The sequence below is a fragment of the Paenibacillus sp. JL3B1040 genome (assembly GCF_057063165.1).
On record NZ_CM169317.1, the window covers coordinates 2,593,676 to 2,649,981 of the forward strand.

Consider the following 56,306-nt stretch of genomic DNA (forward strand, 5'->3'; position numbering starts at 1 on the left):
TCTCCGACGAAACGCTGGCAGCGACCGCCGAAGTGTGGTTGGCGCCGTATTTGTCCGGCGTCCGCAAGCGGGCGGACTTGCAGGCGCTATCGCTATACGGCATGCTGGAGAACATGCTGACATGGCCGCAGCAGCGGGAGTTAAACGCGGAAGCGCCAACGCACCTGCTTGTCCCCAGCGGTTCGAAAATCCAGGTGCATTACGACGGGCCTCAAGCCCCCTACGCCGCCGTACGTCTTCAAGAAGTGTTCGGCATGATGGAAACGCCGCGGATCGGGTTCGGGCGGGTTCCGATCACGCTGCATTTGTTATCGCCGGCCAGCCGGCCGGTTCAGGTGACCGCGGACCTGCGCAATTTTTGGCAAAACACGTATTTCGAGGTAAAAAAAGATCTGAAAGGCCGTTACCCCAAGCATTATTGGCCGGATGACCCGCTTCAGGCGACCGCAACCCGGAAAGTGCGGCCGGATGGACAACGTTAGACCTCGACCAAACTTCAACGTTTCCCGACAAAATGAAGTTGAAAAATCGAATACATGGACCTAACCGTGGGCAATCCCATACCGTAAACGCGGCGATCTTGAGAGATCGCTGCGTTTTTTTGCAGTACGCCCAGCATGGGCGTCATCTCTAGGGTGAAAGTCCCGAACGGGGGCTGGCGAGCGCCTACCGTAGCCAAGGGCAAGGGTGTCCGTCGCGAGACGGAATCCGGAGGAAGCCGGAGGCAAAAGCACGGGCCAAGGTACACGAACTGGATTTGAGGCAGGATGAGTCGGATGAGTTGCCTGCACACGACGAAATCCAAAGCCGCCAAGGGCTCATCTTGTAAACTCCAGTGGTCGCGGGCGGAAAGATGACGTTCTTATCTGGGGAGGCCTGCGGGAGGAAAAAAAAAAAAAGAGCGAAGTTCCTTCGTAACCACAGTCGGGAGGCTGTGCTGAACCCGCAGGAGTCAGCAGAGGCCATAGTACGGGAGTACGGGACGCTGGAAACCGGAAGGGCCGAACCGAAAGGAGAGAGGAAACCGATGCGTTCGCGCGAAGAGCAAAGACAGCCGAATATCCCGAAAGGGAGCTGCCAGCAAAGAGAAGCGGTGAAGCCGCCAGGGTATGCTGGAGTGCCGAGTTCTTCGACGGCACAAATCGCCCCTTCCTCTCGCAAAGACCAGAACGACTTGTTGGAGCGAATGCTCGAAGGAGGAAACCTCCGACTCGCCTATAAGCGAGTGGTACAAAACGGGGGAGCTCCCGGCGTGGACGGTGTAACGGTAGCGGAGCTACAGGCCTACCTGAAAACATACTGGGAAACGGTGAAAGCCGAACTTCTAACGGGGACGTACAGACCGCTGCCCGTCAGACGGGTGGAAATTCCCAAACCCGGAGGCGGCCTGCGGCCGCTCGGCATCCCGACCGTGATGGACCGGTTCCTTCAACAAGCACTTCTGCAAGTGATGAACCCGATTTTCGATGCCCACTTCTCATGGTACAGCTACGGCTTTAGACCGGGGAAGAGAGCACACGATGCCGTGAAGCAAGCCCAGCGATATATCCAAAGCGGTCTGCGATGGGTCGTAGATATGGACTTGGAGAAGTTCTTTGACCGGGTGAACCACGACATTCTCATGGCAAGAGTGGCGAGGAGAGTGACAGACAAGCGAGTCTTGAAGCTGATTCGAGCTTACCTGGAAGCCGGAATGATGGAAGGTGGCGTCTGCCAGAAGACGGACGAGGGAACCCCGCAAGGCGGCCCGCTAAGTCCGCTTCTGGCGAACATCTTACTCGATGATCTGGACAAAGAACTGACAAAGAGGGGACTGAGGTTTGTTCGTTACGCGGACGACTGCAACATCTTTGTAGCGAGCAGGCGAGCAGGGGAACGCGTTATGGAATCGGTGATTCGCTTCGTGGAAGGCAAGCTGAAATTGAAAGTGAATCGGGATAAGAGCGCGGTAGACCGTCCGTGGAACCGAAAGTTCCTGGGATTTAGTTTCCTGTCGAACTCACAGGCAACGATTCGTCTAGCTCCTAAAACGATCTCCCGGTTCAAGGAGAAAATCCGGGAGTTAACGAACCGTACCCGGCCCATGGCGATGGAAGAACGGATTCTGAAATTGAACCGATACCTTATGGGCTGGATGGGATACTTTCGGCTAGCCTCAGCGAAGGGGCACTGCGAAAGATTCGACCAGTGGATTCGAAGAAGACTCCGAATGTGCCTTTGGAAACAATGGAAACGGGTACGAACCCGTCTCCGAGAGTTACGTGCTCTTGGCGTTCCGGGATGGGCTGCCTTTAAGATGGCCAACTCACGAAGGGGAGCCTGGGAAATGTCCAGAAACACAAATAATGCCCTTCCGACTTCCTACTGGGAAGCAAAAGGGCTCAAAAGCTTGCTTTCTCGTTATTTGGAACTTTGTTAACCTTTTGGAACGCATGTACGGTGGTGTGAGAGGACGGGGGCTAGCCGCCCCCTCCTACTCGATTTTTGCGAACCGCGAATTCGATTAAATAATAGAAATTTATCCTTTAATCGCCAAATCTATTATGATTTAATAGATTTGTAAGCGTTCCAAAGATTTCCTTTTGGCGCCGGGACAAGCTTTGGGGGCTTACGGGGATGAAGTGTGCTGTTGATTGCTGGGAGGTGATCGGCTGCGGCAGGCAGAGAAGAGACCAAGTCAGGAATCCAACCCAATGGGGATTCAAGAGGAAAGGTGAGTTGCTGACGAAGACGCAAGACCCGTGTCTCGGGCCCGATCGGGATGATTCAGCCAGAGTTCTTGCTGCTAGTTTTATTGCATTCCAATTTCGATGTGAAAGAGAGGGGTTTAGTGATGCATTCGATAAGAACCCGAAGTTTCGCCAAGAAGTGGAAGCTGTTTACCATGACCTGTCTCGCCGTATCTCTGCTGCTCCCGGGAGGACTGCTCCAACCGAAAGCCGCCGAGGCAGCCGACCCCTATAAAATCGTCGCCTATTATCCGTCTTGGGGGGCGTATGCTCGCAATTTTAATGTTTTTGATATCGACGCCTCCCAAATCACCCATATCAATTATGCTTTTGCCGATATTGCCTGGGACGGCCGGCACGGCAATCCGGACCCGACCGGGCCGAATCCGGTAACCTGGCCGACGCAGGACGAGAAAGGGCAGACGATCAACGTACCTAACGGCACGATCGTATTAGGCGATCCCTGGATCGATACCGGCAAGCAATTTCCCGGCGACACCTGGGATCAGCCGATCGCCGGAAACATCCATCAATTGAATAAGCTGAAGCAAGCGAACCCGCACCTGAAGACGATCATCTCGGTGGGCGGGTGGACTTGGTCCAACCGGTTCAGCGATGTGGCCGCCAGCCAAGTTACGAGGGAAACGTTCGCCAACTCGGCCGTCGACTTCCTGCGCAAGTTCAATTTCGACGGCATCGATTTGGACTGGGAGTATCCGGTTGCCGGAGGTTTGCCCGGCAATAGCTATCGTCCGGAGGATAAGCAGAACTATACGAAGCTGCTGCAGGAAATTCGGAACAAGTTGAATGCGGCCGGAGCCGTCGACGGCAAAAGATATTTGCTGACGATCGCGTCGGGGGCTTCGCCTTCCTTCGTCAGCAATACGGAGCTTGGCAATATCGCCTCTATCGTCGACTGGATCAATATCATGACTTATGACTTCAACGGCGGCTGGCAGCAGATTACAGCCCACAATGCGCCGCTGTACTACGATCCGGCGGCAGGCAGTGCCGGCGTGCCCAGCGCCTCGGCATTCAATGCCGACGCCGCGGTGCAAGGCCACTTGAACGCCGGTGTACCCGCGAACAAATTGGTGCTTGGCATTCCGTTCTACGGCCGCGGCTGGGATGGCGTGAACAATGCGGGCAACGGGCAGTACCAGAGTGCCAGCGGGGCTTCGTCCGTCGGAACCTGGGAAGCCGGCTCGTTTGATTACTACGACCTGGAAGCCAACTATATCAATAAAAACGGGTATACCCGTTATTGGAACGATACGGCCAAAGTTCCTTACCTGTACAATCCGTCCAATCGGCGTTTCATCACCTATGACGATTCGCAGTCGATCGGCTTTAAAACCGACTATATCAAGAACCACGGCCTGGCCGGCGCGATGTTCTGGGAGCTTAGCGGCGACCGCAACAAAACGCTGCAAACGAAGCTGAGAAGCGATCTGGGCGGCGGCGTAACGCCTCCGGGAGATACGATCGCTCCATCCGCGCCAACCGGCGTAACGGCCGCCTCCAAAACGGCCAACTCCGTAACGCTAACCTGGCAGCCTTCGTCCGATAATGTGGGCGTCGTCGGTTACGACATTTTCCGGAACGGAGCGCAAGCGGACAGCGTAACGGGGACGACGGCAACGATCGGCGGGCTTGCGCCGACCACGGCGTATACCTTTACGGTTGTCGCTCGGGACGCTGCCGGCAATGTCTCGCCGCCCAGCGCACCGCTCACGGTAACAACCGAGCCGGGAGGCAATACGGGCGACACGATCGCTCCGACCGCACCGGGCAACCTTACGGTGACGGCCAAAACTTCGTCCAGCGTCAGCCTGGCTTGGAGCGCTTCGACCGATAACGTGGGCGTGACCGCCTACGAGGTGTATAACGGCGACCAACTGGCCACGACCGTAACCGGGACGACGGCAACGATCAGCGGCCTTGCGCCATCGACTTCCTATACGTTTACCGTTAAGGCGAAGGATGCGGCCGGAAACAGTTCGGCCGCCAGCAGCGCAGTAACCGTAATGACGGATCCGGCAGGGACCGACCCGGCGGCGTGGGCGCCTTACACCGCATACGCCGTCAATCAACTTGTGACGTATAACGGTGTAACCTATAAAGTGATTCAAGCCCACACCTCGCTGCCCGGTTGGGAACCGGACAAAGTGCCGGCCTTGTTCCAGGCGCAATGAAGCCGAGAAACCCTGGACTTCCCGAAAAATTGACATTGCGTGAACGCTTTCAATTTTTCTATTGACGCTTGACAAAGCTTGAATTATTATAGTCACATAACCGAAAACCAAATGACTTTTGGCGTGTTACCGTTGATCCAAATGGGCATGAGCCAAGGAAAGCAGACCTATCTTTTATAGGCCTCTTTTCTTGGCTCTTATTTTTTTGCGCCCATTTCCACCGGTGCTTCGGATTAGGCATATCGTACTCGCAAATTTGCCAGAATATAGGTAGAAAGTTAGGAGGAGAGCCATTTGTTCACAAAATGGAGAAAGAAAAACACCGAGAGTAAAAGATTAGAGATCCTGTCGCCGTTGACCGGGGAAGCCGTGCCGTTAACTCAAGTGCCGGATGAAGCGTTCGCCGGGGGCCATATGGGGCCGGGATTGGCGGTTGAACCTAGCGAGGGGCGATTGGTGGCCCCGTTTGACGGCAAAATCGTTCATGTGATCAAAAGCAGCCATGCGGTGATGATAGAGCATCCGTCCGGCCTGCAGTTTCTGTTCCATCTTGGGATCAATACGGTGTCGCTCAAAGGCGAGGGCTTTACCGCCCATGTGACCGTAGGAGATACCGTGAAAGCGGGTCAACTGCTGATCGAGTTCGATCTCGCGGGCATTCGCGAAGCCGGTTATCCGGCGATCTCGCCAATCATAGTAACAAACGCCGGAGAAGTGACGAACAGCGTGGAAACGATCACCGGTCCTGTGACGGCAGGCGGCAGCGTCATTTTAAAGGCGGTTTTACAATAAAAATTCATAAGTCAAGGAAAGGATGGTTTGTGCATGCTAGCTTTTCTCCAGAAAATCGGTAAGTCACTGATGCTCCCGGTAGCAACACTACCTGCAGCGGCAATTCTGCTCAGATTCGGCAGCATCGATTACATCAAAGATTTTCACCTGGGCGATGGGGTAGGGGGATTCCTCAACACGTATATCGCTCCATTCCTGGCGGCAGGTGGGGGAACGATCTTCGACAATCTTCCGCTCATTTTTGCTGTCGGCGTGGCGATCGGTTTGGCCGGCGACGCGGTAGCCGCTTTGTCCGCAGTTATCGGTCATCTGATTTTGCTGAACGTGCTTGAAAGAGTGCCCGGCATTTTCCCAGGACTCATGCAATCCGCCGATACCAAACTAAACATGGGCGTTCTTGGCGGGATTATCGTAGGTTGTATTTCGGCCTATCTCTACAAACGGTATCACAATATCAAGCTGCCGGATTGGTTAGGATTCTTCGGCGGTAAACGGTTTGTTCCGATGGTCACCGCGGTGACGATGGTCGTGGTTGGTTTGATCTTCGGTTTGATTTGGGGTCCGATCCAAAACGCGCTGGATATCTTTGGCGATTGGGTTACCAGCTTGGGTGGTATCGGTTCGGCCATTCATATCGTTGCCAACCGTTTGTTGATTCCGTTTGGACTTCACCACATCATTAACTCGATCGTCTGGTTCCAAATTGGCGATTTTACCGATGCGGTCGGCCAAGTGGTTCACGGCGACCTGCATCGATTCTTCGCGGGCGACAAAACGGCAGGCATGTTCATGACCGGCTTCTTCCCGATCATGATGTTTGGTCTTCCGGCCGCAGCCTTTGCGATTATTCATACGGCTAGACCGGAAAGACGCAAAATGGTCAGCTCCATCTTTCTGGGAGCCGCGCTGGCTTCGTTCCTGACGGGGATTACGGAGCCGTTGGAATTTGCTTTTATGTTCGTCGCTCCGTTGCTTTATGCCGTTCACGCGGTTTTGTCGGGGATCGCAGCTTACGTAACTTATGCGCTGGGTATGAAGCTTGGTTTCGGCTTCTCCGCCGGATTCATCGATTACGCGATCAACTATCAAATTTCGACCAAGCCGCTGCTGCTCATACCGGTAGGTCTTGTTACGGCGGTCGTTTACTATGCGCTCTTCCGCTTTATGATCGTCAAGTTCAATATGAAAACCCCGGGTCGCGAAGACGCCGAGGACATTGCCGAAGCGACAGAGGACACCCCTGCCGGAACAGGCAAGGCAGGCGGCGACAACCGTTCGGCCAAAATTCTGGCCAACATCGGCGGGCCGGATAACATCGAGTCCGTGGATGCGTGCATTACCCGCCTTCGCCTCATCGTCAAGGACGATAAACAGGTCAACGATGCCGCTTTGAAACAGCTGGGCGCATCGGGCGTCATGAGACTCGGCAAAGGCGCAGTCCAAGTCGTGTTCGGACCGCAATCCGAAGCGATCAAGGACGACATTAAAAAAATGCTGTAAGGCAACGCACGTATGGCATAGCAGGGCGGAATCGCACTCCGCCTTGCTTTTTATTTTTACGGCTCAACCCAGCGAAAGGATTCAAAATTCGGTCTAAATCTTGCCATTCGGTCCCCGAGTTATGTAAAGTTAAGTCGATGGAAAACGATTTAAGGGGAAAAATGATGTCCTACAAATTCACGAAGTGGCTGATTTTGATCGTCCCGACGCTGGTGGTCGGGGTGTGGGAAGTGGTACGCCACCAATTTCTCATGCCGTATGTTTCAATGGAACTTGGCAATGTATTGACGCCGATTATTTTATTCGCGGTGAGCATGACCTTGCTGAACCGCTGGTTTGCCTATCTCGAACGCATGCAGGAGGAACTGCAGCGGGAAAGGGCGCTGAAAGTCCGGCTGGAACAGAGAGAGCAGCTTGCCCGGGAGTTGCATGACGGCATAGCCCAATCCTTATTCCTGCTCTCGGTGAAGGTGGACCGAGCAGAACGTCAGCAGCAATCCGCTGGCGGAGCTTACGACTGGAACGAGCTTCGCAAATCGATTCATGAAGTGAACCGATATGTGCGGGAGGCGATTTCCGACCTCCGTATTCCGCCGGATTCGAAGGAAGGCGAAACGGAGGAAGCTTCCATGGCTGCGCTCGTTCGCCGGATTGCCGCCGAACAGCAACTTGCCTTGCGTTTGGATTGGCAACTGGAGGAAGCGCGCTGGCCGGCGAAGGCGAAGATGGAACTGTTATCCTGCCTGCGGGAAGCGGTCATCAACGTGGCGAAGCACGCGGGCGTGCATGACGTCGAGATCGCGGCATCCGGGGATGCGCGGAACTTCGTCGTGAAGATTGCCGATCGCGGATGCGGTTTTATGCCGGAAGAGGCTGCGAATCAAGGCCGTTACGGCCTGCGGATTATAAGGGAGCGGGCAAACGAGATGGGCTGGGAACTGAAGATAACCTCCCGGCAAGGAAGTACGACGATCGAAATTAGGGGAGGAGGGATTGACGATGAAAGTTCGGGTCTTGGTCGTTGACGATCATCCGCACGCGCGGGAGGCGATCGGGGAGATTTTGGCCGAGGACGCAACGTTCGAAATCGTTGCTTACGCGGAAAACGGGGACGAGGCGATTGCCCAAACGGAGCGGTGGATGCCCGATTTGATCTTGATGGATATCCGCATGCCCGGCAAGGACGGCCTGGAGACAACCCGCGAGATCAAGCTGCGTTACCCTTACGTGAAAATCGTTCTGATCACCGTGTCGGATGACGCGGCCCATTTGTTTGAAGCGCTGAAGCAAGGGGCGCAGGGGTACCTGCTTAAAAATTTGGAGCCCGGGACGTGGCTGGAGTATTTAAGGGCCATCGCCAGCGATGAAGCGCCCTTGTCCAGTGAGCTGGCCTTGCGTATTTTGCAGGAGTTTCCGGTGAACAAAAAAGAAAGCGGAGAACACCCCCCGCTCACCGCCCGCGAACGGGAAATTCTCGGCTGGGTGGCCCAGGGGATGACCAATCGCGAAATCGCCGGGGTGCTGCACATTTCCGACCAGACGGTGAAAAACCATTTGAAAAACATTTTACAGAAGCTGCATTTGGAAAACCGCGTTCAATTGACGCGATATGCTCTGGAACAAGGGTGGATCGACCGGCGGGGTTGATGAGGCGAAATGATGTGGATTGCAGATACTGTGATAGAAATCACAAGCCGGGGGCTCTCCCCGGTCTAAACTGAGAATAGCTCTTAGTTGAAGAAGGGGGAGAAGCCGATGAATCACCGTCTGGTTGCGGTTGTCTGCTTACTTGGCGGGATGCTTCTGCTATCGGCTTGCGCCGACGCCCCGGGGCGCTATATCGGCGGTTCGGAGCCGGCGGCGGAAGCGAAAGGACCGATTAAATCATTCACCGTTCATGCCAGCCCATCGGGATATGACTTGACGGAAATCAAGGTCAAGCGGGGCGACACGGTGCGGATTACGCTGAAAAATACGCAGGGCATGCATTCGCTGAAAATCAAAGGATACAATAAGGAAGTCCGCGGCGGCAAATCGATCACCTTTACGGCGGATCAAGCCGGGACATTCGAGTTTTCCTGCAACATCTCTTGCGGCAAAAACCATAAGGAAATGAAAGGCACCTTTATTGTGAAATAAAAAGCTGACGGCCTCATCTTGTGATGAGCCGCCAGCTTTTTTTGATATAGGGGTTGGCGCTTTGTCGCTCTCTGAGCAAAAGGGATTATCCTGCAAAGACAGCGGGCAGGATGCCGCAAACCCGGGATCAAAAATACCCCAACTGCTCCTTCGCCGCCTCCGACATATGCTCCGGCGACCAGCGTGGCTCCCATACGATATCGATTTCCGGGTTCTGGATTCCCAACTGATCGTTAAGCACCCATCGGACGCCGCCGACGATCGTATCATGCATCGGGCAACCCGGCGTGGTCAAGGTCATTTGGATGTAGACGCGATCCTCATCTTCCCGAATATCGTAAACCAGCCCGAGATCGACGATATTGACGCCCAGCTCGGGGTCGTAAACTTCACGCAGACTTTCGCGGATTTGTTCAATTTTATTCATGGCAATCAACCTCCGATTTGAATGGTCGTTAATGAGCAAAAACCAAAGCGATCAAGGCAATGTAAGCGACGGATACGATGGACAACACGGCGCCTCCGGCCGCGATGACAACCTGTGAACCGCTAACCAGGCCGACAAGGACGGTCATATTTGCGCCAAGGATCAAAGTTAAGCCGAGATTCGCTTTTCGCTCGTCCAGCAGATCGGCCAGCACCGGCGTTCCCGGGCGGCCGGCCTGTTTGCCGTATTTGTGGGTCCACCATAGGAACGGCACGATTTTGGACACGTATCCAAGCACTGTAAACGAGACCCAGCAGCTTAAGTAAACCCAGCCGGCGGTAAGCACGGTACGGGTGTCCAGCAGATGTTCGGGCGATACGAGCGCCCGTACCGCGAACATGACGGCAAATATGGCAAGGAGTTGGCTCCCGGTTACCGTCCACTCAATGCCCGCCCCCGGACTGCGCTTGTGCCGCTTCCTGCGGATTTGCAGCAGGTGGGCATTGTAAGCGAGAATGGCCAAAACAATCAGCAGCAGCGCCGCGACTTTGCAACCTGCCGGCAAGCCGAACAGGAAAGAAGCCGCGCCCAGCAGAACTCCTGCATTCCACAACGCTAAGACAACGTATTCCAAACGGGTCGGATAATCATGAGACAAATAGAACATCGGCAATAGCTTATAGCTGAATCCGGTGATCAACAGTCCGAACCAGCCCAATGTACCGAGCCAAATGTGGGTGCCAAACAGATTTTCGTGCAGATCGTTATATAGACCGACCGCAAAGTTGATGCCCATCGCCATCCCGGATAAACCGGTGAGCAGCAGATACAGCACCGCGCAGGCCGTGCTGATCGTGATCGGGTTCCATGTGCCGGCCCGCAGCAGCGTAGCTGCCAGGTTCCAGACGAACAGGACGATGCCCGAGAAGGCGAGCGTAGCAAAACCGCCGATCCAATACGTATCGCCTTGGATGAAGCCGAACAGCAGTCCGAACAGACCTACGCTGAACAGCGCGTAATGAACGTACCCGAGCCGCTCGCTGTAGATGTTCGACTGCAAAATCACGTTGATCAGTTGATAGACGGCGCCCATGGCCAGCATGGTCGCCCAGCCCAGCACGAACAGGTGGACCTGGAACCAGCCGGCCGGGCCGCGTATATCCTCGCCGATCCAGCCCGTGAGCGACATCAGCGAGGTGGCGTGAAACAGGACGAATCCGAAGATTCCCGTAACGATGAACAAAAAGGGCAGACGGGACATGGCCGGCATCGGGTTCACCTCCTTAAGGTTTGCGGATTTGGACTTTGGCGCTTCCGTCCGGTTGTTCTTCCACCGTATAGGTGCAGCCTAGACCGTTTAATTCCTCGATCAAAAACACCGGTACCCGGTCGTTGTGAATATGCACCTCGTCGCCCGGTTTGCAGCGGTCCAGGGCGGCCAGCGTACGTACCATCGGCTGCGGTGGTTCAAGGCCGCGATTGTCAAGTTCGATGATGTTAGCGGAGGACTTGCCGGGCAGGCTCGACGCTTCCGGGGCCGCCTTCGCCGCATCGGCCGGCTCGGACCGGCGTAGCTTCATTGGCGCATTCTCGCCTTCGTCCTCCAGCCAGGCTTTATTTTTCTTGTGGACAAACGTGGTTACCCAATGTTCTTTGTCGTGCTGGGTTGATTTGCCGACAAGGCCCTTCATTTTCAGAAACCCAAGCAACGGCGTAGGTTTGAAGGTGGCGTGCAGCACGAAGATGTCGTCTTTTTCCAGTGTTTTTACGGTATCCATGATCAGTTGGAACGGCTCCATTTTGTTTCGGAGCTGCTCTCGGACGTCCAGTTCCACGATTTTGGCGTCTTGTTGATCCATAGGGCTTCACCTCTTTCATGAATTTACAATTAGGACTTCACAGCTTAATGGCTCATAGCCGGCGCTCCATGATCCAATCCGTCCCGGGTAGCGCGCAGGACGGCAGATGCTCCTAGGGAAGCGTCGTTCAACTGATGGGTGAGGATCGGATAATCGCCATCTTCCGTGACGGTAAACTCGACAACTGCGCCTCCCCCGGCCGGAAGCAACACGGTTTGCATGCCGTACAGAACGTTGCTTGGGTTGCCGTCCAGATACACGCGATCAAAGGTGGTCCCAACCACATGGAAGGAGGACACGTGATTCGGCCCGGCGTTGACGACATATAGCCGGATTTTGTCGCCGACCTTGGCGAGGAGGGGATATTCTTTCAGAGTGAAGTCATCGCCGTTAAATACGACATATTCCGGATTGCCTTGCTGAAAAGCGTCCATATCGTTCTCCGCATACCATTCGCTTTGGACGATGGTATACTCTTTGTCGATACTCGCATCCGTGGGGTAACCTTCCTGCGGTTCAACGATAATCATCCCGTACATTCCGTTGGCTACATGAAGCAGCACCGGACTTGCTCCGCAGTGGTACATGAATACGCCGGGCGTGTTCGCGGGGTACGTAAACGTTCCCTGCTCATCAGGCATAACCTCGACGAACTTCCGGCTGGGGGCGGCGTGGACCGCGTGGAAATCCATCGAATGCGGCATTTCCGGGTCCATATTTTGTAATGTAAACTCCAGCTGATCGCCCTGCTTCACGCGTAAGACCGGACCTGGCGCCGTACCGTTGAATGTCCAGGCATTGTAAAAGACGCCTTCGGAGATCTCTATGTCGGTCCGCTGCGCGGTCATTTCGATGCGTACGGTCTTCCCCTCGCGATGGACGACCGGCTCGACGGGCGGATGATGGATATGCGGCGCTTCCTCGTGCGGGGCGGCTTCATCGACCCGGGCATCCTCCTTCGGGAACGCAAACCAGGCGGCCGCCAGCATGACTAGGCCGGACAAACTAAGCAACAACCACTTGGGGATGTTCCGTGATTTCATGAGACATTCCTCTTTCTAGGGTTTATGGGTAAGCCCATGGCATTCTTGTTTGCTTAATTTCATCGTACGACGGGTTAATGGGTCGGATTGTGATATTAATCACTTGAATGTTGTCGAAAATGTTGTCGACTTTTGCGAACTCCGTCCCTTAAATTCTTACATTCCGATATGTTTGGTATTGTATTCGATGGGGACATGAAGTAAGATGATAGGTATATTCCAAACCGAATATAGCGGAAATAGGTGCTTCCGGCCATGTATGGCCGGAACTTAAAAGGGAAGTCCGGTGCGATGCCGGCGCGGTCCCGCCACTGTAACGGAGAAGTCGGATGCTTATTTGCCACTGGTGATCCAATCACCGGGAAGGCCGCATCCGGCGATGATGCCGAAGCCAGGAGACCTGCCTATTTCGACGGCACTGCTGTACCTACGGGAGATAGGGAGGTGTTAAAGATGCAAGCCATCGAACGAATGATCGAAGGTCCTCTTTAGCCATGCTGCTATCGGGGATCTTTTTTTGTTGTGGATTCGGCGTAAATAAGTTAAGCGATGGGGAGGAAATTATCATGGGAAATATAGTTAGCGGAAATCTGGGATATCCCAGAATCGGAGAACAACGGGAATGGAAGAAACATATCGAAGCCTATTGGGCGGGGAACATCACGGAGCATGAGCTGCACGACCGGTTAACCGCGATCCGACTCGATCATCTTCGCCTGCAGCGGGATCGGGGTCTCGGCGTGATCCCGGTCGGCGATTTTACCTATTACGACCACGTATTGGACACGGCGACGATGTTTGGTCTGGTGCCGGAGCGATTCGCTTGGAACGGCGACAAGGTGCCGCTGGATCTGTATTACGCCATCGCCCGGGGCAACGACCGGGCGGCAGCCAGCGAGATGACCAAATGGTTTAATACCAACTACCATTATATCGTGCCCGAGCTGGAGGCCAGAGAGCCGCGACTGACCGTTAACCGGCCGCTCCTGGCTTATTTGGAAGCCAAACAGGAGCTGGGCGTGGAAGGCAGACCGGTGCTGCTTGGGTTGTTCACTTTGTTGAAATTGTCCAAAGGGGAAACGGCGGGCGATGTGGATGCTTGGATTGATCGTTTGCTGCCGTTATACGTACAGGTGCTGCGGGAGCTGGAAGCGGTCGGCGCGGCTTGGGTTCAGATTGACGAACCGGCGCTGGTCGTCTCTCTAACCGAAGAGGACGTTCGCCGGCTTGGCTTCATCTACCGGACGATCGCTAGGGAAGTGCCGAAGCTGCGGGTCATGCTGCAAACCTATTTCGATGCAGTCGAACGTTACGAGGCGCTCGCCGAATTGCCGGTGCATGGCTTAGGGCTGGATTTCGTCCATGGCCGGGACGGCAATCTGGAAGCGCTGCGGCGTTACGGATTTCCCGCCGGCAAGACGTTGGGGGCGGGGCTCATCGATGGCCGGAATATTTGGCGTGCGGATTTGGACGAGGCGCTGAGCCTGCTGAAAGAGATTCGCGTCTTAGCCGGGGAGCCCGAGCTTATCGTGCAGCCTTCCTGCAGTCTGCTGCACGTTCCGGTATCCGCGGCCGGCGAAGAGCGGCTGGCATCGGTGCTGCGCGAGGCGCTGGCGTTTGCCGAGCAGAAACTGGAGGAGCTGACGAGCTTGTGCGAGGCCGCAAGCGGGGAAGGGCCGGCGCAGGCGCGGTTCGCGGAGAACCGCCGCGCGCTGGCGGCGCTCGCCGCGGATCCGGCCCGCAGCCGCGCCGCGGTGCGGGAGGCGGCGGATAAAGCCGCCCTAGCGCCGGCTGCCCGCGCCAGCGAGTTCGCCGAACGGCGCCGCAAGCAGCAGGCCAAGTGGCGGCTGCCGTTTCTGCCGACGACGACGATCGGCAGCTTTCCGCAGACTGCCGAGGTTCGGGCTGCCCGCCAGAAATGGCGCAGAGGCGAATGGAGCCCGGAAAGGTACGAGGAGTTCATCCAGGCGGAGATCCGCAAATGGGTGGCGATTCAGGAAGAGCTCGGGCTCGACGTGCTGGTTCACGGCGAATTCGAGCGCACCGATATGGTGGAATTTTTCGGCGAGAAGCTGCCGGGTTTTGCCTTTACGCAGGGGGGCTGGGTACAGTCGTACGGCACGCGTTGCGTTAAACCGCCGGTGATTTACGGGGATGTCGAGTTCGCCGGTCCGATGACCGTCAAGGAAACCGCCTATGCCCAAAGCCTTACGACCAAACCGGTTAAAGGCATGTTGACGGGACCGATCACCATCCTGAACTGGTCGTTCGTCCGTAGCGACTTGTCTCGGGAGCAAGTCGCCTTTCAAATTGCCTTGGCGTTGCGCAGCGAAGTCGAAGCGCTGGAACAGGCCGGAATTGGAATGATCCAAGTGGATGAACCCGCGCTACGCGAAGGGCTGCCGCTCAAGCGGAAGGATTGGGCGGAATATTTGGATTGGGCGGTGAAGGCGTTCCGGGTGACGACGTCTTCGGTCAGGGACACGACGCAAATTCATACCCATATGTGCTACTGTGAATTTGACGATATCCTTGAAGAAATCCGCGCACTGGACGCCGACGTCATATCGATCGAGACCTCGCGCAGCCATGGAGAGTTGGTCCAAAGCTTTGAGGAACATACGTATCCGCTCGGGATCGGACTTGGGGTTTACGACATCCATAGCCCGCGTGTGCCGTCGGAGGCGGAGATGGTCGCTCTAATCGAGCGGGCGCTGCAGGTGCTGGATCCGGAGCTGTTTTGGGTCAACCCCGATTGCGGATTAAAAACCAGGGGACAAGAAGAAACCGTCGCAGCGCTGCGGCAAATGGTTGCGGCGGCGGAGCAGGTCCGCCGGAAAAAAATCAAGGAACTGTAATTGACAAAGCGATAGTTACCCGTTATTATAACTAGTGTTAGATTAGTTACAGTTGAATAATGAGTAGCTAAGAAAAAGAAAGAAGATAACGATAGAGAAAATTTTCATGTGGAGGGAAACCGTTTATGTCTCAAGTTTTATTCGTGAAAGCCAACAACCGCCCGGCGGACCAATCCGCCACCGTGAAGCTGTATGAAAGCTTCCTGCAAACCTACAAAGAAACGCATCCCGAGGACACCGTCACCGAGTTGAATCTGTTCGAGGCAAATCTGCCTTACTATGACCTGGATATGCTAAACGGCCTGTTCAAAGTCGGCAAAGGCATCCCGGCTACCCCGGAGGAACAAAAAGCCGCCGACGTGGCCAACGCTTACCTGGAGCAATTTTTGCAAGCCGATAAAGTCGTGTTTGCGTTCCCATTGTGGAACTTCACGATTCCGGCGCAACTGCTTACTTACCTGTTCTACCTGAACCAAGCCGGCAAGACGTTCAAATACACGGAGCAAGGTCCGGTTGGCCTGGTTGGCGGCAAGAAGGTCGCTTTGCTGCAAGCGCGCGGCGGCGTATATTCCGAAGGCCCGATGAGCGCGCTGGAAATGTCCTTGAACTACGTGAAGAACACCTTGGCCTTCTGGGGCATCAACGATCCGGAAGCCGTCGTCGTCGAGGGACATAACCAATTCCCGGACCGCGCCGAGGAAATCATCCAGGACGGCGTGAAACGCGCCGCCGAGCTGGCCGCGAGATTCTGATCCCGTAACGTATTGTTGAGAAGAGGCTTAGCCTGAACAGCCTGAACCGTGTTAAAACGGTTCAGGCTATTTTGCTGTGTCCATTTGCGTCGGCCTGCCGAATACATTTATACTCACCTTATATAATTGAAGGAGTTGCGACGCATCATGAACAACGAGTTGGAAATGGTGATTAAGCTATGTCTGGCCCTATTGTTCGGTTTGTTTATCGGAATCGATCGGCAATTGAAGCAAAAACCGCTAGGCATCAAAACGAGTATGGTTATCTGTATCGCCAGCTGTCTGGTGACGATCGTATCCATCGAGGCATTCGCCAAATTCGCCGGTCCGGACCACCCGAACATGGATCCGATGCGGTTGGCCGCGCAAATCGTCAGCGGCATCGGTTTTCTGGGAGCCGGGGCCATTTTGCGCCGGAGCAACGAGGGGATTTCCGGCCTCACCTCCGCAGCGATGATTTGGGCCGCATCCGGGATTGGGATCGCCATCGGCACCGGATTTTATCTGGAAGCCGCCCTGACGGTCATCCTGCTGATTCTCGCGGTGAATTTCATTCCTTATATCGTGAAATGGATAGGACCTTATAAACTGAACCAGCGCGATGTTTCGATCAAAATCGTCATGGAGGACCACGGGAACGTGACCGAGCTGATTCGCATCATCGAGCGCAAGGACGAAAGGGGGCGGGGGGCCAAAGCGAACCAGCACCGCATCAGGCGACTGAAAATCAAGGACTTGGAGGAAGGTCGACAGCGGGTGGATATGGTGATTACCGCTTCGGAGAAGGAGTATACGACGGAGCTCTACCATTTTCTCCGCACCATCGATCACGTCATCAGCGTGGAAGTGGAAAATCTCTAGGGTTGGCGCGCTTGAGAGAAGCTCCTGCTTCCGGATCACGCCCCTTACAGTTGGGAACCATAACCGGTGCATTTTGTAACCTTTTATTTGTATCTGGCGGCACAAGACATGGTATGATGGTACTGTGCTTGTGTCTAACCAGCTCAAATAAAGGATGATTCGGTTAATGGGTAAACGAATTTTAATTGTCGATGATGATGAAAAAATCGCAAAACTGATCGAAATATATTTAACGAATGAAGGTTATGACGTATTGAGGGCGGAGGACGGCCTGCGGGCTCTGGAGATCACCGAGCAGGACGAGGTGGATCTGGTCATTCTTGACGTGATGCTCCCCGGGCTCGACGGCATCTCCGTCTGCATGAAAATCCGTGAATCGCATACGACACCGATCCTGATGCTCAGCGCCAAGGACGGCGATATGGACAAGATCACCGGGCTGATGACCGGAGCGGATGATTATATGGTCAAGCCGTTCAATCCGTTGGAGCTGGTCGCCCGCGTGAAATCGCTGCTGCGCCGCTCCTCCTATGCGGCACAGCCGCCAGGGTCACCGCATTCTCCGCAGGAACATATCATCAGGATCGCTTCGCTGGCGATCGACAAAGAGACGCATACGGCGACGGTGGACGGCAACCCGCTCAAGCTGACGCCGATCGAATTCGGCATTTTGTATTTGCTGGCCAGCCATCCCGGGCGGGTGTTCGGTTCCGAGGAGATCTTCGAGCTGATCTGGAAGGATAAATACCTGGACAGCAGCAATTCCGTGACGGTGCACATCAGCCGTCTCCGGGACAAGCTGGAGAAGGAAATGGACGGGGAGAAGCTGATCCGTACCGTATGGGGGGTTGGCTACAAAATTGAGAGCTAGCTTGCGTTTTTTGGCCTGGCTGCTTTGGACCATCGTCGCCTCGTTAATTTCGCTATTCCTATTGATCTTGCTGGCGCGGATGTTTTACGTCGTCTTCCCGAGCGTGACTTTCTATACGCTCATTTTGTGGATCAACCGGAACATCGGCTTTCCGGAAGCGTATTATTTGACCGGCGTGCCGATTCTCATGCTGTTTTCCTTGTATTTTTACCGCCGCAGCCTGCGCCGCCAAGAGAAAAAGTATTTGGAGCTGCTGATCGAGGAAGTACATAAAATCGAAGCCGGCTCCGTGCGGAAAATCCCCGTGGAGAATGTCGGACAATTAGGTCAGCTTGCCACCGACATCAATCGGATGGTCGATCGGCTGCGGACTTCAATTGAAGACGAGCGGCGGGCGGAGCAAACGAAAAACGAGCTGATTACCAACGTATCCCATGATTTGCGGACCCCGCTCACTTCGATTACCGGCTATTTGGGGCTGATCGAAGAGGATCGCTACCGCGACGAGGTCGAGCTGCGATATTACATCAGCATGGCTTACGAGGAGTCGCTTCGGTTGAAGCAGCTCTTGCAGGACTTGTTCGAATATACCCGGATGCAAAACAAGGAAATGAGGCTGCAAATGACGCGGATCAATCTCGCGGAGATGCTCCATCAGATGACCGCCCATTTCGGCTGGCAGTTGCAAGAGAACGGAATGGAGTGCCGGCTGTATCTGCAGGGGCCGCTGTACGTTCAGGCAGACGGGGACAAGCTTCGCAGAGTGTACGAGAATCTGATTACCAATGCGATCCGCTATGGTCACGACGGCAAATATTTGGACATCCGCGGCTGGCAGGAAGGCGAGGATATCGTCACGGAGGTCGTCAATTACGGCGACCCGATCCCGACGGCGGACTTGCCGCATCTATTCGACCGTTTCTACCGCGTTGAGAAGTCGCGGGCTTCCCAGACGGGCGGCTCCGGCATCGGCCTGGCGATCGCCAAGCATATCGTCAATCTGCATCAAGGCGTTATTTCCGCAGACAGCAACGAATATCGCACTGCGTTTACGGTCCGTTTGCGGCGGGACGGCGCTTAAATATCATCCGGACTTGCCCACGACGCCTTCAAGGCGTCTTTTGATTTAAGGAAAATGCAGTAAATTCTTAAGGAAAACTTAACAATTTCTTAGTCGGGACGCAAACTCTGTTCGGCATAATGGACGGAGCGAGGCAAGATAAAGACAGCCTTGCCCTGAAAGCCGGGAGAAAGTGAGGAAACAACCGATGAAGTCGCGTTCTATGGATTTGCTTTACCGCGAATATAAAAATGACGTATATCGATATTTGTATAGCATGTGCCGCAACTCGCATATCGCCGAGGATTTGATGCAGGAGACGTTTTGCCGGGCATTGATGCACCTGCATGAGGCGGAGGGGAGGAGGGCCAAGGCCTGGCTGCTTCGCGTCGCCCACAACGCGTATATCGACTTGCTGCGGAAGGAAAGCCGCTCGTCATCTTACGAAAACGAATTTTTTCACCGCTATCCGAGCGACGATACGCCGGAGAAATCCGTGCTTGGCGAGGAAAACCGCCGGGAGCTGTACGCGCGATTGTCCCTGCTGCAGCCGAATCAGCAGCATGCGGTGCTGCTGTACGACGTCCATGGATTTTCCTATCAGGAATCGGCGGCTCTGATGGGCATCTCGTTGTCCCATTTCAAAATCCTGCTGTACCGGGCCAGACAAAAGCTCCGCCGGTCACGGGAAACGGCCTGATCTTACAACTATCCTTCATCTCAAGCATCGCAAGGCTGCCTTCGGGCAGCCTTTTGCGTTTGTTCTCTGTTCAGATCGGCGCTTTTGATGTAGGATATTACCAGAAATCGCCTGAATGAAGGAGGACTCGTCTCATGTCTACTTTGCCTAATCATTTGCAGGAAACCGTCACGTTAAACAATGGGGTTCAAATGCCTTGGCTGGGTCTCGGCGTCTTTAAGGCTAAAGAAGGCGATGAAGTCGTGCAGGCCGTCAAATCGGCCATCCGCACCGGATACCGCAGTGTGGATACCGCTTCCGCTTATCGCAATGAGGAAGGCGTGGGTCAAGGCGTTCGGGAAGCGCTGCAGGAGAACGGTCTCCGTAGAGAAGAGCTGTTCATTACGTCGAAGGTCTGGAACTCGGAGCAGGGGTACGAGACTACGCTGAAGTCTTTTGACGACAGTCTGATGCGGCTGGGTCTCGACTATTTGGACTTGTTCCTGGTGCATTGGCCGGTAAAGGGGAAATACAAGGAGACGTGGCGTGCGCTCGAAAAAGTGTATGCCGAGGGCAAGGTGCGCGCGATCGGCGTCAGCAATTTTCAAGTTCATCATTTGAAGGACCTGTTGTCCGAAGCAAAGGTCGTGCCGGCCGTCAACCAAGTGGAGTTCCATCCTTACTTGACCCAAAAGGAGTTGCTTCGCTATTGCCGGGAACAAGCCATTCAGCTGGAAGCCTGGTCGCCGCTGGGCCAAGGTCATTTGCTGGAGCACGAAACCTTGAAAGGCATCGCCGCCAAATACGGAAAAACCGTGGCCCAAGTGATTTTGCGCTGGGATTTGCAGCTCGGTGTGGTCACGATTCCGAAATCGGTGCGCGAGGCGCGGATCATCGAGAATGCCGATGTCTTTGACTTCGAGCTGAGTACGGAGGACATTCAGGCTATTGACGGGTTAAACCGCAATCAGCGCTTCGGATCGGATCCGGATACGTCTATTCCTAAATAGTAAGCGATAACACAAATAAATGAAGCGAGGTCAAGATGAACCAGACAGCTGCCGCTAAAACGGCAAATCCCGCATTAACGGTGTACCCGATTCTTTTTGCGATCAGCACCGTGCATTTGTTGAACGATACGATGCAATCGGCGATTCCCGCCTTGTTTCCGGTCTTGCGCGAATCGCTCCTCTTATCCTATGGCCAAATCGGCTGGATTTCCTTCGCCATGAACATGACAGCCTCCGTGTTTCAGCCGTTGGTAGGTTTGTATGCGGATGTTCGGCCCCGGCCCTACATTTTGCCGCTTGGGGTATGCTTTACGCTTGCGGGCATCGTGATGTTGGCGTTTGCCCCCAGTTATCCTTTGATTTTACTGGCGGTGACCTCGATCGGACTGGGGTCGTCGATATTTCACCCCGAGTCGTCGCGGGTCGCTTATCTGGCGGCGGGGCCGAGACGAGGACTGGCGCAATCCATTTTCCAGGTCGGCGGGAACATCGGCGCTTCGCTTGGACCGATCATGTCGGCTTTGATTTTTATCCCTTTGGGTCAGACTAGCGTGGCCTGGTTCGCCTTGGCAGCGGTCGCGGCAATCGTCATTCAGTACTTTGTCGCAAAATGGTATGGCGCTCAGGATCTGAAACCGCGCAAGCCCCGCGCTGCCGGTTCGGCGGTCCCAGGCGGCGCCGCTCGGTCGAAGAGCAGCCTCAGCCGAGGGAAGATCCTGTTGGCCATCACCGTGCTGGTCCTGCTGCTGTTCTCCAAAAACGTGTATTCGATCAGCATCTCGACGTTTTATTCGTTTTTTCTCATGGACCACTACGGCGTAGCCAAGGAAACGGCCCAATGGTACATCTTCGCCTTTTTGGCCGCGGCGGCGGTCGGCACGTTTTTCGGCGGCCCGATGGCGGACCGCTACGGCCGGCGCAACATCATTTGGGTGTCCATTCTCGGGACGGCGCCGTTTTCGCTGCTGCTGCCTTATGCCAACCTGTTCTGGTCAGGAGTGCTGGTCGTGATTGCCGGCTTTATCATGTCCTCGGCATTCTCGATCATCGTCGTGTATGCGCAGGAGCTGGTGCCGGGGAAGGTAGGGCTTATCTCAGGCCTGTTCTTCGGCCTATCGTTTGGGCTCGGCGGCTTGGGCTCCGCCGTGCTCGGGATCTTTGCCGATCAGGCAGGTATTCTGTTCATTATGCAGGTCTGCTCCTTTCTGCCGCTGATCGGTCTGCTCGCGGTGTTGTTGCCGAAGGATGAGGCATTACAGCAGCAGGAGACGGCAAGCTGATGCGGCCGACGATTGCCGATGCAGGCGATTTGCGCGAAGCGATCCGCCGGCAGCCCGAAATGATGGCCGATCTGCAGCTCATTGCCGAGCTGGGGCTGCCTCAGGGCTGCATCGCCGCCGGTTATATCCGCAACTTTGTCTGGGACGTGCTGCACGGTTATGCCGTACGGACGCCGCTGCACGATGTGGACGTTCTGTATTATGATCCGGCGTGCCTGGAGGAAGAAGCGGAGAAAGCCTATGACGCCCGGCTGCGCGAACGGAATCCGCAGGAGAATTGGTCGGCCAAAAATCAGGCGCGCATGCATTTGCGCAATGGTACGACGCCTTACCGCTCGGTCGAGGACGCGATGCTGCATTGGCCCGAAACGGCGACAGCGGTTGGCGCACGCTTGAACGCTGCGGGAGAAGTCGAGCTGATTGCGCCTATGGGTTTAAACGACCTCCTGTCGCTCCGAGTTCGGCAGGGCCCGTATTTTCGCGATCACGCCGCATTCTTGCAGCGGCTCAATGGCAAAGCTTGGCTCAGCCGCTGGCCGCGGTTGGTGCTGGTCGAGGAGGAGGAGAGGGGCGATACGCACACTCGCTCATGCGATGATCGGGAACCCTCGCCAAGTTCGAACGGACTCAGATGACGCTAATTTGAGTATTAACGCTTGAAATGGATGGATAACGGACTCCAGTGACCTTATTTTCCGTGATTTGCTCCTACCTGAGACAAATCAAGATCGATAACGTCATTGGGGTCCGTTAAGATTTTATACATGTACGAAATCGTCCGAATAAGGTCTGTGGGGTCCGTTTCGTGGTAAAATTTGATTGTCATTGGTTTTGATCCATACATAGGGAGAGTCGGATGCATGAAGAATTCGAAAGGTTATTTCTATTATTTCCTCTGGATGCTCGGGGCGCTGGTGCTGATGTATTACGGAAATCAGTTTACCGACATGATGAATCACAAGACCCAAACCTTTTATCAAATGGAGTACGGCTTGATTGGCGAAATCGTCTACGGCTTGGCTTTTGGTCTGTATTTAAGCTTCCTGAACGGATTTCCGAACCGACGGAAGTTCCACCGGCCGCTGTTTGCGTTTGTGTTTGTGCCCAGCTTTCTGCTGCTGATCTATCCGATCCTCACGATCTACGTCAAACAGATATATATCGTGGGTTACTTCGAGATCGTTCGGGATCCGCAATTGTTTTTCCTCGGATTGTTAAGCGCATTGTCCTTAATAAAAAGCACGTTTACGACCCGTTAAAGGAAAATTCGCTGTGATTAAGGAGGTATAGGGGATGGCAAAAATTTTGGTGCTTGGTGGCTCGCGTTATTTCGGCAAAAGATTGGTTAACCTGCTGGCGGGATCAGGCCGACATGAGGTCACGGCCGCTACGCGCGGGCAAACGGAGGTCCGGTTCGAAGCGCCGGTAACCCGGATTCGGCTGGACCGGACGGACGAAGCCTCGCTGCGGGAGGCGGCTGCGGCAGGGCCATGGGATATCGTGTACGATAACATCTGTTATTCGCCGGACGAAGCGCTTGCCGCGGTGCGGGCTTTCAAAGGGTGCGTCGGACAGTATATCTTGACCTCCACCTTATCCGTCTATAAGTTAGGCAAAGTGCCCTTGGTCGAAGCGGACTTCGATCCTTACGGTTATGAGCTGAAACTCGGCGATCGGCAGGCTTTCGACTATGGGGAAGGGAAGCGGTTGGCCGAAGCCGCTTTGTTCCAGCAGGCTGATTTTCCGGTGAGCGCGCTGCGGATTCCGATCGTTTTGGGACCGGATGATTATACGCGACGGCTGCATTTCCACGTCGAGCATGTACAGCAGGAGTTGCCGATCGGCGTACCGAACCCGGAAGCGGCGATTTCGTTCATCACGTCGGCGGAAACGGCCAAGTTTCTGGCCTGGCTCGGGGAAACCGGGCTTACGGGGCCAATTAACGCTTGTTCGGATGGAAATGTGACCATCGGCGGTATCGTCCGGTTAATCGAGAGCGTCACCGGCAAGTCGGCTCGCATCGAGCGTGAAACGGCACAGGAGCATCAGTCTCCGTTTGGCATCCCGGCCTCGTGGGTGATGGACAATACGAAAGCGCGCGAAGCCGGGTACCGGTTCGAAGCGTTGGACGATTGGCTGCCGGGATTCATTCGGCAGATTGCATCAAGTGGACAGAAGGAGTGACTTTCGAGACATGACTTTGGCAAATCGAACGGTCATCGTAACGGGGGCGGGCCAAGGGATCGGCCGCGGCGTGGCCGAAGCTTATGCCCGGGAAGGCGCGTCCGTCGTGCTGGCGGAGCTGAACGAGGAAACCGGCAGTCTGGCAGCGGAAGCGATTCGCCAGGTGGGGGGACACGCCTTATTTGTGTCTTGCGATGTAAGAAAAGAAGCGGATATCCTTCGTTTAATGGAAACGACCGAGCGCGAGCTGGGACGGATCGATATTTTGATCAACAATGCGGGGGTATCCCGGTTTAAATCGCCCTATGAGCTTACGATTGAAGAATGGGACGATGTCTTGAACACTAACGTACGAAGTGCGTTCCTGGCTTCCCGCGAGATGGCGAAACGGGTGAAGGGAAGCGGACGGGGCGGCGCGATCGTGAACATCTCCTCAACCCGATCGATCATGTCCGAACCGGGCTCGGAGGCGTACGCCGCATCCAAAGGGGCCATCGTGTCGATGACGCATGCGCTGGCCGTTTCGCTTAGCCCGGACGGCATCCGCGTCAACTGCATCAGCCCGGGTTGGATCGAAACCGGGGATTATGGCGCGCTGCGCGACATCGACCACAGGCAGCATCCGGCGGGACGGGTCGGAACTCCGGCGGATATCGCCCGGGCATGCCTGTATTTGACTCACCCGGACAATACGTTTGTGACCGGCGCGCATTTGGTGGTCGACGGCGGGATGACGCGGAAAATGATTTACGAGCCTTAAGGCGAAGCGGGGATTTATCCGATCCAACCGAGCAGTGTCCCGCCCGCCGCTCCGGCAACAACCGCAATCCACGGCGGCAGCTTCCAGATCATCAGCATGGCGAAGATCAGCAGGGCGACGATGAAATCGCCGGTTTCCTGCACGGAAGAAACCCAGATCGGATCGTATAAGGCGGCGAGCAAGAGGCCCACGACTGCGGCGTTAACGCCTTGCAGGGCGTGTTGGACCTTAGGGATGACGCGCAGCCGATGCCAAAAAGGGAGTACCCCAACGACCAGCAGGAATGCCGGCAGGAAGATCGCGAGCGTTGCTAAGATGGCGCCCGTGACCCCGTGAATGGACGCTCCAAGATAGGAGCCGAACGTGAACAGCGGCCCCGGAACGGCCTGAGCCGCGCCATAGCCGGACAGGAACTCCGCTTCGCCGATCCAGCCCCGGGGGACGACTTCGCTTTGCAACAACGGCAGTACGACATGGCCGCCGCCAAACACGAGCGACCCGGCACGGTAGAAAACGTCGAACAGCTGCAGGCCGAGGTTTGGCCACCACCGGCTGACCAGCGGCAATAATACCAACAGGCCAAAGAAGGCGGTTAGGCTTGCGGCGGCCCAGGAGCGGCGGAGGTGAATACCGCCCTGCGGGTCTTCGCCGCTGCGTTCCGGCAATGCGCCGGGTGTCGGGCTGCTGCGGTACAGCCACAAGCCGACGAGTGCGGACGCGGCGATGATCAGCACCTGCGTCAGGCCGCTGGGCCAGAGCAAGGTGGCGGCAGCGGCCAGGAAGGCGATCGTCGCCCGGCTGCGTCCGGCGGCGAGCTTCACGCCCATGCTCCACACCGCCTGGGCGACGATGGCGACCGCCGTGAGCTTCAGGCCGTGCAGCCAACCGCCAGCGGCGAGCTCCGTTCCTTGCAGCAGCAAGGCGAACAGCACGAGCAGCACGGCGGAAGGCAGTGTGAACCCGGCCCAGGCCGCCAATACACCGGCCAAACCGGCGCGGTACAGGCCGATTCCCATGCCGACCTGGCTGCTGGCCGGCCCCGGCAGGAATTGGCATAACGCGACCAGTTCGGCGTATTTTTGTTCCCCGATCCATCTGCGTTTGTTCACATATTCCTCGTGGAAATAGCCGAGGTGGGCGATCGGCCCGCCGAAGGAAGTCACCCCCAGCTTGGCGGAGACGACGAAGATTTCGAAGGCGCGGCGGAACTGCCCGGAGCCCGGTTGTTCCATAGCGGTGGGGGTTACTTGATCAGACTGCAAGCTGTGCAGCTCCTTTCCATGTATGAACATGCGCCAGACGGCGTATTTTCCTCATCATATCATTTTATTGTAAACGGAGCGTAAGCATGAGACCGATTTGATCCTTCCCTTCATTCAACCTGACTAGTTTTTTTGACTCCGGGTTATCGCGGCGTTAAATAGAGCTGCTCAAACTGGATGGCAGTGGTATAATTAGGAAAAAGATGAATCGTTTTTCAAGGAGTTGTGGATGTGATAAAGCCGAATGTCTTTATTGGATCTTCTCGGGAAGCGATGGCGATCGCGAACGGGATCCATGCCCAAATCAACCGATACGCCCAAGTGACTCCCTGGTATGCCGGCGCATTCGACGGCAATGACTACACGATGGAGTCTCTTGAAAAACAACTTCATTTAAACGATTTTGCTGTTTTCATTTTTTCACCGGATGACGTTGCTCTTTATCGCGGGAAATATGTTTTTATCACCCGAGACAATACGCTCTTTGAAATGGGGTTGTTTTGGGGGAGATTGGGGCGACGGCGGGTTTTTGCGATTGTCCCGCAAGAAGTAAGGGAGAGCGAGGAGCTCATCCGGGGGGAGAAGATTTCGGAATATCATCTTTTGTCCGACCTTCAGGGCTTAACCTTGCTGAAGTACGAGGTGCGAACGGACGGAAACGCTGAAGCGGCGGTCTCCATCGCTTGCCAATTCATGATCAAAGCCATTCAATCCGAAGGAGTGTACCCAGACCCGCGTAAGGAAATGGCGAATATGGAGCTGGAATTGGAGCGTAAACGCCGAATTTTGCATTTTTTCTGGACCTATAACAAGAATATTACAGCAGTCAACGATCAGGAGCGCTATAATTCCTTGAGCGAGGCGATTCGGACGTCCATCCTTCCTCCTCCGGATTATCTGGTTACCGGTGCCGCACTCTGGAAAGCGCAGGGGGATGAGGGAATTGGGCAAGTGGGCGGCAACGTCGGAAAGGGCAGGTTCTTCACTTTTCGCGAACATCAGGAACGAATGGAGTCCGGCCAACAGCCGATTTACGTGTTGGATGCGTATTTAACCTCAAAATGGGCTTTCTTTAATCGACTTGAAGTTGAACAGGTATACATCCTATGCTATCCTTTAGGAAAAGAACATGTTCTCTCCGTTCATTTTTCGGGCAGGTATAACTTGACCGATGACCAGCTAGGCATCATCGTTGATCATAATAACGAGCTCTTGCGAACCATTCATTATATACTTGGAGGGGATTCGGTATGAAGCGAGATAACCTAAAACTCAGACAAGGAGCCGGTTCGGCGTCCAAAGCCTATAAGCGCCTGTCCCCATCGCGAAGTACGAAGGGACGCGCAAGGCGAGCGAATTCCAGCCTTACCTTTGTGGGCCCTTCCGTCGAAGGCGGAGATAAGGAATACGTTAAGGTACTCACGGGAGACGTGGACCGCAGAAAACCTTCCTTTGTTTAATATGAATTCGCAACAAGTCCCCAAGAACGATTGGGGGCTTTTTTTGCGCCAAATTTACATTTTTCTTCTCCTGTGCCAAAATGTAAGGGAACTAATGCCATTAACGAATTGATGAAAAGTTCCCTCAGGAGGCTAAAAATGATGCGCATCGGAATCATCGGACTGGGCGATATCGCGCAAAAAGCGTATTTGCCGGTCATTACGGCGAGGGAGGATATCAACCTCGTGTTCAGTACAAGAAATCAAGAGACAAGGTCCAAGCTTGCGGCAAAATACCGCGTCCCGGAAACGGCGGGCAGCGTGGACGAGCTGGTGAAATCCGGCGTGGACGCGGCGTTCGTGCATTCGGCCACGGAGTCGCATCCGGCCATTGTCGAGCAACTGATCGAGAACGGAATCCACGTCTACGTGGATAAGCCGATCGCTTACCAATACGAAGAGTCCAAACGGCTTAGCGAGCTGGCGGAGCGGAAAGGCGTGCTGCTGATGACGGGCTTTAACCGCCGGTTTGCTCCGATGAACGCGGCCTTGAAGGAGCAGCCGGACCGCCGGCTGGTGCTGCTGCAAAAAAACCGTACTCCTTCGCCGGACTACGCCCGTCGCTTTGTGCTGGACGATTATATCCACGTGGTGGATACCCTGCGGTTCTTGGCACCTGGCGAAGTCCGAGATTTCCGTGTATCGACCCGGGTTCAAGACGGGAAGCTGTACCACGTCGCGCTCCAACTGGAAGGCGACGGCTTCACCTGCATCGGAATCATGAACCGCGACTCGGGGGCGAATGACGAAATCCTCGAAGTGATGAGCCCCGGCCAGAAATGGCGGGTGGACGGGCTGAACACCACCGAGCATTTTATTAGCGGCGAAGCCAAACGGTCAACCTTCAAGGACTGGGATCCGGTGCTCTACCGGCGGGGGTTCGTGCAGATCATCGATCACTTCATCACCTGCGTTCGCGAACGGAAGACGCCGGCCATTTCGCTGCAGGACGCCCTGGAAACCCACCGGCTGTGCGAGGAGATCGTTCGGAGCGCTGAGGCGAACGGAGCATATGTCTGGGAGCGGCCGCACTGAAACATTACCGCCCCGAACAACGTAGAACAGGATAGAGAAACCACGCAAGCCGGACGGCAGTCCGGCGGTGAAGGAGGAATTCAGCTTGTTCGAGGATTTGAACGCGCGGATGGCGGAACTCAAAGAGAAAGGCCGGAACCAGGAGAAATGGCAACGGCGACTCAAAGATTTTCGGCAGGAGCTGTCCGGCCTGGAAGCCGAACGGAACCGTTGGCAAAAGAAGCTGGCCGCGGAGGAAGAGGATGTCCGCAAGCTGTCGGCCATGACGCTGTCCAATTTGCTGGCGACTTTGCTCGGCAATAAGGCCGAGAAGCTGGAACGGGAGCAGCGGGAAGTGCTGGAGGCGAAGGTGAAGTATGATGCCGCCGATGCGGCGGTTCGCGACATGGAGCGGCAAATCACCGAGATCGAGCGCAGGCTGTTGGAGCTTGGTTCTTGGCGGAACGAATACGAGCGCGTTTTTCAAGCCAAGGAGCGGCAGGTTTTGGAAGAGAATGAGGAGCTTCGCGAGCTGGCCGAACGCGAGGCGGTCTTGACCGTGCAGCTTAAAGAGGTTGACGAAGCCGTGCGTGCCGGGCAGTCGGCCCTTCGCGATTTAAGCGCGGCCGAAGAGGATCTGCGTTCCGCCAAAAATTGGGGCACGTACGATATGCTGGGCGGCGGGATGATGTCGACGCATATCAAGCACGGGCGAATCGACGAGGCGATGAGCCATCTCCATGCGGCGCGGCAAAGCTTGCAACGCTTTGAGCGGGAGCTCCGCGATCTCGGGGCGGACGGTCCGGCTAACCTGGAAATCGGCGGGTTTCTGAAATTTTCGGACTATTTCTTCGACGGGTTCATCTCCGATTGGCTTGTCCAAGGAAAGATCAACGACAGTTTGGATCAAGTCCAGGCCAAAAGCTCGGCGGTAAGCGATGTGCAGCGCGAGCTGGAAACGGCCAAACGCAAGCTGGAGTCGGAACACGCGGAAACGCACCGGAAATACGTGCAGGCCATCGAGCTGTACGAATAGCATCGTACGTATCGTAAGGCTCGGGAACTTCAGGTTCCCGGGCTTTTTTTTGTAATACAAATCCGTCCCGGTGCAAATAGCTATAGGAAAAAAGCGAAAGGGCGGCGGACATGAAACGGACTTGGTGGAAGGAAAGCGTCGTGTACCAAATCTATCCGATCAGCTTCAAGGATTCGAACGGGGACGGAGTCGGGGACCTGCGGGGCATCCTTTCCAAGCTGGATTATTTGCAGGATCTTGGGGTCGACGTGGTGTGGGTGTGTCCCGTCTATCAATCGCCCGGACAGGACAACGGCTATGATATCAGTGATTATTACAAGATTGATCCCTCCTTCGGTACGATGGAGGACTTCGACGAACTGCTGGAGGCGCTGCACGCGCGGGGAATGAAGCTGATGATGGACCTGGTGCTGAACCACACCTCGGACGAGCATCCCTGGTTTCTGGAATCCCGTCGGTCTGCCGATAATCCCAAGCGGGATTATTACATCTGGCGGAAGGGGAAAAACGGCGGCCCGCCGAACAACTGGGAGTCGTATTTCAGCGGCTCGGTCTGGGAGTTCGACGAACGTACCGGCGAGTATTACCTGCACCTGTATTCCAAAAATCAACCCGACCTGAACTGGGAAAATCCGGCGGTAATCCGCGAGCTGCATGATATGGTCCAGTGGTGGCTCCAAAAAGGCGTGGACGGCTTCCGGTTCGACGCCATCGCGCATATCGCCAAGGCCAAAGGGCTGCCGGACGCGCACAATCCGCAGCAGATGGCGACGGTGCGGGCTTACGAGCTGTTTTCCAATCTCGACGACGTGCATACGCTCCTGCAGCACCTGTATGATAACGTACTGTATTACTACGACATTATGACCGTTGGCGAAACGTCCGGGCTGGGTCCCGAGCAGGCGCTCTATTATGTGGGCGACGACCGGCGCGAGCTGAATATGACGTTCCAGTTCGAGCATATGTTCCTGGACGCCGGTTCTGCGGGCAGCGGCAAATGGGACGTCGTTCCGTGGAAACTAACGGACTTGAAGGAAGTGATCACCCGCTGGCAGACGGTGCTGCACGGCCGGGGCTGGAACGCCAATTATTTGGGCAATCACGACCAGCCGCGCTCGGTTTCACGGTTCGGGAGCGACTCCGAAGATTACCGCGTGATCTCGGCCAAAATGCTGGCCACCTTCCTGCATATGCTGGAAGGCACGCCGTATATTTATCAGGGTGAGGAAATCGGGATGACTAACGCTGCGTTCGCCTCGATCAGGGATTACCGCGATGTGGAGACGCTCAACTTCTATGAAGAGCAAAAGCGAAACGACGTCCCCGAGGCCGACATCCTGCGGGCGATCCATTTGAAAAGCCGCGACAACGCCCGAACCCCGATGCATTGGGATGCCGGGCCGCAGGCCGGGTTCACCGTCGGGATCCCGTGGATCCGCGTCAACGCCAATCACGATCGCATTAACGTTGAGGAGGCGCTCCGCAATCCCGACTCGATCTATCACTATTACAAAGAGCTGATTCGTTTAACAGCATGCCGTCATCGTCTACGGCGAATATCGGCTGCTGCTTCCCGATCATCCGGAAATTTATGCGTTTACCCGTACACTGGAGGCAAGCCGCCTGCTCGTTATTTTGAATTTTTATGCCGGAGAGCCGGTATTCGAGTGGCCGGAGGAGGTCATGGAGCCGAAGGGCATCGAACTGTTGATCTCCAATTATGCTCCGCAGGTTCACGAGGGTTTACGCCATTTGCGGCTGCGTCCTTATGAAGCCAGAGTCTATTTGAAACGATCCTACTCTTCGTGAAAATGGCGTTGTTTGCGGTTTCCCGGCATGCTACACTGAACACTATAAAGAGTGTTGCCAAGTTAAATTGGAAATCCTCCACTTCGATCTGTCCCGTTTAGACTATCGGCGGATGCTTAGTGGATTTTCTACACCTAAATTGTGGGGATTTGCTCGAAAACGGCTATAAATGGGCAAAATAAGTGAAGGGTTTCCAACTAATTTCCTCAAAATTTCACTTTTCGCTCGATATAGATGTGCTTTTTCCACTTAGTCATGCCTCTGATCCAATTCGATTGGGACGCTACTTCCATCCTCACCCTACCGCATACCCTGCCCCCAATCTGCCAAAAGTTACGCTGTTTTCGAACATTATTTCCGGGTCGTTCTACTGAGAAGAGTTACGTTAATCGTTGAACGGAGGGTTAGGCCATGAAACGAATATTGGACTGCCGGGCATCGGATTTCCGGCGGATGGATCGCGGAGCCTTGAAAGGAGCGATGCGGGTCGGAGTCGTGTCGGATACGCATATGCCCCGCCACGGGTCGGAGCTGCCCGCCAAGCTGCGGCAAACCTTGAAGACGTGCGATCTCATTCTTCACTTGGGCGATTGGGTGACGATGGACGTGGTTGAACAATTCCAAGCCTTAGCGCCGGTGGACGGGGTGGCGGGCAACAATGACCCGGTGGATATCATCCGCCGCTTCGGACAGCACAAAATTCTCGAGCTGGGCGGCAAGCGGATCGGACTTACCCACGGTCATCTGCCGGGCGGCGGGCACGGCGCCAAGGACAACGCCGAGCGTGTTTTTGCCGGCAAGCAGGTAGACGCCGTGCTGTTCGGTCATTCCCATCAGCCGTACCTTGCCGAAAGCGGAGGCGTGTTGTGGTTCAATCCCGGTTCGCCGACCGACAAGCGGCGGGAACCGAAATACAGCTTTGGCGTGCTCGAAATTACGCCTCAAGCGATCCAAGCCAAACATATTTATCTCCTTGCCAAAAAATGAACCGAAGTCATGCGGAAGAGTCCCATAACCTGTTATTGACGGATAATTGACCACCATTTAATATAGGAGTCATACTTCGTGTCCGCGTTGGACGAATAGTTGTCCATTAATGCTTTATTCCTTTTATCGACAAAAGCGTTAATTGGATCATGCTTTACAGCTCCATTCTTTGCACAAGCAATCATTTCATGAGAGAGAGAAAGGGGAAACGAAATATGAAGAAGAAGCTTGGAGTTTTATTGGCCTTATCGCTGCTGCTGGTTGGCGTGATCGCCTGCGGCAACAACACGGCCGGGAACGGAAATGCCGCAAACGGGGGGAATGCCGGCGGTAATGGAACGGAGAATTCCTCGGGTGCGGGGAATACGGCGGAACCCGCCAAGGATACTTACAAAATCGCGATTTCGCAAATCGTGGAGCATCCGTCTTTGGACGCGACGCGGGAAGGGTTCCTGGCAGCCTTGAAAGACGCCGGCATCGCGGAAGGCGACAACTTGGCGTTGGATTACAACAACGCGCAAGGGGATCCAACGAACAATACGACGATCGCGCAGAAAATCGCCGGCGAGAAGTATGACCTGGTCCTTGCCATCGCTACGCCTCCGGCGCAAGCCGTTGCGCAGCAGGTTAAGAACTCGCCAATCTTGTTCGCGGCGGTTACCGATCCGTTGGATGCCAAATTGGTGGACAATTTGGATCATCCCGGCGGGAATATCTCCGGGGCTTCGGATACGAACCCGGAGGCCATTACGAAGCTGATGGACTTTGTCGCCGCGAATTTCAAGGATGTGAAATCGGTCGGCCTGGTGCTTAACCAAGGCGAACCGAACGCGGTTGTCATGGCCGACCACGCGGAGAAAGCCTTGGAGGCACACGGCATTAAATTGGTCAAAGCTTCGGTCACCAATACGTCAGAGGTGAAACAAGCGGCCGAATCGCTGGTGGGCCGGGTAGATGCGCTGTACATTACGCTGGACAACACGGTAGTCGAAGCGGTTAGCACGGTGATCCAGGTCGCCAACGAAAACGACCTTCCCTTCTTCTCGAGCGATCGGGATACGGTGGAGAAGGGCGCTTTTGCCACGGTTGGGTTCAAATACTTCGACCACGGCTACCAAGTGGGACAAATGGCCGTGGATGTCTTGAAAAACGGCAAAAAGGTTGGCGACTTGAAAGTCACCGTCCCGGATAAGCTCGACCTGATCTTGAACCTGAAAGCAGCGGGCGAGCAGGGCATTGAAGTGACGGACGCCATGAAGGACCAGGTCGCGGATAAGGAAAACAATCTGATCGAATAGGCGCACTCGCTCCTAATTTTTTGAGGAGGTACTCATCATGATGAACTCGCTGCTCGGGGCGCTGGAATCCGGTTTGCTGTACGCGCTCATGGCGCTTGGCGTCTACATCACTTTTCGGATCCTCGATTTTCCGGACCTGACCGTGGACGGCAGCTTTACGACCGGGGGCGCCATTGCCGCGGTGATGATCACGGGGGGAAGCTCCCCGTGGATCGCCACGATTGCGGCTTTCCTCGGCGGCATGGCCGCCGGGGCCATCACCGGACTCATCCATACCAAAGGGCGGATTAACGGACTGTTATCCGGGATTTTGATGATGATCGCGCTCTATTCCATCAACATGCGGATCATGGGCAAACCGAATGTAGGCTTGTTGGGGGAGAATACGTTGTTCAGTTCGGCGTCGCCCCTGTTGTTTATGCCGGTCGTCGTCATAGCGATAAAGCTGCTGCTCGATTTGTTCTTCCGCACGGAGCTCGGGCTGGCGCTACGCGCTACCGGCGACAACAAACGAATGATCCGCAGCTTTGGCGCCAACACGGACTATACCATTATTCTCGGGCTCAGTTTGTCCAATGGCCTCGTCGCCTTGTCGGGGGCGCTGATCGCCCAGCAATCCGGCTTCGCCGACATATCGTCCGGTATCGGGATGATCGTGATTGGACTGGCTTCCGTCATTATCGGGGAAGCGATTTTCGGGGCGCGCACGGTGTTTTGGGCGACGTTGGCGGCCGTGCTTGGCTCCATCGTTTACCGGATCGTCGTGGCCTTGGCGCTGCGGATCGAATGGCTGGAGCAAACGGATTTGAAGCTGATTACCGCAGTGATCGTCATCGTCGCTTTGGTGCTTCCGACCGTGCAAAGAAATATGAAGCAGAAGACGATCGCCCGCCGGCGCGCCGCAGAAATCGCCCAGACCTCCGGGCATAAGAGCGTAGGGGGTGGGTTCTGATGCTTCGGTTAACTCAAGTATCGAAACTGTTTCACCCCGGTACGCCGGACGAGAAGATCGCGCTGATCGACGTCAACCTCCACCTGCGCCCGGGCGATTTCGTCACCGTCATCGGGAGCAACGGAGCCGGAAAATCCACGCTGATGAACATGATCTCCGGCGCGATCAAGCCGGATGCGGGCGAGGTTCGCCTTGGCGGCGTCGACATCGGCCCTCTCCCGGAGCATCGCCGCAGCAAGTGGATCGGCCGCGTATTTCAGGATCCGATGGCCGGCACCGCGCCGCATATGACGATCGAGGAGAACTTGGCGATGGCCTTCTCCCGCGGGAAGCAGCGCGGCTTCAGGCTTGGCGTTAACGCCAAGCGCCGGACGATGTTTCAGGAGCAACTGCGGCGCCTTGGCATCGGGCTGGAGAATCGGCTCCGCGCCAAGGTGGGTACCTTGTCCGGAGGGGAACGTCAGGCGCTCAGCCTGTTGATGGCGACGTTCACCGAGCCGCAGGTTTTGCTGCTCGACGAGCATACCGCCGCGCTGGACCCGGCCCGGGCCGAGTTGGTGACGCGGTTGACGCAGGAAATCGTCAGCGAACTGAAACTGACTACGTTGATGGTTACGCATAACATGGAACAGGCGATCCGCCTTGGCAACCGCCTGATCATGATGGACGGCGGCCGCATCATCCTGGATGTGGACGATACAAAGAAACGCGATTTGACGATGGATCGGCTGCTCGGCGAATTCGAGCGCATCAGCGGCCACAAGCTGTCCGACGACCGCGTGATGCTGGGCGGTTAAATAGCGTTCAATCACAAAAAGCGCGAGTAGGGAAGAACTCCCTTTACTCGCGCTTTTTGGCGTGATGTCGTTAGCGCGAATCGCGCACTCGCACGCTGCTGTCGCGGCGAATGCCGTCGCGCAGCAACCAGCCGTGAAAGAACCACTCGAAGACGCCGACAACCAGCGTGATGACCAACATTTCGCCAAAGGACAACGTCCAGTCCGCATTAGCGGCAATTGCCCACAGGAAGACGAACACGAGCAGCGCGTCCACAAGGGTTGCGACCATGTTGTTCGTCCGCGGAAGGACGAAGAGATCCCCGAATAAATAGGCCAGAATGGATAACGCTAAGGCTGTCAGCAACGCCGTGATGAATGAAGCGTTACTTAAGAGCATCAGCATGGCGATGATGATAACCCCATTGCCGAGCAATTTGACGAGAAACTTGTTCAAGCCCTACACCTCCTTGTTTTTACAGCTTAATTTCTCCTAACGGGAATGCGCCTATACACGAACTTCATTTCAGTGAGCGCGCTCTACATGACGCGGAAAGAGGGAGATCCAATGAAACAATCCATGCTTTATGATTGCTTGATCGTAGGAGGCGGTATCGCCGGCTTGCAAGCCGCGATCCAGCTAGGCCGCTATTCTGTGCATCGGGTGCTGGTCATCGACGCCGGCTGCGGGAGGTCGACGTTGTGCCGGCAGTATCACAACCTGCTTGGGTTTCCGGAAGGCATTTCCGGTGAAGAGCTGCGCAGGCGAGGAAAAAGGCAAGCGGAATCGTACGGCGTGGAGTTTGTGCGGGATGTGGCGGTCGGAGCCGAACAACAGACAGGGCGGTTTCGGATCACAACGTCCGGCGGAGAGGAGTACGCCGGCAGAACGCTGCTCCTGGCCACCGGCGTGCTTGACCGTTTCCCCGATGTTCCGGGGATGATTCCGACGCTGGGGCTAAGCGTGTACGTCTGTCCGGATTGCGACGGGTACGAGATTCAAGGCCGGAAAACGGTGTTAATGGGGGCGGGCAACACCGGGGCCGAAATGGCGCTGCTGCTGGCGGAGCGTACGGAGGACTTAACCTACATCAATCATGAACGGCTTGAAGTGGGGCCGACGCTGTTGCAGCAAATGGCGGAACGCGGAATCCGTTACGAGGAAGGGGAAATCGCCGAGGTACGGCAGAACGAAGGGTTTATTCGCGGCGTGAGTCTGAAGGACGGCCGAAGCTTCGCGGCCGAACGGGGATTTATCGCCTTTGGCGGCAACGAGGTCCGCTCGGGACTGGCGGCCCGGCTAGGGGCGGCCATCGCCGGCAACCGGCATGTGGTGACCGATCCCCGCACGAAGCAAACGACCGTGCCCGGCGTATGGGCGGCCGGCGATCTCGGGCTGCATGCCGAGCAAGTAAGCGTGGCCATGGGAGAAGGGGCGATTGCCGCAATTTGGATTCATAAAGCGTTAAGTCCGTGCTATAATCAGTTGAACGGAGGGGATGCAGAGGATGATTCTTGAAGTTGCTCAACTGCAGGTAAAGCCTGGTATGATCAACGATTTCGAAAGTAATTTCCGCAAGGCTTCCAAAGTGATCAGCCGAATGGACGGTTATCTCGGGCATGAGCTCCACAAATGCGTGGAGACGGAAAACAAATATATTCTTCTTGTGCGGTGGCAGTCGATTACCGCGCATGAGGTCGGTTTCCGTCAGTCCCCCGAATATCAGGAATGGAAGGCGCTGCTTCATCATTTTTACGATCCTTTCCCGACGGTAGAGCATTACGTCCGGATCAAGCACGAAACGGACTAGGAGGGATGGATGAGGGTGAGCGGGTACATATGACGGAACATTTCGACTATAGGATTGAAGACGCGACCCTTGTGGATTTGCCGGCCATCGTCGCGATTTACAACGAGACTATCGCCGGACGCATGGTTACGGCGGATTTGGAGCCCGTGACCGTCGACGCCAGACGGAAGTGGTTTGACGAGCACACTCCCGATTTCAGACCGCTTTGGGTCATGAGATCCGGGGGACGGGTAATCGCTTGGCTTAGCTTTCAATCTTTTTACGGGCGACCGGCGTACAATGGCACGGCGGAAATCAGCATTTACATCACCGAAGCTTACCGATCCCACGGCATCGGCGGAATCCTGCTGAGCCAAGCGTTCGCGGCTTGCCCCAAGCTGGGTATCCATACGCTGCTTGGCTTCGTTTTCGGCCATAACGAGCCGAGTCTTAAGCTCCTTGGCAAATTTGGGTTCGAGCGGTGGGCGCATTTGCCTCGCGTGGCCATTTTGGACGGTGTGGAACGGGATCTCGTAATCTTGGGAAAGCGGGTTGAAGGGGAATAAACGTTTGGGGAATGGGGAACGAATCATTTGAATGAATGGATCAAGCAACTGACGGACTGGTTTTTGGAGACGACCCATCTGGGCGGATTCTCCATCCTTCTTTTCACGATCCCGCTGGCCGTGGTGCAGGGGGTTTTCGGATTTTTTCCGTTTGCCACGATCGTGATGTTGCACATCTCCCTGCTCGGCATAATGAACGGCCTGCTGGCCAGTTGGATTGCCGGAACGGCGGCAGGGATGGTCGTATATCTGATGTGCAGGTATTTTTTTGCCGAATGGTTCAACCGCAAGTGGATGGGCAAGCTGCAAAAATACGAAAAATGGCAAAAAGGGCTCGACCGATACGGGGTATGGGCCGTCATCTTTCTCCGCACGGTTCCGATCATGCCGAACAATCTGATCTCGTTTATGTCGGCGATTTCCAACCTGAATCTCGGGTCCTATACCTGGTCCAATTTGGTCGGAAACCTCTCGAGTATTTGGCTGTTTGGGATTTTAAGCGCCTCGATTGTTTTTCCGGGGTTGAACCTTCGGGATCTGATCTTGTCGTACGCCGGTTTTTTGCTTGCCTTGGGCATTGCTTTTGTCGTTCGGAACCGGGCGATCTCGAACAACAAAAGCGGCATGACGCCGTAGCCTTAGCATGGATCGGCCGCTTTCTTGGATAAGCTAGAGAGAACACAAGATTGGATGGGGGGCGAGTCGTTTGAACGCTCATGAACAAGCCGTATCCGGAAACGCTGCGGGGAAACGGAGGAAGCTATTGTTCAGCGCCGGGCTCAGCTGGATGTTCGACGCCATGGACGTTGGCATTATCTCGTTTATTGCCGCCGCCCTTGCCGTGGAATGGAGCTTGACGCCGCAGCAGACCGGATTTTTCACGGCGATCAATTCCGTAGGGATGGCCTTCGGCGCAGCCATTGCGGGTTATATGGCGGATAAGTTTGGCCGCAAATCGGTGTTGCTCTGGACGCTGTTGATTTTCTCCATCGCCAGCGGGCTGTCGGCTGCGGCAACCAGCTTTGCCTTGCTGTGCGTATTACGCTTTATCGCCGGTTTTGGCCTCGGCGGGGAATTGCCGGTCGCTTCCACGCTGGTGTCCGAATCGGTGCCGGCCCGGGAACGCGGGAGAGCCGTCGTGTTGTTGGAAAGCTTCTGGGCCGCAGGCTGGATCGCGTCCGCGCTGATCTCCTATTTCGTCATCCCGGATTACGGATGGCAAGCGGCATTTCTCATCGGCGCGGTTCCTGCGTTATACGCGCTGTACCTGCGCAAGTTGATCGAGGAGCCGGTCCGCTTTAAGGAAATGGCCGGGCGGAGCAAAGGGAAGGGATCTTCCTTTGGCGAACGGTTCAAGTCAGTTTGGGCTTCCTCGCACCGCCGCTCGACCGTGATGCTCTGGATTCTATGGTTTACCGTCGTTTTTTCGTATTACGGTATGTTCTTGTGGCTGCCCTCCGTTATGGTGTTGAAAGGCTTCAGCCTGGTAAAAAGCTTCGAATACGTGCTGATTATGACGCTGGCACAATTGCCGGGGTATTTTACGGCCGCTTATTTTATCGAGAAATTTGGTCGCAAGTTCGTGCTTGTGTTATACTTGCTGCTTACCGCGGCCAGCGCGGCCTGGTTCGGCAACGCGACCAGCGAAGGGATGCTGATCGCGGCCGGCATTTGCTTGTCTTTCTTTAATCTTGGGGCATGGGGCGGCATGTACGCCTATACGCCGGAATTGTACCCGACCCCGGTGCGTTCGACCGGCGTCGGCTTGGCGGCTTCGTTTGGCCGAATCGGCGGCATTATCGCCCCGTACCTGGTCGGATTGCTGGTTGCCCGCGAGATCGCCATCGCAAGCCTCTTTTGGATGTTCTTCGTAACGATCCTGATCGGCGCGCTGGCCGTGTTTTGGCTGGGAACCGAGACGCGGGGGAAGGAACTGGCGGATTAACCCGGCTTAAGACAGGTCCAGGGATTCCCCGGGTCTCATAGCATGGCCTTGGATCCCGATCCGGTTCAGCTCTGACACAAACCGCTCCCCGTCTTGAGCAATCCCGTCAAACGTATTGTAATGCACGGGTACGACATGTCTGGCGCCGATCCATTCGGCCGCGGTCAGGGCATCCTCCGGTCCCATCGTGAAATGGTCGCCGATCGGCAGAAACGCCAAGTCGACCGGGCGGCGGGAGCTTACCAGCTGCATGTCGCTGAACAATGCGGTATCGCCGGCATGATATAACGTGAACCCGTCCATGTCGATAAGGATGCCCGCCGCTACGCCGAGATACAAATTCACGCCGTCCCGGTTCACGGACGAGCTGTGCAGCGCGGGTACCCACTTCAGTTTCCCGAAAGGGAACGAACGGGATCCGCCAAGGTTCATGCCTACGGTTTGCAATCCGGCGCCGGCAAAATAATCGGCCAGCTCAACGATGGCTATAATCGGGGCGTTGTTTCGCCGGGCGATGCTTTCCGCATCCGCGATATGGTCGAAATGACCGTGCGTAAGAAGGACATAATCGGCTTGAATGTCGTCGGCTGCCGCAGCGGCGGCCGGGTTCCCCGTCAGAAAGGGATCGATGATCAAACGATGCTTCCCTGTGTTCACCTGGATGCAGGAATGTCCCAAATAAGTAATTTTCATCCCAAATCACCTCATATGGAAAAGTTATCCTTCTCTTCTATTATAGCTGCCCCGGACAGGCAAGTCACATCTTGCGAGATGAGGTGCGGCATAAACGCATATAATTTCCATATGATTGGGATGAAGCGGCGGTTTGCGGCATGTTTGAAGCTTTTCGATTCGGGTAATCTTAAAGGGTAATACTTGGATCATCGAAAGGAAGGGCCCCGGTTGAAAATCATCATCACGCAAAGCGAACAATTGATCCTTACGAGGAGCAGGCTCGCGAGTGGGGACTGATCCGGTAACGGATCTACGGCAAAAGGGAGGAGATTGACGTGAAAATTGAAGTATGGTCGGATTTTGGCTGTCCGTTTTGTTACATCGGCAAACGCCGCCTGGAGAAGGCGCTCGAATTATTCGATTATCGGAATGATATTCAAATCGTATATCGCAGCTTTGAGCTGGATCCGGGAGCCCCGCGGGACACGGAGTCGAGCATTCATGAGTTATTGGCGGTAAAATACGGCCTTAGTCTGCAGCAGGCGCAGGAGTCGAATCAGAATGTGGCGCGGCAGGCTCAATCGGAAGGGCTAACGTATAATTTTGATACGATCATCCCGACGAATACGTTTGACGCCCATCGCTTGGCGCATTATGCCGGAGAGCAGGGCAAAGCCAAGGAAGTGACGGAACGCTTGTTCCGGGCTTATTTTACGGATTCTCTGCATATCGGAGACCGGGAAACGCTGGTTCGTCTGGCTGAAGAGGTTGGTTTGGAAGGTTCTGCTGTTCGGAATTTTCTGGAGGAAAACACCTACGCCGACGAAGTTCGCGAGGACGAGAACGAAGCGAGACGGCTCGGGATTCGGGGCGTACCGTTCTTTGTGCTGCGCGGCAAATATGCGGTGTCCGGCGCGCAACCGCTGGAAATTTTTCAAGGCGCTTTGCTGCGGGCTTGGGAGGATCGGGAGTAGCCTTTGTCGAATAAGAAGAATAGAGGAACGCAAAAAACGCTGATCCTCAAGGATCAGCGTCTCGTTCCATGAACATAATAAAAAATAACTTGTATAACCTAATGAACTATGGTAAAATGACCGATAGCCACTCACAAAGCATGCACGCAATAATCTCCTCAATAATAGCATAATACCAATCATTTGTCAAATGGATATACAGGTTTTAGAGATATAGAATGGTTTTCGCATTTTTTCATTTTTTAGGGTGGGGGTCTGGAAGATGACAGAGGACTTGAAGCATAATGAAATGGATTACACCGACGATCTGACGTTACCGCCAGGGATTAAAATTGATGACCCGGTTAGAATGTATTTGAAAGAAATCGGACGGGTGCCTCTGTTATCCGCTGAAGAAGAAATCCAGCTTGCGCAGCGCATCGAAAACGGGGACGAGGAAGCGAAACGGCGCCTGGCCGAAGCGAACCTCCGGCTGGTTGTCAGCATTGCCCGCCGTTACGTCGGGCGCGGGATGGTCTTCCTGGATCTGATTCAAGAAGGCAATATGGGTCTGATCAAAGCGGTTGAAAAGTTCGACTATTCCAAAGGGTTCAAGTTCAGCACCTACGCCACGTGGTGGATTCGTCAAGCGATTACGCGGGCGATCGCCGACCAAGCCAGAACGATCCGGATTCCGGTGCATATGGTGGAGACGATCAATAAACTGATCCGCATCTCCCGCCAGCTCCTCCAGGAGATCGGGCGCGAGCCAACGCCGGAGGAAATCGCCAAGGAGATGGATTTGACGCCGGATAAAGTGCGGGAGATCATGAAGATCGCGCAAGAGCCGGTGTCGCTGGAAACGCCGATCGGGGAGGAGAACGACTCGAATCTGGGCGACTTCATCGAGGATCACGACGCCCCGGCTCCGGCAGAAGCTGCGGCTTACGAGCTTTTGAAGGAGCAGTTGGAGGAAGTGTTGGATACGCTGACCGAACGCGAGGAGAATGTGCTGCGGCTGCGCTTCGGCATGGATGACGGCCGGACGCGGACGCTGGAAGAGGTCGGCAAGGAGTTTGGCGTGACCCGGGAACGGATTCGTCAGATCGAAGCCAAGGCGCTGCGCAAGTTGCGGCATCCTAGCCGCAGCAAGCGGCTGAAGGATTTTATGGAATAATAGGCAAAGCTCCCTGAGGATGAACTCAGGGAGCTTTTTTTTCTTTGGCGCACCGTCGCTGAGGGCGGGAACATGCCGATATCGGGCGGAGGGACTTTACAAGTCTGGCGGGCAGCGGTCGGATACACATCGATGCGCCGTTTTTGCCTTTTTGCGGGCGATGCAAAGCTCCCGTGCCGGGTTTGGCGACGCGGGCGCCGAATACCTGCATGAACCATTCGATTGGGTAGGAGATGGACAGCATTCCGTTCTCCGAACCGGCGAAATTGACGGCAGCCGCCCGATTGCCCTTGCGCGTCAACCAGACGGAACCGGAGTCGCCTTCCAGCGAAACCGGGCGATTGCCGCGGATGACGCTTTGGTCCTTAAAGGTAATGGTTCCTAAATTCCCGTAATCGCCGTAGTCCACCTGCACGTCGGTATGAATCGATTCCACCGTCCCGGTTACGACCCCGGTTGTGCGGCCTACCTTCTTGAGGCGGTCCCCTATTTTATAGGTGCGGACGTGCCCGGGGACGAAGCCGAATACCGCGTAAGCCGGTCGAAGCAGGGAACGTCTCAACGGTCTGGAGGTGGCGGCGTCCAAATAGTTCGCTCGTTTCCGGCTTAACCGGACGAATCGGTCCAACCGCCCGATCTTATCTCTTGATGACGTGCCCCCGTCAGCGCCGCCGGGTTGGAGGGTGGCCGAGAAGCGCCGGGTGTTGTTATCGGCAAGTACATGGGTGTTGCTTAAGATCAGGCGGCTCCGCCCGCAAGCCTCGTTGCTGACGATGAGTCCGGCCGTGCCGGATGAATCGGTCGTTCCGACGCTGTAGCCGGCCACGACCGGCCGGATCCGGCGGGTGAACCTGCCGCCGTTGCCGCTGCCGCCCCGTTTGCAGAAGCGGGGCGAACGGACGATGCGAAACGGTACGCCGGCCCGGGGCTTCAGGTAGCGAGGTAAAGCCGTAGTGCGCTTTGACTTTTTTTTGGAGGCGGCGGTGGTTGAAAGGGCATCGGCATATACGATGATCGCCGCTCCCCGTTTGGGGCGTTTGGGGTCCCGCAGGCCAACGCCAACGCCGTGAACTCCGGTTTGTTTAAGCATGTTTTTGGCAATGCGCTGCTTCAGCAAATAAGCTTTACGAAAACTGGCCAAAGGAGATCACCTTTTCTCGCTATTCGCGGATTTGCTGTATTGTATGCAGCCGCCGGTACGCTTGATCGTTATACGGGCGTATGCCTCGCCCGGAGGCGGCTTCGCTCTTAGGAAGCGAACCCAATCCCCAACCAGGCGAATGCCACGCCAAGCAACGCCGAGGTAAGAACATAAACGGCCGCTTGCAATTTATGACCTTTGCTGATTAGCGTCACTGTTTCATAACCAAAGGTCGAGAAGGTCGTATACGCGCCGCAGAATCCGGTCCCGAGCATCAACCAGCCCCAGTCGGGAAGGGTTTGCCGTGCGTGCAGTCCCGCCAAAATGCCAAGCAGCAGGGAACCGCTGAGATTGATGACCCAAGTTCCCCAAGGGAACATCGATCCGTCACGGGCCGTCCGGGAGGATACCCACAGGCCCAAATAATAACGCAGGAGCGTGCCGAGGATTCCGCCTAGTCCGACGATGCCGATCATGCGATGTCCCCCGCTTTTCCGGCGCGCGATTTTTGGCCTAATACCACGCCGGCCCAAGCCATCAGAAGTCCCCCGATCAGACTGGCCAGCAAATAGGCGAGAGCGGCCGCTAGATAACCGGTATGTACGGCGTCAACGGTTTGCACCGTAAAGGTGGAGAAGGTCGTAAACGCCCCGGCAAACCCTGTACCTGCCCCGATGCGCATGGACGGGCTTAGGTTCCGGATCGCGGCGATCGTGAGCAGCCAGCCGAGAAACAGGCATCCCGCCCAATTGATGAGCAGAATCGGAAGAGGAAACGCCCCGGCAGCGGGAAGCCAGAGGGAGAGTCCATAACGAAGAATCGTGCCAAAAAAACCGCCAAGGATTAGAGCAAGGATGTTCAAGCAAATCAGCCTCCCGAAAAATAGACAGACTCCTACCAGAGGGCCTGGTAGGAGTCATCAGCTCGTACGAGCGGTTCAGGCGAACTCCATCGCCTTGTTGCGTTGGCACCATTTTATGCGATTGGGGACAACTCGTCAATACGCGATTACGTGATGATCGTTATCGTTGGCGCGGAAATCGTCGGTTGGGTCGTGATCGTGGATGCGACGCTGCCAAAGTTGCCGACTTCAAGCTGGACCGGGATCCCGGCCGTAAGGTCCACCGTGTTCAGAACCAGGCTGGCCGTCGACAACGTCGACAGCGAGGACTGTTGAATCACGCCGTTGATGTATACGTTGAAGTAGTCGCTGCCGGTCAGCTCCGGCAAGTCGGTAACCGCGGCGTCGGCGTCGTCCACGAAGCTGGCGGCCGGGATGGTCGTGTCGGTAGCGCCGATCATGTCCGCCGTCAGGGTGGCGAAGTAACGGGTGACCGTCGGCGTCACCGTCGTTGTAATAACGCCTCCGGAGGAAACCGGGGCTGAAGCCACTGCCGTGAATACGGGTTTTATGACAGGCATGTCTGTTCACCTCCTAATCTTTGATGGCATCGAAAGATTCGATACACAACATCTAATGTTGCGAATGCGTTAATAGCAACGGCGTACCGCCTCCGTTGAACATGGATTTTTAGGGAGTGGCTTCGAGAGATTCGCCCATGCGCTCCCGGCTGGCCGATCATAGGATACGAAAGTAAGGTACTGGGAAATCCAGGTCGGACAGGGGGAAGAAGCGGATGGGGACGGTAAAAGGGATGGGAAAAACGGCGGCACGCGTTCATCAACGCAGATATACGGCAAGCACAGGAACTTCGTGCGTTGGACGGGGACGCCGTCGGCGCGAGAAGAGACGCGTAAGCGCGCGGAAGCAGCTCCGACGAGCGGTGCGGCTGCTGGAGTGCTATCGCCGGGAGCTGCGGCGAGTCGAGCGGTTGGCGCGTGCGGAGGGGCGAATGCCGGACACGCTCGGGGGAGCGGCGTCCTGGGCCGAGCCCCGGGGAGCGGCCGGACCGGCGGGGCCCGGGGGATCGCCAGGCGCGCCGGGAGCGGCCGGACCAGCGGGGGCAGGGGGATCGCCAGGTGCGCCTGGAGCGACCGGACCGGCGGGGTCCGGGGGATCGCCAGGTGCACCGGGAGCGGCCGGACCGGCGGGGCCCGAGGGGCCGCCAGGTGCACCGGGAGCGACCGGACCAGCGGGGCCCGAGGGGCCGCCAGGTGCACCGGGAGCGGCCGGACCGGCGGGGCCCGAGGGGCCGCCAGGTGCACCGGGAGCGACCGGACCAGCGGGGCCCGAGGGGCCGCCAGGCGCGCCTGGAGCGACCGGACCGGCGGGGCCCGAGGGGCCGCTAGGGCCGCCGGGGCCGCCTGTTGGCGACATTCTGGTCACCTCAACTGCGTTCCGTTATTTTTATGCGCCCCCTGCCAATTTGACCGGGACCGTTGTCGTTTCCGCCGCTCAGTTTACGGATGACGAGGGGAACTCGCCTTTGGTCTTTGCCGGGACCGGTGCGGGAGCCTACGCCAATTTGTTTATTAACGGCATGCTGCAGGAAGGCAGACTGTTCACCTTGGAGCCGGCGTCTTTGACGTTGGAGCTGGGTCAGGATATGATATTCGCAGGCACGCCGATTATCCTGGAAAACGTGCAGATTACCGCTCAAGCCGCGATTTGATTCCCGCCTTGAGTCGGACGGGGACGGCGTGAAACGGGAGGCCCTTCGCAGCAAGGCGCGGGGCCGCGTTCCGTTTTATTTTTCCAAATGCAGGAGGAGATCCGGTTGAAAGTGAAGGGCATTAATCATCTCTGTTTTTCCGTATCCGATTTGGATCGCTCCATGGCGTTTTATGAGCAGGTCTTTGGAGCGGTGCCTCTAGTCAAAGGCCGAAAACTGGCCTATTTCGATTTGGACGGGCTGTGGATCGCCCTGAATCAGGAGGAGGTTCCGCGCGACAAGTAGCCCCAAACCTATACGCACATTGCCTTTACGATTGAGGAAGAGGATGTCGAAGCGTTTCTGGACCGGCTCCGGGAATTGGACGTCGAAGTGTTGCCGGGACGCGAAAGAGACCTTCGCGACAAGCCATCGATTTATTTCCTGGACCCCGAAGGCATAGGTTCGAATTCCACACCGGCTCCCTAAAGGACCGTCTGGACTACTATAAGGCGGACAAAAGCCACATGACCTTTTATTGAGGCCGGTAAATTGACGCTGGGGTTTCTGCCGTTTTTACGATAGAATAAGAGATAAACTAAAAATTTTAACAAAGTGGGTCATCATGAAGAAATTTAAAAAATTTTACATCGAAACCACCAGCATCTGTAATTTGGCTTGCAGTTTCTGTCCGCCGACCCATCGCCAGGCGCAGTTTATCCAAGTTGAAGATTTCCGCAAGATCCTGGACGACATTAAGCCGCATACGGATTATATTTATTTTCACGTCAAGGGCGAGCCGCTGCTGCACCCCAAGATGGATCAACTACTCGATATCAGCCATGAAAAAGGGTTCAAAGTGAACATCACGACTAACGGTACGCTGCTGCCCAAAGTGCGTCACAAGCTGCTCGGCAAGCCGGCGCTCCGGCAGATGAATTTCTCGCTGCACAGCTTTGACGGACATGAGGGTTCGACCGACCGGGAGGGCTATCTGCGGAATGTATTGTCCTTTGTCCGTGAGGCGGTTGCCCAGTCCGATCTCATCGTATCGTTCCGCCTGTGGAATTTGACCCGGGACAACGAGACGAATCTGCAACGCATGCGCAACCGGGCGACCCTTGAAATCATCGAACGGGAATTCAATCTCGATTATCGCATTGAGGAGAAGGTCGTTCCCGGCAGCGGCGTTAAACTGGCCGAACGAATTTATTTGAACCAGGATCACGAATTCGAATGGCCGGATTTGCGGGCGCAGGAAGACGACGGAAAAGGGTTCTGCCATGCGCTGCGCAATCAGGCCGGGATTCTCGTCGATGGGACCGTGATCCCGTGTTGTTTGGATGGGGAAGGCGTCATTAACCTGGGCAATGTGTATCAAACGCCTTTTTCGGAAATTGTGGAGGGAGAGCGGGCCAATCGGTTGTACGAAGGCTTCTCCCGACGCGAAGCGGTGGAGGAGTTGTGCCGGAAATGCGGATATCGCAAACGGTTCGGCGGCGGGGCGTAAGGTTTCACGGAAATAAAGAAGGAGCCGCGATCGGCTCCTTCTTTGTTTACCGGGATTAGTTCCAGTTAAGGTGAAATAGTAACGCTATTTGCGAAAAATCCGGACTTCGGCGAAAAATAGAGTGATGAAATCATCCTATTGGTACGAAAAAGGGGGAAATTCTGCTGTGATCTCGTAAATAAGGTGATGAAACATCGCTATCTCGCGCAAAAGTCGCTTAATCTACAAAATAAGATTACTTTATAACGCTATTTTCGCTGAGCTACTTCCAAGTTATCCCCCATGCGGCTAACTGCATGCTCACCAGCTTGCTTTCAGCTTGGCCGGATCGATCTTCGGCACCAGCCCTTCGGCGGCTGCCCGGTCCAGCAGCCCGCGGATCGCCGCGTAACCGTCATCGCCCAAATCGGCCGTATATTGGTTCACGTACAACCCGATATGGGCTTGCGTAACTTCGGGGGACATTTCCTGCGCATGGCTCATGACGTAATCGGCCGAAGCGCCCGGGTGTGCCCAGGCGTATTCCACGGATTCCCGTGTCCATCGGGCAATCGACGCAAGATCCAGCGAACGGCGGGCAATGATGGCGCCAAGGGGAATCGGCAAGCCCGTGTCGGACTCCCACCAGTTCCCCAGGTCCTGGAGCAGGTTTAGACCATAATTTTGATACGTGAAGCGGGCTTCGTGGATCACCAGCCCCGCGTCGAGGTCGCCGCGCTTAACGGCCGGCATGATCTCGTCGAACGGCATGACCGCGATCTCGCCGACGCCGCCGGGAACGTGCTTCGCCGCCCACAGCCGGAAGAGCAAATAGGCGGTGGAACGCTCGCTTGGCACCGCAACGCGGCGGCCCGACAGGTCGGAAGGGGAAGCAGCGCCCGCCGTCAATACCAGCGGCCCGCAGCCGCGGCCCAGCGCTCCGCCGCACGGAAGCAGCGCGTACTCGTCCAGCACCCAAGGCAGGGCAGCGTAGGAAATTTTCAACACCTCCGGTCCGGTGCCGGACGCGGCCCACCCGTTCGTGATATCAATATCTGCATAGGTCACGTCCAGCTCAGGCGCACCGGGGATCAAGCCATGAACCCAGGCATGAAATACAAAAGTATCGTTTGGACAGGGAGAAAAAGCGATGTTCATGATTGCAGCACCTCCGGTAGTTTAGCGCAGGCTTGCTCCAAAGCCTGCAGGGCATCGCCGATTTTCCACAGTTCCCGTTGACGCGGACCAACCGCGTTGGAAATGGCGCGCAGCTCCAGTACGGGAACGCCGAATTGGCGGGCGGCTTCGGCAACGCCGAAGCCTTCCATCGCCTCGGCGCCGGCGCCGGGGTAACGCTCGGCCAGCGAGCGTGCGGTTTCCGCCGTACCTGTGACGGTGGATAACGTCAGGATCGGGCCATGGTGGACCGCATGCCCGGCCTCCCGCAGCGCTGCTGCCCAGCGAGCCGCCAGCTCGTCCGCCACGGCGATCCGGGGCGAGCCGAAGCCGAGCTCGTCCACGGCGGCGAAGCCGTCCGGCGTTTCTGCGCCGAGGTCGGCGGCGATGATTTCGCTCGCGATCACGAGCGAACCTACGCCGGCGACCTCGCTGAAGCCGCCGCCGATCCCGGCGCTAAGGACGAGGCCGTACGCGCCGTCGGCCTCGTGGCGGGCCAGCGCGGCCGCCGTTGCCGCCGCCGCCGCCGCCGGACCGACGCCGGCCAGCCGCACCTCGGCGCGTTCGTAACCGCCGAGTCCACGCAGGACGGCCTGTTGCTCGGCTTCCACTGCCGTCATGATCAAAATTTTGGGATAAGGACGATTACTCATATCTTAGGGAACAACTCCTTGATCGTTGGACAAACTCACTCTTCAAATTATAAAGCTCCGCCCTGGGAAAACCAAGTCGGGTTATGATCCCGGTCAGCCCGCATTGTGGGGGCGGCCAAGCAAAAAGACCCGAGCTCGCGAAGGCGAGCAACGGGTCCAACCAACCGGACGGTCAGGCTCTTTGGTAAGGAACCGGACGCTCTAACGTCGTGCGCAGCGCTGCCGCTGCGTCGTACGGCCAATACGGGTTGCGCAGCAGCTCGCGGCCCAGCAGCACCAGATCCGCCCGCCCGTTGCCGAGGATTTCTTCCGCGTGGGTCGGGTCGCTGATCAAGCCGACGGCCCCGGTGGGAATGTCCGCTTGACGGCGGATTTGTTCGGCCAGATTCACCTGATACCCCGGAAATGCTTGAATTTGTGCCGGAATCAAACCGCCGGAGCTGCAATCGATCAAATCCACGCCTTGCGCCTTCATGCGGCGGGCATAATCGATATATTGCTCCAAAGAGTTGCCCTCCGGATCATATTCGTTCGCAGAAATCCGTACGAACAGCGGGCCGGTCCAAACCGAATTCACCGCCTCGATGACTTCGCCCAGCAGCCGGTAACGGCCGTCGGCGGTTCCGCCGTATTCGTCCTCCCGCTGGTTGGTCAGCGGCGACAGGAATTCGTTCAGCAAATAGCCGTGCGCCCCATGGATTTCAATGACGTCGAAACCGGCCTCTTTAGCGCGGCGCGCTCCGTCGCGGAAGCCTTCGACAATCCGCCGGATCTCCTCGGTGTCGGCGGCTTTCGGCGTTTTTTTCTCCGGGAACGGGATGGCCGACGGGGCGATAATCGTCTCCTCGAGCTCCGCTTTCCGGCCGGCATGGGCCAGCTGGATGCCGATTTTGGCCCCGCTTCGGTGCACAAGGTCGACGAGCTCCTTCAGCCCGGCCACGTGCTCGTCGCTCCAGATGCCAAGATCCTTGTAACTGATCCGGCCTTCCGGTACGACGGCCGTCGCTTCGAGGATGATCAGGCCGACGCCGCCGACGGCGCGGGAGGCGTAGTGGACCCGGTGCCAGTCGTCGATTTTTCCGTCCCGGTTAGGGGAAGAATATTGGCACATCGGCGACATGACGATCCGGTTATTCAGCGTAACCTGTTTGATCGTATACGGGGTAAATAGTTGAGCGCTCAACTCGATCACTCCTTATCTTTTTTGAATAAACTAAAGCCAATATCCATGTTAATCAATCGGATTAAAACTTACAAGTACGCGCAAATTTGTTGTAGTAAGCTCTTCTTGACCCCATGCCGGGAATCGGGTAAGATAGCTATCGAATCGTTGCCTAGGGTTCCGCGGCGGATGAAACTGCCGGACTGGTCCGAGAGGGAACGCGCGGACGCGAACGTGCCGTGGACACGGAGGGACAAAAGCCCGGGAGATATCGCTTTTTGATATCTTTCGGGCTTTATTTTTTCATAAAGGAGTGGGTCGTGCAACATGAAACGCGATTGGGGGTTGGTCGGCATTGCCGGCTTATTTGAAATCGGATGGGTGATCGGACTGAAACATGCCGGGGATGCGCTAAGCTGGGGCGCTACGGCAATCTGCGTCGTACTGAGCATGTATTTGCTTATTTTGTCGGGACGCCGGCTTCCGATCGGCACGGTTTATGCCGTGTTCACGGGGATTGGTACGGCGGGTACGGTGATCGCGGAGATGCTGGTATTCGGGGAACCGTTCCGATGGGCCAAGCTGTTGTTCATTATGCTGCTGCTTTTCGGCGTAATCGGCTTGAAATTGGTAACCGACGGCGAAACGCAGCGGGAAGGGGAGGCCTAACCAATGGATTGGATATTTCTGATTGTTGCCGGATTTGGCGAGGTGCTGGGCGTGATCGGGATCAATAAAATCAATACCCGAAAGAGCTTATACGCCTACGCCTGGATGGCCGGCGGGTTTCTGCTCAGCTTCTTGTTTCTGACCTTGGCGATGCGAACCATCTCCATGGGGACGGCTTATGCGGTATGGACGGGGATCGGCACGGCGGGAAGCGCCGTTGCGGGGATGCTGCTATACGGGGAGTCCCGCGAGTGGCGCCGATTGCTATTTATCGCCTTTATATTAGGAGCCGCTATGGGACTCAAGCTGATTAGCGAGTAAGCCAAAAATCTCCGGGGGGCGGTTGGATTTTCGTCCGATGGGACACATTAAGAGGGGTTCCATCCCCTAAAATCCAGGTAGAAACGGAGCGAACAGATCGAAATGAGCGATTTTTGGAACGCGGTCAAAACAAGAAGAAGCATTTACGCGATAGGCAAAGACATCGGCATCTCCGAAGACCGAATCGAGGAAATTGTGAAAAACGCGGTGCTTTACTCGCCATCTTCGTTTAACTCGCAAAGCGCTAGGGTCGTCGTTTTGTTCAATGAGCAGCATGATCGGCTATGGGATCTCACGAAAGAGACATTGCGTAAAGTCGTTCCGGCGGACAGCTTTGGTCCGACGGAAGAGAAAATGGCTTCCTTCCGCAGCGGCCGCGGCACCGTACTGTTCTACGAGGACCAGACGGTAATTGAAGGGCTGCAGAAGCAATTCGCGTTATACGCCGACAACTTCCCGGTTTGGGCGCAGCAATCCAACGGCATGTTGCAGTATGTGGTTTGGACGGCCCTATCGGATGAGGGCGTGGGGGCTTCCCTGCAGCACTATAACCCGTTAATTGACGATGAGGTGCGCAAGGAATGGGGCGTCCCGGAAGCCTGGAAGCTGATCGCGCAACTGCCCTTTGGCCATATCGGCGCTCCGGCGGGCGATAAGGAGTTTGCGCCGATCGACAGTCGAATGAAAGTATTTAGATAGAAAAAAAGCGTTTGGCCCAAAGCCAGACGCTTTTTTTTGGGGGTTATCCCGCGGAGGGGGATGAAGTTAGCCAGATGTCCTTGAAATCCATCCAACCGAGATTGTTGATCGCCAGTCCACGAATCGAAGGGTGGACGTACGTGTTCAACAACCCGTGCACAAGAAACGTGACCTGCGCCTCCTCCTGCAGCCGGTATTCGATTTGCTGCAGCAACGCCCGGCGTTTCTCCGGCAGGTTCGTCGCAAAAACCTCGTCCACAATCCCGAACACCCAGCGGCTCAATCCGGGCGGCATATGCAGCCGGATGAAGCTGTCTTCCTGCAAATAACTTTCCAGCTCGCACACTTCGTCCTCGGCGAATACGAGGCACATCAGGATGGCATCGGATTCCCGCGCGGCCGATTTCGCCATCTCGGCTTTACTGTGGTACACAACTTCAACCGGAATGCCGATGACAGCGCATTGCGAGCTGATCCACTCCGCTTCCTCGCGTTCGAGATAATGGGCTGCCAGGCGGATCGGCTCCCCGGTATACCCCGATTCCTCCAGCAACTGCCGGGCCGCGGCCGGATCATGCCGGTGAATGCCCAGCGCCGTATCTTCGGTAGGTTGAAAACTGCGGGCCGGATACCCCGGTTTGCCCGTGGCCCGGATCATGCCGGGACGGTCGATCGCCAGATTGACCGCCTGCCGGAAAGCAAGCGTCTGTTGCGGGCCAAGCCGGTTCCGATTCCAGGAGATCATCGAACAGCCCCGGTTTAACGTTTCGATTCGTTTCCAGTCGTCTCCGGCCCGGGCGGGAACACGCGAATCGTTAACGATCAGCTGCTCCCACTTCAGCTTCGAGGAATTCGGGATATCCTCGGGCAGAAAAACGAGAGTTACGCCGTCCAAATAAGGTCGACCGAGAAAATACCCCGCATGCACCTCCAGTTCCATCCGGTTCGCGCTCCAATGCGTTAGACGAAATGGACCGGTGCCGCTCGGAAACCGCCAAAACTCCGCTTCGTCCTTGCCGAGCAAATCGAAGGGAAGAACGGAAGCGCAAGAGGAGCAGAGCAGACGGGGAAGCAGCCAATTCGGTTTAACCAGGGTAAACACGACGGTTCGCGGGTCCAGCGCTTCGATCCGCTGCACGGTCGATAGGAGCCAGCTGTTGTTCGAATTCTCCCGCAGCCGGGAAAAGGTGAAAACAACGTCCTCGGCGGCGAGCTCTTTTCCATGATGGAACCGGACGCCTTTGCGCAAATGGAACGTCCACACCGTTCCGGCTTCGTCATGCTCCCAGTTGTGGGCGATCATGCCGGTCACTTGGCCCTTCGCCTGGTCGTATTGTACCAGACGGTCGAAGATTTGTCGCACGAGATGGGAATCGAAGCCGTAGAACAGATTGGCCGGATCGAGCGTAAGCGGGGCTTTGTACACCGGCAACCGGAAGATATCGCGGCAGCTTTGGCCGGCGGCGACCTGTTTGTCCGCCCCGAACTGATCGTTCAACCATTGAATGAACCGCTCCCGGGCATTTTTGTCTTCCTCGTGCTGGTGCAGGAATTCGAACGCCGAGCGGTATTCCCCTTTTTCCGCCAGCTTTTGGGCCAGTTCGATCATGAAATTTTCCCGGTTCGCCCGAAACACCATACGGGAACGATGTCCGCGCCCTCTGCCCGGCGACCACTCGATCAGGCCTTCCTCCTGCAGCTTGCGGATAATGAGCTTCACGTTCCGCTCCGTACAGTGAAACAACTTCGTTAAATCCTCCAGCGCCACCTCCACTTCGCGGGGTTCCGCCGAATCGCCGCCCAACCCGGAATAATGATCAAGCAACGCCATATAACGCTCTGCGGTCAACACTACGACACACCTCCAAATAACCCTCCGCTTATCGCCTGCACGCAACAAAAGGGGAAATGACTTTGGAATAGTATACTCTTTTTCTTCCTGTTTTTGAAGCGGATAATGGAAACATCCAAAGGGCTGGCGTTGCCGCCCGTAGGCCAGGAGGTTGTTGTCCAATGAATTATGTCGAGCTTTACCAAAGGGAAAGAGAGATCCGGCAGTTTCATCGTTCGCGGAAAACAACCGGCCAGTCCGGTTGTCTTCAGGGGATGATTGTTCCCGGGCGTCTCCGTAAAGACCGCAAGGGAGCGGTTGGTTTTGGCAAGGTGCTGCGCTCGTTTTTTCAAATGTTCCATTAATTCCAAACCGTCAAAAAGCCTGCATCGCGCGATGCAGGCTTCTCTTTCTTCAGGAGGAACGGCCGGCGAGGGCTTCCTTGAAATGCTCGGTTAGCAAAGGGACAACTTCGAATAGATCCCCGACGATCCCGTAGTCGGCTACCTTGAAGATCGGCGCTTCGGGGTCTTTGTTGATCGCGATGATGATTCGCGACTGGCTCATGCCGGCCAGGTGTTGGATCGCGCCGCTGATGCCGCAGGCGATGTACACCTCCGGCGTGACGACTTTGCCCGTCTGGCCGATCTGCAGCGCATAGTCGCAGTAACCGGCGTCGCAGGCGCCGCGCGAAGCCCCGACAGCCCCGCCGAGACAGTCCGCCAGCTCCTCCAGCACCTTAAAGCCGTCGGTGCTTTTGACGCCGCGGCCGCCGGATACGACGATCTTGGCTTCCGCGAGATCGACCTTGCCGGACACTTTGCGCACCACGTCCTTAAGAATCGTATGCAGCGTTGCAGGCGGGGAGAACTCCAGCGGAACGAGCGCGCCCGCCGCGGCCGCCGGGGTTGCCGGGGGAAGGTTGTTGGGACGAAGGGTTACGACTCCGGTGCCGTCCGCCAGGCGTTTTTGCTCGAACGCTTTGCCGGCATAGATCGGGCGCGTGAAAGTAATACCGTCGCCGTCCTTGGCGATGGCGGTAACGTCGGAGATTTGCCCGCAGGCGAGTCGAGCGGCTAACTGGGGAGCGAGATCGCGGCCGATCGCCGTATGACCGGTCAAGATCAGTTGCGGTTCGTCCCGCAGCGCGGCTAGGGCTTGCATCACCGCTTCAAGCGCCAGTTCCGGCCGGTAGGCATGGAGCTCGGCATGATCCAGCACCAGCACCTCGCCGTCGACATGACGGGCCAGTTCGGCAGCGGTCTCATCCAATTGGTGACCGAGCAGCACTGCCGTGAGGCGATCGCTTTCCTCCCGCAGCAGGTTGGCGGCGTGAAGCGCTTCCAAAGAAACCTGGCGAAGCTTCCCATCCTTCGTTTCGACGATCACCACGTACGTTTTGCTCATGATTAACGCCTCCTTATGATTTAAATGACCTTGGCTTCGGAGCGCAGCAGCCGAACCAACTCCGCCGCCTGCTCGGCGGGCGAGCCGGCCAGCAGCTTGCCGGCTTGGCGCGCCGGAGGCAGGGAGAGGCCCAGACGCTGCGTTTTCGGGGCGATCTCGCTTTCGCTGAGTCCGAGATCGGTCAGCGACAACTCGCGGAACGGTTTCTTCTTGGCTTTCATGATCCCGGGGAGCGAAGGATAACGCGGTTCGTTCAAGCCTTGCTGCGCCGTGAATACGGCGGGCAGCGCCACCTCCAGCGTTTCGGCGTCGCCCTCGGCATCCCGCACGACAGTTGCCCGGTCCCCGTTCACGGTGAGCTCGGTAATCGACGAGACGTGGGGGAGAGCCAGCAGCTTGGCGACGCGCACGGCAACTTGCCCGGCTCCGTTATCCACCGAGAAGTTGCCGCCTAGAATGAGGTCATAG

General features: G+C 56.1%; 57 protein-coding genes, 2 pseudogenes and 3 riboswitches (2 of these 62 running past the window's edge). Of the genes and pseudogenes, 42 read left to right on the plus strand and 17 right to left on the minus strand.

The features are described 5' to 3' along the window. The 8 genes from hrpB to ACZF99_RS11625 form a co-directional block, all read left to right on the plus strand. Positions 1-482, plus strand: the end of a protein-coding gene (gene hrpB / locus ACZF99_RS11590) for an ATP-dependent helicase HrpB (RefSeq protein WP_483611908.1). 2,281 nt of this gene lie to the left of the window's left edge; only the last 482 of its 2,763 coding nucleotides appear in the window; its start codon lies beyond the left edge, outside the window; it ends in the stop codon at positions 480-482. 545 nt (positions 483-1,027) lie between these two features. Continuing rightward, positions 1,028-2,419 (plus strand): group II intron reverse transcriptase/maturase, encoded by a 1,392-nt coding sequence (ltrA, locus tag ACZF99_RS11595; protein ID WP_483611910.1) that lies wholly within the window; start codon positions 1,028-1,030, stop codon positions 2,417-2,419. 414 nt (positions 2,420-2,833) lie between these two features. After that, the gene (locus ACZF99_RS11600) at positions 2,834-4,924 is read left to right on the plus strand and encodes a glycosyl hydrolase family 18 protein (RefSeq protein WP_483611912.1); all 2,091 of its coding nucleotides are present in this window, start codon (positions 2,834-2,836) and stop codon (positions 4,922-4,924) included. A gap of 294 nt (positions 4,925-5,218) precedes the next feature. Next, positions 5,219-5,716, plus strand: coding sequence for a PTS sugar transporter subunit IIA (locus tag ACZF99_RS11605; protein ID WP_483611914.1), 498 nt, complete (start codon positions 5,219-5,221; stop codon positions 5,714-5,716). Positions 5,717-5,749: 33 nt separating this feature from the next. Then, a complete protein-coding gene (nagE, locus tag ACZF99_RS11610) occupies positions 5,750-7,216 on the plus strand; it encodes an N-acetylglucosamine-specific PTS transporter subunit IIBC (protein ID WP_483611916.1) in 1,467 nt (488 codons plus the stop codon). Positions 7,217-7,380: 164 nt separating this feature from the next. Then, the gene (locus ACZF99_RS11615) at positions 7,381-8,241 is read left to right on the plus strand and encodes a sensor histidine kinase (RefSeq protein WP_483611918.1); all 861 of its coding nucleotides are present in this window, start codon (positions 7,381-7,383) and stop codon (positions 8,239-8,241) included. Continuing rightward, positions 8,216-8,863 (plus strand): response regulator, encoded by a 648-nt coding sequence (locus tag ACZF99_RS11620; RefSeq protein ID WP_483611920.1) that lies wholly within the window; start codon positions 8,216-8,218, stop codon positions 8,861-8,863. The genes ACZF99_RS11615 and ACZF99_RS11620 overlap by 26 nt, the downstream gene beginning before the upstream one ends. A 108-nt stretch (positions 8,864-8,971) precedes the next feature. Beyond that, positions 8,972-9,355: a cupredoxin domain-containing protein gene (locus ACZF99_RS11625; RefSeq protein WP_483611922.1), complete on the plus strand. Its 384-nt coding sequence runs from the start codon at positions 8,972-8,974 to the stop codon at positions 9,353-9,355. A gap of 127 nt (positions 9,356-9,482) precedes the next feature. Here ACZF99_RS11625 and ACZF99_RS11630 read toward each other — a convergent pair whose 3' ends face one another. The 4 genes from ACZF99_RS11630 to ACZF99_RS11645 are packed head-to-tail and all read right to left on the minus strand — an operon-like array spanning position 9,483 to position 12,684. Beyond that, positions 9,483-9,782, minus strand: a complete 300-nt coding sequence (locus ACZF99_RS11630; protein WP_483611924.1) for a metal-sulfur cluster assembly factor — start codon at positions 9,780-9,782, stop codon at positions 9,483-9,485. 28 nt (positions 9,783-9,810) lie between these two features. Beyond that, the gene (locus tag ACZF99_RS11635; RefSeq protein ID WP_483611926.1) at positions 9,811-11,052 is read right to left on the minus strand and encodes a hypothetical protein; all 1,242 of its coding nucleotides are present in this window, start codon (positions 11,050-11,052) and stop codon (positions 9,811-9,813) included. A gap of 13 nt (positions 11,053-11,065) precedes the next feature. Beyond that, positions 11,066-11,641: a DUF2249 domain-containing protein gene (locus ACZF99_RS11640; protein WP_483611928.1), complete on the minus strand. Its 576-nt coding sequence runs from the start codon at positions 11,639-11,641 to the stop codon at positions 11,066-11,068. 44 nt (positions 11,642-11,685) lie between these two features. Further along, positions 11,686-12,684 carry a multicopper oxidase domain-containing protein gene (locus tag ACZF99_RS11645; RefSeq protein WP_483611930.1) on the minus strand — a complete coding sequence of 333 codons (999 nt, stop codon included), beginning with the start codon at positions 12,682-12,684 and terminating at the stop codon, positions 11,686-11,688. 224 nt (positions 12,685-12,908) lie between these two features. After that, positions 12,909-13,106: riboswitch (cobalamin riboswitch) on the plus strand. Between the two features lie 144 nt (positions 13,107-13,250). Here ACZF99_RS11645 and metE point away from each other — a divergent pair. The 12 genes from metE to ACZF99_RS11705 all read left to right on the plus strand — a co-directional run bounded on the left by metE (position 13,251) and on the right by ACZF99_RS11705 (position 24,999). Then, positions 13,251-15,542 carry a 5-methyltetrahydropteroyltriglutamate--homocysteine S-methyltransferase gene (gene metE / locus ACZF99_RS11650; protein ID WP_483611932.1) on the plus strand — a complete coding sequence of 764 codons (2,292 nt, stop codon included), beginning with the start codon at positions 13,251-13,253 and terminating at the stop codon, positions 15,540-15,542. Between the two features lie 125 nt (positions 15,543-15,667). Further along, the gene (locus ACZF99_RS11655; RefSeq protein WP_483611934.1) at positions 15,668-16,294 is read left to right on the plus strand and encodes an FMN-dependent NADH-azoreductase; all 627 of its coding nucleotides are present in this window, start codon (positions 15,668-15,670) and stop codon (positions 16,292-16,294) included. Between the two features lie 147 nt (positions 16,295-16,441). Beyond that, positions 16,442-17,155, plus strand: a complete 714-nt coding sequence (locus ACZF99_RS11660; protein ID WP_483611936.1) for an MgtC/SapB family protein — start codon at positions 16,442-16,444, stop codon at positions 17,153-17,155. A 166-nt stretch (positions 17,156-17,321) separates the two neighbouring features. Continuing rightward, the gene (locus ACZF99_RS11665; RefSeq protein ID WP_483611938.1) at positions 17,322-18,026 is read left to right on the plus strand and encodes a response regulator transcription factor; all 705 of its coding nucleotides are present in this window, start codon (positions 17,322-17,324) and stop codon (positions 18,024-18,026) included. Then, positions 18,016-19,107 (plus strand): sensor histidine kinase, encoded by a 1,092-nt coding sequence (locus tag ACZF99_RS11670; RefSeq protein WP_483611940.1) that lies wholly within the window; start codon positions 18,016-18,018, stop codon positions 19,105-19,107. Before ACZF99_RS11665 ends, ACZF99_RS11670 begins: the two co-directional genes overlap by 11 nt. Before the next feature lie 187 nt (positions 19,108-19,294). Beyond that, the gene (locus ACZF99_RS11675; protein ID WP_483611942.1) at positions 19,295-19,786 is read left to right on the plus strand and encodes an RNA polymerase sigma factor; all 492 of its coding nucleotides are present in this window, start codon (positions 19,295-19,297) and stop codon (positions 19,784-19,786) included. 143 nt (positions 19,787-19,929) lie between these two features. After that, positions 19,930-20,775 carry an aldo/keto reductase gene (locus ACZF99_RS11680; protein WP_483612667.1) on the plus strand — a complete coding sequence of 282 codons (846 nt, stop codon included), beginning with the start codon at positions 19,930-19,932 and terminating at the stop codon, positions 20,773-20,775. 35 nt (positions 20,776-20,810) lie between these two features. Continuing rightward, a complete protein-coding gene (locus ACZF99_RS11685) occupies positions 20,811-22,055 on the plus strand; it encodes an MFS transporter (RefSeq protein WP_483611944.1) in 1,245 nt (414 codons plus the stop codon). Then, positions 22,055-22,690, plus strand: coding sequence for a nucleotidyltransferase family protein (locus tag ACZF99_RS11690; RefSeq protein ID WP_483611946.1), 636 nt, complete (start codon positions 22,055-22,057; stop codon positions 22,688-22,690). Before ACZF99_RS11685 ends, ACZF99_RS11690 begins: the two co-directional genes overlap by 1 nt. Before the next feature lie 225 nt (positions 22,691-22,915). Then, on the plus strand, positions 22,916-23,314 hold the full coding sequence (locus ACZF99_RS11695) for a hypothetical protein (protein ID WP_483611948.1): 399 nt from the start codon (positions 22,916-22,918) through the stop codon (positions 23,312-23,314). Positions 23,315-23,348: 34 nt separating this feature from the next. Then, on the plus strand, positions 23,349-24,239 hold the full coding sequence (locus ACZF99_RS11700; protein WP_483611950.1) for an NAD-dependent epimerase/dehydratase family protein: 891 nt from the start codon (positions 23,349-23,351) through the stop codon (positions 24,237-24,239). A 10-nt stretch (positions 24,240-24,249) separates the two neighbouring features. Further along, positions 24,250-24,999 (plus strand): SDR family NAD(P)-dependent oxidoreductase, encoded by a 750-nt coding sequence (locus ACZF99_RS11705; RefSeq protein WP_483611952.1) that lies wholly within the window; start codon positions 24,250-24,252, stop codon positions 24,997-24,999. 14 nt (positions 25,000-25,013) lie between these two features. On the opposite strand, the gene chrA is transcribed toward ACZF99_RS11705, so the two are convergent. Beyond that, complete coding sequence (gene chrA / locus ACZF99_RS11710) at positions 25,014-26,231, minus strand: chromate efflux transporter (protein WP_483612669.1); 1,218 nt, start codon at positions 26,229-26,231, stop codon at positions 25,014-25,016. Between the two features lie 303 nt (positions 26,232-26,534). On the opposite strand from chrA, the gene ACZF99_RS11715 reads away from it, so the two are divergent. The 8 genes and pseudogenes from ACZF99_RS11715 (at position 26,535) to ACZF99_RS11750 (ending at position 35,653) form a co-directional block, all read left to right on the plus strand. Next, positions 26,535-27,515 carry a TIR domain-containing protein gene (locus tag ACZF99_RS11715; protein ID WP_483612671.1) on the plus strand — a complete coding sequence of 327 codons (981 nt, stop codon included), beginning with the start codon at positions 26,535-26,537 and terminating at the stop codon, positions 27,513-27,515. Between the two features lie 344 nt (positions 27,516-27,859). Further along, complete coding sequence (locus ACZF99_RS11720; RefSeq protein ID WP_483611954.1) at positions 27,860-28,795, plus strand: Gfo/Idh/MocA family protein; 936 nt, start codon at positions 27,860-27,862, stop codon at positions 28,793-28,795. Positions 28,796-28,880: 85 nt separating this feature from the next. Then, a complete protein-coding gene (locus ACZF99_RS11725) occupies positions 28,881-29,810 on the plus strand; it encodes a hypothetical protein (protein WP_483611956.1) in 930 nt (309 codons plus the stop codon). A 110-nt stretch (positions 29,811-29,920) separates the two neighbouring features. Further along, positions 29,921-31,619, plus strand: a pseudogene (locus ACZF99_RS11730) (glycoside hydrolase family 13 protein). 480 nt (positions 31,620-32,099) lie between these two features. Further along, positions 32,100-32,606, plus strand: coding sequence for a metallophosphoesterase family protein (locus tag ACZF99_RS11735; protein WP_483612673.1), 507 nt, complete (start codon positions 32,100-32,102; stop codon positions 32,604-32,606). Positions 32,607-32,821: 215 nt separating this feature from the next. Next, complete coding sequence (locus tag ACZF99_RS11740) at positions 32,822-33,904, plus strand: ABC transporter substrate-binding protein (RefSeq protein ID WP_483611958.1); 1,083 nt, start codon at positions 32,822-32,824, stop codon at positions 33,902-33,904. A 37-nt stretch (positions 33,905-33,941) separates the two neighbouring features. Beyond that, on the plus strand, positions 33,942-34,856 hold the full coding sequence (locus ACZF99_RS11745) for an ABC transporter permease (protein ID WP_483611959.1): 915 nt from the start codon (positions 33,942-33,944) through the stop codon (positions 34,854-34,856). Then, entirely contained in the window at positions 34,856-35,653 is a 798-nt protein-coding gene (locus ACZF99_RS11750; protein ID WP_483611961.1) for an ABC transporter ATP-binding protein, read from the plus strand. Before ACZF99_RS11745 ends, ACZF99_RS11750 begins: the two co-directional genes overlap by 1 nt. 70 nt (positions 35,654-35,723) lie before the next feature. Here the strand turns inward: ACZF99_RS11750 and ACZF99_RS11755 are convergent, their stop codons facing one another. Beyond that, positions 35,724-36,089 (minus strand): DUF2512 family protein, encoded by a 366-nt coding sequence (locus ACZF99_RS11755; protein ID WP_483611963.1) that lies wholly within the window; start codon positions 36,087-36,089, stop codon positions 35,724-35,726. Between the two features lie 111 nt (positions 36,090-36,200). On the opposite strand from ACZF99_RS11755, the gene ACZF99_RS11760 reads away from it, so the two are divergent. The 5 genes from ACZF99_RS11760 (at position 36,201) to ACZF99_RS11780 (ending at position 39,933) form a co-directional block, all read left to right on the plus strand. Further along, a complete protein-coding gene (locus tag ACZF99_RS11760) occupies positions 36,201-37,151 on the plus strand; it encodes an NAD(P)/FAD-dependent oxidoreductase (protein WP_483611965.1) in 951 nt (316 codons plus the stop codon). Further along, the gene (locus ACZF99_RS11765; protein ID WP_483611967.1) at positions 37,141-37,443 is read left to right on the plus strand and encodes an antibiotic biosynthesis monooxygenase family protein; all 303 of its coding nucleotides are present in this window, start codon (positions 37,141-37,143) and stop codon (positions 37,441-37,443) included. Before ACZF99_RS11760 ends, ACZF99_RS11765 begins: the two co-directional genes overlap by 11 nt. Before the next feature lie 29 nt (positions 37,444-37,472). Continuing rightward, positions 37,473-37,988 (plus strand): N-acetyltransferase family protein, encoded by a 516-nt coding sequence (locus ACZF99_RS11770; RefSeq protein ID WP_483611969.1) that lies wholly within the window; start codon positions 37,473-37,475, stop codon positions 37,986-37,988. A gap of 27 nt (positions 37,989-38,015) precedes the next feature. Continuing rightward, on the plus strand, positions 38,016-38,624 hold the full coding sequence (locus tag ACZF99_RS11775; RefSeq protein ID WP_483611971.1) for a TVP38/TMEM64 family protein: 609 nt from the start codon (positions 38,016-38,018) through the stop codon (positions 38,622-38,624). A 151-nt stretch (positions 38,625-38,775) separates the two neighbouring features. Next, positions 38,776-39,933, plus strand: a complete 1,158-nt coding sequence (locus ACZF99_RS11780) for an MFS transporter (protein WP_483612675.1) — start codon at positions 38,776-38,778, stop codon at positions 39,931-39,933. 6 nt (positions 39,934-39,939) lie between these two features. Here the strand turns inward: ACZF99_RS11780 and ACZF99_RS11785 are convergent, their stop codons facing one another. Next, positions 39,940-40,626 (minus strand): metal-dependent hydrolase, encoded by a 687-nt coding sequence (locus tag ACZF99_RS11785; protein ID WP_483611973.1) that lies wholly within the window; start codon positions 40,624-40,626, stop codon positions 39,940-39,942. Positions 40,627-40,943: 317 nt separating this feature from the next. Here ACZF99_RS11785 and ACZF99_RS11790 point away from each other — a divergent pair, with 317 nt between their 5' ends. Next, positions 40,944-41,582, plus strand: coding sequence for a DsbA family oxidoreductase (locus ACZF99_RS11790; protein ID WP_483611975.1), 639 nt, complete (start codon positions 40,944-40,946; stop codon positions 41,580-41,582). Between the two features lie 262 nt (positions 41,583-41,844). Beyond that, positions 41,845-42,738 (plus strand): RNA polymerase sigma factor RpoD, encoded by an 894-nt coding sequence (rpoD, locus tag ACZF99_RS11795; RefSeq protein ID WP_483611977.1) that lies wholly within the window; start codon positions 41,845-41,847, stop codon positions 42,736-42,738. A 25-nt stretch (positions 42,739-42,763) separates the two neighbouring features. Here the strand turns inward: rpoD and ACZF99_RS11800 are convergent, their stop codons facing one another. The 4 genes from ACZF99_RS11800 to ACZF99_RS11815 form a co-directional block, all read right to left on the minus strand. Beyond that, positions 42,764-43,879: a chymotrypsin family serine protease gene (locus ACZF99_RS11800; protein WP_483611979.1), complete on the minus strand. Its 1,116-nt coding sequence runs from the start codon at positions 43,877-43,879 to the stop codon at positions 42,764-42,766. A 107-nt stretch (positions 43,880-43,986) separates the two neighbouring features. After that, a complete protein-coding gene (gene crcB / locus ACZF99_RS11805) occupies positions 43,987-44,355 on the minus strand; it encodes a fluoride efflux transporter CrcB (protein WP_483611981.1) in 369 nt (122 codons plus the stop codon). Continuing rightward, the gene (gene crcB, locus ACZF99_RS11810; RefSeq protein ID WP_483611983.1) at positions 44,352-44,741 is read right to left on the minus strand and encodes a fluoride efflux transporter CrcB; all 390 of its coding nucleotides are present in this window, start codon (positions 44,739-44,741) and stop codon (positions 44,352-44,354) included. Before crcB (ACZF99_RS11810) ends, crcB (ACZF99_RS11805) begins: the two co-directional genes overlap by 4 nt. Positions 44,742-44,782: 41 nt before the next feature. Next, positions 44,783-44,844: riboswitch (Fluoride riboswitch) on the minus strand. Positions 44,845-44,887: 43 nt separating this feature from the next. Beyond that, entirely contained in the window at positions 44,888-45,301 is a 414-nt protein-coding gene (locus ACZF99_RS11815; RefSeq protein WP_483611985.1) for a DUF4183 domain-containing protein, read from the minus strand. Between the two features lie 215 nt (positions 45,302-45,516). Here ACZF99_RS11815 and ACZF99_RS11820 point away from each other — a divergent pair, with 215 nt between their 5' ends. The 3 genes and pseudogenes from ACZF99_RS11820 (at position 45,517) to ACZF99_RS11830 (ending at position 47,941) form a co-directional block, all read left to right on the plus strand. Then, on the plus strand, positions 45,517-46,452 hold the full coding sequence (locus ACZF99_RS11820) for a DUF4183 domain-containing protein (protein ID WP_483611987.1): 936 nt from the start codon (positions 45,517-45,519) through the stop codon (positions 46,450-46,452). 87 nt (positions 46,453-46,539) lie between these two features. Continuing rightward, positions 46,540-46,973, plus strand: a pseudogene (gene fosB, locus ACZF99_RS11825) (metallothiol transferase FosB). Between the two features lie 83 nt (positions 46,974-47,056). Beyond that, positions 47,057-47,941 (plus strand): radical SAM/SPASM domain-containing protein, encoded by an 885-nt coding sequence (locus tag ACZF99_RS11830; protein ID WP_483611989.1) that lies wholly within the window; start codon positions 47,057-47,059, stop codon positions 47,939-47,941. Positions 47,942-48,241: 300 nt separating this feature from the next. On the opposite strand, the gene ACZF99_RS11835 is transcribed toward ACZF99_RS11830, so the two are convergent. The 3 genes from ACZF99_RS11835 to namA form a co-directional block, all read right to left on the minus strand. Beyond that, positions 48,242-49,078 carry a 1,4-dihydroxy-6-naphtoate synthase gene (locus tag ACZF99_RS11835; protein ID WP_483611991.1) on the minus strand — a complete coding sequence of 279 codons (837 nt, stop codon included), beginning with the start codon at positions 49,076-49,078 and terminating at the stop codon, positions 48,242-48,244. Beyond that, on the minus strand, positions 49,075-49,749 hold the full coding sequence (locus tag ACZF99_RS11840; RefSeq protein WP_483611992.1) for a futalosine hydrolase: 675 nt from the start codon (positions 49,747-49,749) through the stop codon (positions 49,075-49,077). The genes ACZF99_RS11835 and ACZF99_RS11840 overlap by 4 nt, the downstream gene beginning before the upstream one ends. A 172-nt stretch (positions 49,750-49,921) precedes the next feature. After that, positions 49,922-50,932 (minus strand): NADPH dehydrogenase NamA, encoded by a 1,011-nt coding sequence (namA, locus tag ACZF99_RS11845; RefSeq protein ID WP_483611994.1) that lies wholly within the window; start codon positions 50,930-50,932, stop codon positions 49,922-49,924. Positions 50,933-51,072: 140 nt separating this feature from the next. After that, positions 51,073-51,181: riboswitch (guanidine-I (ykkC/yxkD leader) on the plus strand. 57 nt (positions 51,182-51,238) lie between these two features. Between namA and ACZF99_RS11850 the strand changes: the two genes are divergently transcribed. The 3 genes from ACZF99_RS11850 (at position 51,239) to ACZF99_RS11860 (ending at position 52,600) form a co-directional block, all read left to right on the plus strand. After that, positions 51,239-51,580 carry a DMT family transporter gene (locus tag ACZF99_RS11850; protein ID WP_483611996.1) on the plus strand — a complete coding sequence of 114 codons (342 nt, stop codon included), beginning with the start codon at positions 51,239-51,241 and terminating at the stop codon, positions 51,578-51,580. A 3-nt stretch (positions 51,581-51,583) separates the two neighbouring features. Then, positions 51,584-51,901 (plus strand): DMT family transporter, encoded by a 318-nt coding sequence (locus ACZF99_RS11855; protein WP_483611998.1) that lies wholly within the window; start codon positions 51,584-51,586, stop codon positions 51,899-51,901. 102 nt (positions 51,902-52,003) lie between these two features. Continuing rightward, positions 52,004-52,600, plus strand: a complete 597-nt coding sequence (locus tag ACZF99_RS11860; RefSeq protein ID WP_483612000.1) for a nitroreductase family protein — start codon at positions 52,004-52,006, stop codon at positions 52,598-52,600. A gap of 43 nt (positions 52,601-52,643) precedes the next feature. On the opposite strand, the gene ACZF99_RS11865 is transcribed toward ACZF99_RS11860, so the two are convergent. Continuing rightward, complete coding sequence (locus tag ACZF99_RS11865; RefSeq protein WP_483612001.1) at positions 52,644-54,452, minus strand: ABC transporter substrate-binding protein; 1,809 nt, start codon at positions 54,450-54,452, stop codon at positions 52,644-52,646. Between the two features lie 161 nt (positions 54,453-54,613). Here ACZF99_RS11865 and ACZF99_RS11870 point away from each other — a divergent pair, with 161 nt between their 5' ends. After that, the gene (locus ACZF99_RS11870) at positions 54,614-54,796 is read left to right on the plus strand and encodes a hypothetical protein (RefSeq protein WP_483612003.1); all 183 of its coding nucleotides are present in this window, start codon (positions 54,614-54,616) and stop codon (positions 54,794-54,796) included. Between the two features lie 49 nt (positions 54,797-54,845). Here the strand turns inward: ACZF99_RS11870 and ACZF99_RS11875 are convergent, their stop codons facing one another. Together ACZF99_RS11875 and ACZF99_RS11880 are read right to left on the minus strand one after the other, a co-directional pair. Beyond that, positions 54,846-55,838, minus strand: a complete 993-nt coding sequence (locus ACZF99_RS11875) for an electron transfer flavoprotein subunit alpha/FixB family protein (RefSeq protein WP_483612005.1) — start codon at positions 55,836-55,838, stop codon at positions 54,846-54,848. A 20-nt stretch (positions 55,839-55,858) separates the two neighbouring features. Continuing rightward, positions 55,859-56,306, minus strand: the 3' portion of a protein-coding gene (locus tag ACZF99_RS11880; protein ID WP_483612007.1) for an electron transfer flavoprotein subunit beta/FixA family protein. The gene runs 320 nt beyond the window's last position; the window shows 448 of its 768 coding nt (coding positions 321-768); its start codon lies beyond the right edge, outside the window; it ends in the stop codon at positions 55,859-55,861.

What these genes read in the sequence shown, in the direction of transcription:
- ltrA (WP_483611910.1), top strand. Translation starts at nt 1,028, where the DNA reads ATGCGTTCGCGCGAAGAGCAAAGACAGCCGAATATCCCGAAAGGGAGC.
- ACZF99_RS11600 (WP_483611912.1), top strand. Translation starts at nt 2,834, where the DNA reads ATGCATTCGATAAGAACCCGAAGTTTCGCCAAGAAGTGGAAGCTGTTT.
- nagE (WP_483611916.1), top strand. Translation starts at nt 5,750, where the DNA reads ATGCTAGCTTTTCTCCAGAAAATCGGTAAGTCACTGATGCTCCCGGTA.
- ACZF99_RS11615 (WP_483611918.1), top strand. Translation starts at nt 7,381, where the DNA reads ATGTCCTACAAATTCACGAAGTGGCTGATTTTGATCGTCCCGACGCTG.
- ACZF99_RS11620 (WP_483611920.1), top strand. Translation starts at nt 8,216, where the DNA reads ATGAAAGTTCGGGTCTTGGTCGTTGACGATCATCCGCACGCGCGGGAG.
- ACZF99_RS11625 (WP_483611922.1), top strand. Translation starts at nt 8,972, where the DNA reads ATGAATCACCGTCTGGTTGCGGTTGTCTGCTTACTTGGCGGGATGCTT.
- ACZF99_RS11630 (WP_483611924.1), bottom strand. Translation starts at nt 9,782, where the DNA reads ATGAATAAAATTGAACAAATCCGCGAAAGTCTGCGTGAAGTTTACGAC.
- ACZF99_RS11635 (WP_483611926.1), bottom strand. Translation starts at nt 11,052, where the DNA reads ATGCCGGCCATGTCCCGTCTGCCCTTTTTGTTCATCGTTACGGGAATC.
- ACZF99_RS11640 (WP_483611928.1), bottom strand. Translation starts at nt 11,641, where the DNA reads ATGGATCAACAAGACGCCAAAATCGTGGAACTGGACGTCCGAGAGCAG.
- ACZF99_RS11645 (WP_483611930.1), bottom strand. Translation starts at nt 12,684, where the DNA reads ATGAAATCACGGAACATCCCCAAGTGGTTGTTGCTTAGTTTGTCCGGC.
- metE (WP_483611932.1), top strand. Translation starts at nt 13,251, where the DNA reads ATGGGAAATATAGTTAGCGGAAATCTGGGATATCCCAGAATCGGAGAA.
- ACZF99_RS11655 (WP_483611934.1), top strand. Translation starts at nt 15,668, where the DNA reads ATGTCTCAAGTTTTATTCGTGAAAGCCAACAACCGCCCGGCGGACCAA.
- ACZF99_RS11660 (WP_483611936.1), top strand. Translation starts at nt 16,442, where the DNA reads ATGAACAACGAGTTGGAAATGGTGATTAAGCTATGTCTGGCCCTATTG.
- ACZF99_RS11665 (WP_483611938.1), top strand. Translation starts at nt 17,322, where the DNA reads ATGGGTAAACGAATTTTAATTGTCGATGATGATGAAAAAATCGCAAAA.
- ACZF99_RS11675 (WP_483611942.1), top strand. Translation starts at nt 19,295, where the DNA reads ATGAAGTCGCGTTCTATGGATTTGCTTTACCGCGAATATAAAAATGAC.
- ACZF99_RS11685 (WP_483611944.1), top strand. Translation starts at nt 20,811, where the DNA reads ATGAACCAGACAGCTGCCGCTAAAACGGCAAATCCCGCATTAACGGTG.
- ACZF99_RS11690 (WP_483611946.1), top strand. Translation starts at nt 22,055, where the DNA reads ATGCGGCCGACGATTGCCGATGCAGGCGATTTGCGCGAAGCGATCCGC.
- ACZF99_RS11695 (WP_483611948.1), top strand. Translation starts at nt 22,916, where the DNA reads ATGAAGAATTCGAAAGGTTATTTCTATTATTTCCTCTGGATGCTCGGG.
- ACZF99_RS11700 (WP_483611950.1), top strand. Translation starts at nt 23,349, where the DNA reads ATGGCAAAAATTTTGGTGCTTGGTGGCTCGCGTTATTTCGGCAAAAGA.
- ACZF99_RS11705 (WP_483611952.1), top strand. Translation starts at nt 24,250, where the DNA reads ATGACTTTGGCAAATCGAACGGTCATCGTAACGGGGGCGGGCCAAGGG.
- chrA (WP_483612669.1), bottom strand. Translation starts at nt 26,231, where the DNA reads ATGGAACAACCGGGCTCCGGGCAGTTCCGCCGCGCCTTCGAAATCTTC.
- ACZF99_RS11715 (WP_483612671.1), top strand. Translation starts at nt 26,535, where the DNA reads ATGGCGATCGCGAACGGGATCCATGCCCAAATCAACCGATACGCCCAA.
- ACZF99_RS11720 (WP_483611954.1), top strand. Translation starts at nt 27,860, where the DNA reads ATGATGCGCATCGGAATCATCGGACTGGGCGATATCGCGCAAAAAGCG.
- ACZF99_RS11735 (WP_483612673.1), top strand. Translation starts at nt 32,100, where the DNA reads ATGCGGGTCGGAGTCGTGTCGGATACGCATATGCCCCGCCACGGGTCG.
- ACZF99_RS11740 (WP_483611958.1), top strand. Translation starts at nt 32,822, where the DNA reads ATGAAGAAGAAGCTTGGAGTTTTATTGGCCTTATCGCTGCTGCTGGTT.
- ACZF99_RS11745 (WP_483611959.1), top strand. Translation starts at nt 33,942, where the DNA reads ATGATGAACTCGCTGCTCGGGGCGCTGGAATCCGGTTTGCTGTACGCG.
- ACZF99_RS11750 (WP_483611961.1), top strand. Translation starts at nt 34,856, where the DNA reads ATGCTTCGGTTAACTCAAGTATCGAAACTGTTTCACCCCGGTACGCCG.
- ACZF99_RS11760 (WP_483611965.1), top strand. Translation starts at nt 36,201, where the DNA reads ATGAAACAATCCATGCTTTATGATTGCTTGATCGTAGGAGGCGGTATC.
- ACZF99_RS11765 (WP_483611967.1), top strand. Translation starts at nt 37,141, where the DNA reads ATGATTCTTGAAGTTGCTCAACTGCAGGTAAAGCCTGGTATGATCAAC.
- ACZF99_RS11770 (WP_483611969.1), top strand. Translation starts at nt 37,473, where the DNA reads ATGACGGAACATTTCGACTATAGGATTGAAGACGCGACCCTTGTGGAT.
- ACZF99_RS11780 (WP_483612675.1), top strand. Translation starts at nt 38,776, where the DNA reads ATGTTCGACGCCATGGACGTTGGCATTATCTCGTTTATTGCCGCCGCC.
- ACZF99_RS11785 (WP_483611973.1), bottom strand. Translation starts at nt 40,626, where the DNA reads ATGAAAATTACTTATTTGGGACATTCCTGCATCCAGGTGAACACAGGG.
- rpoD (WP_483611977.1), top strand. Translation starts at nt 41,845, where the DNA reads ATGACAGAGGACTTGAAGCATAATGAAATGGATTACACCGACGATCTG.
- crcB (WP_483611981.1), bottom strand. Translation starts at nt 44,355, where the DNA reads ATGATCGGCATCGTCGGACTAGGCGGAATCCTCGGCACGCTCCTGCGT.
- ACZF99_RS11815 (WP_483611985.1), bottom strand. Translation starts at nt 45,301, where the DNA reads ATGCCTGTCATAAAACCCGTATTCACGGCAGTGGCTTCAGCCCCGGTT.
- ACZF99_RS11820 (WP_483611987.1), top strand. Translation starts at nt 45,517, where the DNA reads ATGGGGACGGTAAAAGGGATGGGAAAAACGGCGGCACGCGTTCATCAA.
- ACZF99_RS11830 (WP_483611989.1), top strand. Translation starts at nt 47,057, where the DNA reads ATGAAGAAATTTAAAAAATTTTACATCGAAACCACCAGCATCTGTAAT.
- ACZF99_RS11835 (WP_483611991.1), bottom strand. Translation starts at nt 49,078, where the DNA reads ATGAACATCGCTTTTTCTCCCTGTCCAAACGATACTTTTGTATTTCAT.
- ACZF99_RS11840 (WP_483611992.1), bottom strand. Translation starts at nt 49,749, where the DNA reads ATGAGTAATCGTCCTTATCCCAAAATTTTGATCATGACGGCAGTGGAA.
- ACZF99_RS11850 (WP_483611996.1), top strand. Translation starts at nt 51,239, where the DNA reads ATGAAACGCGATTGGGGGTTGGTCGGCATTGCCGGCTTATTTGAAATC.
- ACZF99_RS11855 (WP_483611998.1), top strand. Translation starts at nt 51,584, where the DNA reads ATGGATTGGATATTTCTGATTGTTGCCGGATTTGGCGAGGTGCTGGGC.
- ACZF99_RS11860 (WP_483612000.1), top strand. Translation starts at nt 52,004, where the DNA reads ATGAGCGATTTTTGGAACGCGGTCAAAACAAGAAGAAGCATTTACGCG.
- ACZF99_RS11870 (WP_483612003.1), top strand. Translation starts at nt 54,614, where the DNA reads ATGAATTATGTCGAGCTTTACCAAAGGGAAAGAGAGATCCGGCAGTTT.
- ACZF99_RS11875 (WP_483612005.1), bottom strand. Translation starts at nt 55,838, where the DNA reads ATGAGCAAAACGTACGTGGTGATCGTCGAAACGAAGGATGGGAAGCTT.